Here is a 57,671-nt window from a genome sequence, read left to right on the forward strand (position 1 = left end):
TTGTGATCGGCTTTTTTGATCCTTTAGCTCAAGCGATTCGTAACGGTCTCTATAGCTAAGTTAGAGGAAAAGTTATGTCTAGTGTTCAAAAAGGAATGAATGTCGAATATTTAGGGCGTTTGGGGAAAATATTGGTTATTGATGAACAAGAACAATTTGCCCTAGTGGAGACTTACAGCGGACAATTCCAGTACGCAGTGCCAATGGCTGAGCTTGAAGAAATTGAAACTGAGCAGCCGTTATCTCTAGAGTCGAGCAGATATTGATTGGCTTTAACTCGCACAAGACGCTAAAACCAAAAAAGAGCCCTGAGGCTCTTTTGTTTATTTATAGCGTGTCGTTATTCTACTGCTAATGACGTCGGAATCACTTACTACGTTTAACAGCAAGATGTGCGAGCGTAATTAATGCTTGCTTATATTCTGAGTCAGGAAGCACAGCAAGCTCAGTTATGGCTTTATCTGCTTCTTCATAAGCTTTATTTGTAGTGTACTCCAAAGAACCTGTTTCTTTCATAACAGCCATAATATCGTCAAGACGTTCCATGCCATTGGCTTTTTCAATAGCCTCACGAATCATACTTGCTTGTTCTGGAGAGCCATTATGCATTGCGTAAAGTAGAGGCAGTGTTGGTTTGCCTTCGGCAAGATCGTCACCAACGTTCTTACCCATCTCTTTACCATCAGCTGTGTAATCCATCACATCATCAATCAGTTGGAATGCGGTACCTAGATATTTACCGTAGTTCTGCATTGCTGTTTCGATTTCAGGTGACGACTCTGTGAGAATTGCGCCGATTTGTGTTGCAGCTTCAAACAGGCGAGCTGTCTTAGAGTAGATGACTTGCATGTAGCTTTCTTCTGTGGTGTCGGGGTTGTTACAGTTCATCAATTGTTGAACTTCACCCTCGGCAATCACGTTTACCGCTTCACTCATTAGCTCGAGGATCTTTAAAGATCCTAGCGTTGTCATCATCTGAAATGAGCGAGTGTAAATAAAATCTCCAACTAAAACGCTAGCGGCATTACCGAAAGCAGCATTGGCTGTCGCTTTACCACGTCGCATGTCCGATTCGTCGACGACATCATCATGAAGCAAAGTTGCTGTGTGAATAAATTCAATAAAGGCCGCAGAGGTGATATGAGCTTCACCCTGATAACCAAGAGCACGAGCAGATAAAAGAGCAAGCAAAGGACGTAGGCGTTTGCCACCGCCGCTAACGATATAAAAACCAAGCTGGTTGATTAAACTTACGTCAGAATTAAGTTGGGCTTGAATTGTTTCATTCACTTTTGCCATATCATTGGCAGTAAGCGTTTGGATAGCTTTAAAATCCATTGTTCATCCGGCTGAAGTTAGACCCTGTAAGGCTTATACGTTGTATTTAATTGTTGAATAATACACTAAAAAACGTTGATTAATACATCACTTAAGGGCATCATTGCCGCACTTTTCTTTGGCGAACATGTTTTCGCCAATATTTTAAAAATATGGCTTGTCATAGCGCCATGATTCCCGTAGAATCTGCGCCCTATTGATTAGTTTAGCGCACACCCGAGTTGTACAATTAACAACCATAGGCTGTGCGGAAAAAGCGGAGTAAAATATGTACGCTGTTTTCCAATCTGGTGGCAAACAACACCGAGTAAGCGAAGGTCAAACACTTCGTTTAGAGAAATTAGACGTTGAAACTGGTGCAACTGTTGAATTTGATAAAGTTCTTCTTGTTGCTAACGGCGAAGAAATCGCTGTTGGTGCACCTCTTGTAGAAGGTGGTAAGGTTACTGCGGAAGTAGTACAACACGGTCGTGGCGATAAAGTAAAAATCGTTAAGTTCCGTCGTCGTAAGCACTCTCGCAAGCAAGCTGGTCACCGTCAGTGGTTCACAGAAGTGAAAATCACTGGCATTAACGCTTAAGTATTAGGAGAGTTTAACAATGGCACATAAAAAAGCTGGCGGTTCTACTAATAACGGCCGCGATTCAGAAAGCAAACGTCTTGGTGTTAAGCGTTTTGGTGGTGAATCTGTTCTTGCAGGTAACATCATCGTTCGTCAACGTGGTACTAAATTCCACGCTGGCACAAACGTTGGCATCGGTAAAGACCATACTCTTTTCGCTCTTACTGAAGGTAAAGTGAAATTTGCAGTAAAAGGTCCTAAAAACCGCAAGTTTGTAAGCATCGAAGCTGAGTAATTTAATCTTTAACTAGATTATTTATACTAGCTTTCAAGCTGAATTCAAAAGCCCTGCCGATTCGGCAGGGTTTTTTATTTATAGCGAGAATAAAAAAGTAGACGCTCTGGCTTGGGTTTTGGAAGCTGTATGGCTTTTTGATAAACAGTTCGGTTTTTAAAAAGCAGCTTGGTTTTTAAAACACGTAAAGCAAAGAACCTCTCCTTATTTGTTCCTTGATTGCAGATCGATCTAGATCTTAGGTGATCGATCTAAACTCGGATCTGCTAGAATTTATATCACTCCTTGATGAGTGGTAACGCAACGTAAGTGCGGAGTTAAAAAATGAAATTCGTTGATGAAGCATCAGTAAAAATAGAAGCCGGTGATGGCGGTAATGGTACAGTCAGCTTTTGGCGCGAAAAATTCGTTGCTAAAGGTGGTCCTGATGGCGGTGATGGTGGTGACGGCGGTGATGTTTACATTCAAGCTGATGAAAACTTAAATACACTGATCGATTATCGTTTCCAACGTTTTTACAGCGCTGAACGTGGCGAGAATGGCCGCGGTGGCAACTGTACTGGTAAACGTGGTAAAGATATTACACTGAAAGTACCTGTAGGTACTCGTGCTGTTGACATTCACACTAATGAAATCGTTGCTGAAGTTGCTGAACACGGCAAGAAAGTAATGGTTGGTAAAGGTGGTTGGCATGGTCTTGGTAACACCCGCTTTAAGTCGTCTGTTAACCGTGCTCCTCGTCAAAAGACAATGGGTACTAAAGGCGAAGTTCGAGAACTACGCTTAGAGCTTCTTCTATTGGCTGATGTTGGTATGCTTGGCTTACCAAATGCAGGTAAATCTACCTTTATTCGCTCAGTATCTGCTGCGAAACCAAAAGTGGCTGATTACCCATTTACTACGTTGATCCCAAGTTTGGGTGTGGTGAGTGTCGTTCCTGAGAAGAGTTTCGTTGTTGCCGACATTCCTGGTCTAATCGAAGGCGCAGCTGATGGCGCAGGCCTTGGTATTCGCTTCTTGAAACACCTTGAGCGTTGTCGTGTTCTTCTGCATATGATCGATATTCTGCCGATTGACGGCTCTGATCCTATTCAGAATGCATTGACGATCATTGATGAGCTTGAGCAATACAGTGAAAAAGTTGCACAGAAACCACGTTGGTTAGTGTTTAACAAAGTTGACTTAATGCCTGAAGAAGAAGCTGATGAAAAAATTCAAGAAATCGTTGAAGCTTTGGGTTGGGAAGGCGAGTACTTCAAGATCTCTGCAGTGAACAAAATCGGCACTAAAGATCTTTGCTTTAAACTGGGTGAGTTCATGGAGAACCTACCTCGTGAAGTTGAAGCAATTGAAGAAGAAGAAAAAGTTAACTTTATGTGGGATGACTACCATAAAGATGCAATGAGCGGTAAGAACGTCGTAACTGAAGATGACGACGACTGGGATGATTGGGATGACGAAGAAGATGACGGTCATGTTATCTACGTTCGTGACTAATCCTCGCTGTTTCTTATGCGCACTTTAGTCACTTTTTCTAAGATACGCTGATAGTTTTATTAAACCGCAATGAAAATTGCGGTTTTTTTGTATCTAAATCATGACGTCTCTCTATTTTTTATGCAAAATTTATCTTTAGATAATTAACGCCTATGGGAAGGAAATCATGGCATCGAAGCAAAGAGCGATCTCAAGACTCGTCGCTCAATCAGGACAAATGTTATTAGCACATGGTGCAGAGAGCACATTAGTCGGCGATATTATGCGCCGTATCGGTATCGCTTGTGGGGTGAATGAGGTTGAAGTTGCACTGTCAGCCAATGCGTTGGTCGTGACAACAGTAATGGATGACCATTGTATAACGACAACTAGAAGCTGTGCTGATCGTGGCATTAATATGCAGGTGATAACAGAGATTCAACGTGTTTGTATCATGATGGAGAAAGGGATTCTTGATTATGATTTAGCTTACAAGAAGATCCAAGGGATCAGCCCTGAACGTTATAACCGTTGGCTGGTTGTAGTGATGATTGGATTATCATGTGCTTCTTTTAGTCATCTTGCTGGCGGCGATTGGCACGTGTTCATCATGACCTTTATTGCATCCGCTTGCGGCATGATCGTAAGACAAGAGATTGGTCACCGTCACTTTAACCCACTACTAAATTTTGCCATTACGGCATTCGTTACTACGACCATCTCTGCTCAGGCGGTGCTCTACAATATTGGTGGTCAACCCACCATCGTGATGGCTTCGTCAGTATTGATGCTAGTGCCCGGTTTTCCCTTGATTAACTCTGTTGCGGATATGCTTAAAGGCCATATCAATATGGGTTTGGCTCGTTTTACCATGGCCAGTCTATTAACCCTAGCGACAAGCTTAGGTATTGTTGCAGCGATGAGCCTTTCAGACGTGTGGGGGTGGGCAAGCTAATGACTATCTTTGAATTATTGGTAGGCCTTCTGAACGATATGTTTTTTGCGGCGATACCTGCCGTCGGCTTTGCATTGGTCTTTAACGTACCACAACGTGCGTTGATCTACTGTGCTCTCGGAGGGTCTATTGGCCACGGTAGCCGTTATTTAATGATGCATTTCGGCATACCTATTGAATGGGCGACGTTCTTCGCGGCTACACTGGTAGGGATGATTGGAGTCCATTGGTCACATAAGCTCTTGGCACACCCTAAAGTGTTTACCGTCGCAGCGCTGATTCCCATGGTACCTGGTGTGTTTGCCTTTAAGGCGATGATTGCCATGGTTGAAATTAACCGGGCAGGATACAACCCGGAGTTATTGGCTTTGTTGATGGAGAACTTTTTGAAATCGATGTTTATTATCGCAGGGCTTGCGGTTGGCTTAGCGGTGCCAGGGCTGCTCTTTTATAGAAGAAGACCGATAGTATAATCGCATAATGATTTACCCTATGAGGGAAATCGGTATAATCTGTGTCTCAGAAATTACAGAGGTATAGAGTTGTGAAAATTAGCTTAATTGCAGCTATGGCTCATGGTGGGAAAATTGACAAGGAAAATGGTTTTTATTTACCTGAAGCTGGTGACAGAATTATTGGTAAAGAGAATGCCATGCCATGGCACTTACCTGCTGATTTTGCTTGGTTTAAAAAACACACTCTAGGAAAACCAGTAATTATGGGGCGCAGAACTTATGATTCTATAGGTCGCCCTCTTCCTGGAAGACAGAATATAGTTATCAGTCGTGATCCTGGGTTATCCATCGACGGGGTAACAACAGTTACATCTACAGAGGAAGCTCTGAAAGCTGTTGGAGACGTTGAAGAGGTAATGGTTATAGGTGGTGGTTCTATATATGAATCTTACCTTCCTATAGCAAATAAACTATATTTAACATTTATTGAAGCTGAAATTGAAGGTGACACTCGCTTTCCTAGCTGGGGAAGTGAAGGTTGGACTTGCGTATACAGTAAAGATTATATGAATGATGATAGAAATAGCTTTGATATGCACTTCGTTATTCTAGAGCGTTAATTATAATGAATGCTTGCTATCAATTGGTAGCAAGCATTTTAGTAGCTAACAAGTTATAACGCTTTCTGTGTGAAAAACTGTCTGTCTTCCCAGCGCAGTGCCGTCAATTGTCCTCCCCAAACACACCCTGTGTCTAAACCAATCACATCTTTCCCTGAGTAGCCTTCTAATGCAGCCCAGTGTCCAAATAAAACCGTCTTATCCAGTTCTATACGTTGTGTAAGGTCAAACCAAGGTACCAAAGGCTCAATGGTAATTTCGTTTGGTGGAAGTTTACAGGCCATATCAAGTCGACCATCAGTAAAGCAAAATCGCATTCTAGTCAGACTGTTGATCGCATAGCGATAGCGCTCAATGCCTTCTAAATCTTGATGCCATAAATCAGGCGTATTGCTGTACATATTCTCGATAAGCCATTGCCATTGTTCTGATTTTAATAAGTCAGCTATTTCTCGGCTTTCGATACGTGCTCGTTCTAAATCCCATTGCGGTGAGATACCTGCATGAGACATTACGAACTCTGAATGTTCCTGAATTAAAGGTTGTTGCCTTAGCCACTCAAGTAACGTCTCCCTATCTTCTGCATCAAGGATCGTTTGAGTTTTATCTTTTGGCTTAGCCGAAAATAGCCCTAAGGAAACCGCAAGTAGATGCAAGTCATGATTGCCTAATACAACCTTAGCTGCGTCACCAAGGTTGCGAATAAAGCGTAGTGTCTCCAATGATTTAGGACCTCGAGCGACTAAATCACCAGCGACCCATAAAGTATCTTTGTGTTTATCAAAACTGATAGTTTCAAGCAGCAACTGAAGTTCGTCGAAGCACCCTTGAATGTCTCCGACAATGTAATTCGACAAAATAATTTCCTGTAAGTAGTAGAGGTGTGTACTAATTAAGAATGTTAGGGATGGCGAGCCTGAACGGGTCGACTTCAGTTATGAAATCGATGCCTTTGTGATCAGTCATAACATAATGACCTTGCATAACACCCACAGGAGTTTCGATGACGGTACCACTGGTGTAAGTATATTCATCGTTGGCTTCAATCACAGGTTGTTGCCCAACCACACCATCACCTTCAATAGTGAGTTGTTTACCGTTGGAGTCAGTAATTAGCCAGCGACGTGACATAAGTTGTACCGTTGTTTTACTGAGGTTTTTGATGGTAATGATGTAAGCGAAGACGTAGCGGTTCTTCGTAGGTTCAGATTGTTCCTCTATGTATTTAGAGTGAACCTGACATTTGATACAAGGCGTAGATATATCCATATTCGCACCTTTTGTTGTTGGTATGCTAAGGGCAAAAGACCCTATAAAAGTTTTACATAAAAAACAGGCCCCTCACCGTAGTGTAGGAGCCTTTTGACTTATTTTTCAGTGCTGTGACTGTCATGCAACCAGTTAGCCATATCGACAAACTGTTCGAGCGTCAGGTTTTCAGGGCGCATGCCAGGGTTTACCCCTAACTCTTCAAGCACCTCTTTACTGATTAAGCTTTTGTAGCAGTTACGTACTGTCTTGCGACGTTGGTTAAAACCTTCGCGACATACGCGGTCCAACCATTTAAGATCTTTTGCCGGATAAGGCAGCACTTCATATGGCTGAAGGCGTACGACAGCAGAATCTACTTTTGGTGGCGGAACGAATGCTGTTGGTGGTACTTCTAGCACTGGTGTCACTTTACAGTAGTATTGAGCCATGACTGTTAGACGACCATAAGCTTTAGTGCCAGGGCCTGCTGCTAGGCGGTTCACCACTTCTTTTTGAAGCATAAAGTGCATGTCTTGCACATCTTTATGGAACTCAAAAAGATGGAACATCAATGGTGTAGAGATGTTGTATGGCAAGTTACCGAAGATACGTAGCTTGTTGTTTGGCTTAACAAGTTGTTCGAAATCGAACTTCATTGCATCACCTTCATAGATCGTTAACTTCTCAGCAAGATCAGGGTGATTACGCAGACGTTCAGCAAGATCTCTATCCAGTTCAATTACTGTGAATTTATCGACAAGTTTGCCAACAGGCTCTGTAATAGCACCAAGACCAGGGCCAATTTCTACCAAGTTTTGGCCTGGTAGTGGGTTAATACTCGATACGATGCCATCTATAATGTATGGATCGTTAAGGAAGTTTTGACCAAAACGTTTACGCGCTTTGTGCCCTAAGTGGACATCATTTCTCATTGCTTTTTCTCTACTAATTCAATGGCGTGCGTGAGCGCTGTTCTAAAGCTCCCTGTATCGGCTTGGCCTTTCCCTGCCAAGTCTAAGGCGGTACCGTGATCGACTGATGTACGAATAAACGGTAAGCCTAGTGTGATGTTCACTGAGCGACCAAACCCTTTGTATTTCAATACAGGGAGTACTTGGTCGTGATACATACCTAAAACAGCATCTGCATCTTGCAAATATTTTTCATTAAAGATGGTGTCTGCTGGCAATGGGCCAACTAAATTGATGCCATCTTTCTGGCGAATTTTTTCTAGCGTAGGGGTGATGGTTTCTATTTCTTCACGGCCTAAACAACCATCTTCACCTGCATGTGGGTTTAAGCCACACACGTAGATAGTTGGTTTCTCTATTGCAAACTTTTCGACCAAATCTTTATTCAGAATCGCAATAATTTGCTCTAATCTGTCTTCGGTCACAGCTTGAGATACATAAGCTAGTGGGATGTGCGTTGTGACTAATGCAACACGCAGCCCTTCAGTTGCCAACATCATCACCACGAGTGGTGTATTGGACTTCTCTGCAAAGAACTCGGTATGACCGCTAAAAGCAACGCCAGCTCGGTTAATTACACCCTTGTGAACAGGGCCGGTGACAATAGCATCAAATTCGTCATTCATACAGCCAATTGCGGCGGTTTCTAAAGTATTTAATACGTAATGACCGTTAGCTTCGTTGAGTTGGCCTGCGATGGCTCTTTCAGTTAATGGAACGTGTTTCACTACTAAAGTACCAGAGCGTTGGGGTTGCTTAGGCGCCATTGGGTCGTAATCCAACAGCTCAACTTCAATCCCTAACATTTCCGCTCGCTGTGCGAGTAAATTTTTATCGGCACACACAACGAGTTGATGAGGCCAACTTTCTTGAGACAAAGCCAGAGTTAAATCTGGACCTATCCCTGCGGGTTCACCTGCGGTAATGACAAGGCGTTTAGTTGTCATTTTGGTCGTCCTCAACCATTTCAACAAAGGCACTTGCTCTTACTTCTTGTAGCCAAGCGCCAGCTTCTTCATTGAACTTACGGTTAAATAGTATTTGGTAAGCTTTGTTCTTCAAAGCAGAATCCGTACGATCAACTTCTCTGCGGTCTAATACTTCAACAATGTGCCAACCATGAACCGTTTTAAATGGTGCGCTGATTTTCCCTTCAGGAAGAGTTTCTACTTGGTGTTTGAACTCTGGAACATATAAATCAGGCGTTTGATAACCTAGTTCGCCATCTTGAACTGCAGAACCTGGGTCTTGGCTGTACTGCTGAGCAAGCTCTCCAAAGGTCGCTTCACCAGCGTTCACGCGACGAGTGATTTCTTCAAGTTGTTCTTTGGCACCGTCATCACTCAGGATTACGGTAGGTTTAATCAGGATATGACGTGCATTAACTTCGGTAACAGCAACGGTTTCTAAGCCTTTTACGTCTTCAATTTTTAAAATATGGAAGCCAACACCGCTGCGGAAAGGACCGATAATGCTGCCTTTGTTTTGCATTTTGATTTGGTCTGCAAAAATGGTTGGCATCTCTTCTTTTCGCATCCAACCCCAATCACCACCTTGTAGTGCTTTCGGGCCTTTAGAGTAAGTATAAGCCATGGTGCTGAAGTCTTTACCTGAGTTTAGCTCTTCAACTAAATCGTTAGCTTGAGCTTCTAGCTCTTCCTTTGTTTGGTCATCGTTAAAGCGAAGTTGAATGTGTCCAATTTTGTATTGAACGGTCGCGTTAGTTTCTTGCGCTAAGATGTCTGCTAGGTTATCGACTTCAGCTGGAAGAATGTTGATGCGGCGACGAACTAAGGCGTTACGAGCTTCACTGGCTGCAATTTCTTTTCTTACTTGCTCACGGAATGCATTGTAGCTAAGGCCCTCTTCTGCAACCGATGCGGTAAGTTGCTCTACCGTTTGATTGTTGTCTTTCGCGATACCTTCAATTGCCTGGTCAAGTCGAGCGTCATCGATACGAACGCCAATACGTTCCGCTTCTTGAGTTTGAATCGTATCAATGATTAATTTTTCTAGAACTTGCTCATTCAACACGTCTTGTGATGGTAATGTTTGACCGCTTTTCTTCGCGTTTGCACGTAACGTCTTCATTGAAGCGTCGATATCGCTTTGTAAAATTACGCCTTCGTTAACGATCACTTTTACGCTATCGAGTTCAACTGGCGCAGCATGGCTTACAGATAAAGTACAAGCCGATGCGATAGCGATTAATGTGCGTTTCCACAATGTCATGTGTAGTCCTTTAAATTTACTGATGTTTTATCAATAAAGAGAATTAATTATTTAAGAAGAATGGGCGACCGTAACTTAGAGAGTTGTCTGAACTACTATCCCCAACTGCGCCTGAATCAGAGCCTAGATTAGTACCAAAGCCAACAATACCGAAATTCACACCAAAGTTATTTTCATATTCAGGTGTAGTATTTGGATCACTAATATTATTTGTCAACTGGTTGCTATACGTAAATCCGATATACCAACAATCTGATTTATAGTTCAAGCGAGCCAACCACTCTAGATTCTCTTGTGTCGTTAAATCATAGAAGTATTGAGCACTGGCATTCCACTTCCGCGAAATTTGATAAGCACCAAGCAAACCGGCTTGAGAGATACCATCACGAGTTATTGACCCAACATCGATACTTTCGCCTACATTATCCTCAATATATTCTTCCGTAACATAGCGATAGTTGGTTTGTATATAACCACCAGCAAAGCGGTATTCAAGTGTACTGTTGGCAAGTTGCATTGAAGCTGAGTCAATGTCGTATTGCACGCCACCATGGTAGAACAGATAATCATCGTAGTTGAAGTCCATTTCAATAGCCCAAGATGAATAATTGGTTTTTTCACCCGAGTCTTCGCTGCTGCTCAGAGTTTGCTTTGTGTCTTTGTCGAAATAAAAAATTTGACCAAAAGAGATATTAAGACGTTCTTTATATTCGTCATCAAAGAATCGAGATGACGCGCCATAACTTATCTGGTTTGCCGCTGCAATACGATCTACACCACTGTATTTACGGCTTCTGAATAAGCCGTAGTAATCGGTCTGTAGTAGCGTTGTATCGTAAAGGCCAATATCGCTTTGATCTTGTTCGGGAACATACAGGTACTGTACTTGTGGCTCGAGTGTTTGAGTGTAGTTGTTGACTATCTTGGTATCTCTTTCTAGAACGATACCAGCGTGACTTCTAAACTCAGGAATCACTCGACTTACCGATTCCTCTAGGCCTTCGTAATCGGAACCAGAACCAGTGTCAACACCATCAAGATCCTGTTGATAATAAGTTCCAAGTAATCGAGCTTCTGTTGTCCACGTACCCCAGGTGTTGCCGACAGGAATCGTAATACCAGGTTCAACGTGGACACGAGTTGCGGATGGCTTGCCCGAGGCGTCTGTATCGAATAATGAAACATGACTGATTAAATCGAAGTCTAGGTAATCCATCACCTCAGGAGCATAATAGTTATACTCAAGTTGTGGCATTAAGCGATAAGGCAAGTTATTACTTGTTGTGAGGACTTGGAAGTCTCGGACCAATACTGATGCATCCCAGTTTTGAGAACGATACGTCGCTTTACCCTCCTGAAGTAGTTGGCCATCTTCGCGATTACCAATTCCTGAGCTCATATCCGTAAAGTAATCAATATCACTGACTTTAGAGTAATCGACTTCGAACAACCAAGATTGTTGAAATATTCCTGAATGTTCTAGTTGGAAACCCCAACGATCGCCTTTGTCTGTGTACTTTTGATCGTCTGGTAAATATTCAGACTCGAGGCTGCCTGAACCGAAGTCACTCAAGTATCTGAATTTACTATTAAGTTGAGTGCCACGCTCTTGCATATACTTGAAGGTGGTTTCCAAATCGTAGTCTGGAGCTAAGTTCCAATAAACAGGAATCTCCGCTTCAAAACCATCGCTAGAACCGTATGACACGGTTGGATACAAGAAACCGGTTTTACGTGTATCACCGACTGGTACGGTTAAATACGGTAAGTAAAAAACAGGGACACTTTGGATCTCAAAGCGTGGATTATAGAAAGTAGCTTGTTCTTCGTCCTGGTCGACGCTGATACTTGATGCTCTTAGGCGCCAGGCGTTGTCGCCAATAGGGCAAGAGGTAATGGAGCCGTCTTCGATTTCATAAACTGCTTTGCCCGTCTTCGATACGTAGACTGCATCACCACGTCCTGGCTCGCAAAGAAATTCGTAATCGGTATTTTCTAGCGTCATTTCATCTGTAGTCAGATTATTCGTTGCTCTGTCTGACACTGACTTGATTTGACCATCACTAAAGTTTACGTTGCCTTCAGCTACAACGATGTTTTCTTGTTGGTGTAGAGTTACATTGTCAGCAAGAATGGTTTTATTTCCTTGCGTAACTCTTACATCTCCTGAATATATTGCTTTGTCACCATTGATAGCTTCTAAGCGATCTGACTCAACATGAGCGGGTAGCTGTGTCTCGTTTTCTGCAGCGGGCTCGATCAAGCATTGATCTATAGAGGGCATTTCCTGCACACTACTATCGGTAATTGTTTCAGCTTGAGTTGTCGACACGTATAACGCTGTCGTTATCGACGCGGCTAACAAGGTGCGGGAAAAACATTGCATGAAGTTGAACTATCCTGTGTCACTAGATGAAGGGTTGATCTAGTATCAATCCAATTAATAAACCATTTTCCTTATGATAAAGGAAATATTAGCATTCAGCATCATCAGACAGCATTACTCAGACAAAATTCATAGATAGAGAACACATAATGCAAATATTTGGCAAAATTTTGGGCGCTTTTTTTGGCTTTCTATTTGGAGGGCCGCTTGGTTTAGTTTTTGGCCTATTTTTAGGGCACCAATTCGATAAAGCTCGCCGATTGAACCAATCTGGTTTCAATAGTTCTGGTTTTGGTCGAGGTCCAAGCCAAGCAGAAAGACAGAACGAGTTTTTTAAATCCGCCTTTGCGGTTATGGGGCACGTTGCTAAAGCGAAAGGGCAGGTAACGCCGGAAGAGATTCAACTCGCTTCTACCATGATGGAACGCATGAACCTGCATGGCGAACAGCGCAAAGCGGCGCAAGATGCATTCCGAGATGGAAAAGAGAGCGACTTCCCTCTGAGCGACGTACTTGAGCGTGTAAAAATCTCATCGGGTGGTCGTTTTGATCTTTTGCAGTTCTTTTTAGAGCTACAAGTCTCTGCTGCGTTTGCTGATGGAAGCTTGCACCCGAGTGAGCGTCAGGTTCTGCATAAGATAGCTCAAGGCCTAGGGTTTTCGGCAGAGCAACTAGAGCGCCGCTTGCAGATGCAGGAAGCAGCGTTCCGTTTCCAACAGCAAGGTGGAAGCTTTGGGGGGAATCAAGGCCATGGGCAATCATCAGGTTGGCAACAGGCTTCGCAACAGAACCAGCTTGGCGATGCATATAAGGTTCTTGGTGTGAGTGAAAGTGCTGATGGTAAAGAGGTGAAGAAAGCCTACCGTAAATTGATGAATGAGCATCACCCAGATAAACTGATGGCGAAGGGCTTACCGCCTGAGATGATGAATGTTGCGAAAGAAAAATCGCAAGAAATTCAAAATGCTTATGACCTGATAAAGAAGGTCAAAGGTTTTAAGTAATCGAACACCAAACCGAGTAATAACAAAGTTACTCGGTTTTTTATTAAAGGGAATTATATGACGTTAACGTATCAGAATGTTCTAGAGTTTTGGTTCGATGAATTGACGCCTAAAGATTGGTTTACTGGCGGCGCCGAGATTGACGCTTTGATAGCGTCTCGTTTTTCTGAACTGCACAAAGCCGCCATTCAAGGTGAGTTATTTGAATGGCGTCAGACAGCAGAGGGTCGCTTGGCTGAGATTATCGTGCTTGATCAGTTTTCTCGGAATCTTGGTAGAAATAGTCCAGATGCGTTTACTGCAGATCCTATGGCGTTGGTTCTAGCTCAAGAAGCGGTAGCGAGTGGCTTTGATCACCAACTCAATCAACAACAGAAAAGCTTCCTCTACATGCCTTATATGCACAGCGAATCTTTGCTGATGCATGAACAAGCGGTGCTGCTTTTTTCCCAGACAGGGCTAGAGAATAACCTTGATTTTGAGTTTAAGCACAAGGTGATCATTGAGCGTTTTGGTCGTTACCCCCACCGCAATGAAGTACTAGGTCGAACTTCGACTCCTGAGGAAGTTGAGTTCTTACAGCAACCAGACTCAAGCTTTTAATTGTGGATATACGGTCAAAGAATTGATAAGAGGCTAGTGGTTAATAAAACCTCTAGCCTCTTTTTTTGTTTAGCTTTAGTGATTAACTTTCGCGTTAGAACTAGTTTGCTTGGTTAAGTGACCAATCATAGTCATAACTTATTTTTCCCGTGTACGTTACCGGCTTTGTTCTGTATTTATCTAAGTGTTTAATCAGTTGTTGTTGGTTGCCAAAATCAACAGCAAACCATTCGTAAATCGATGACAATTGAAGCTGGTTGTTGTTAACCAATACACCCTTATCACTATTGATATATTCAGCTGCAGCGAGTTCTAGCAACATTTCTGTATTATCAGAAGTAAATGCTTGAGATTGTAGATTAGGACAACCTAGACTTGCACAGTTCACCGCGTAATGAGTGCGAGGGTCTTGCCAAATCGGTCTTAAAATTCGATGTTCGATATCATTGAGTGTCAGTGTCTTTCCATTAACTGCAACTACATCATCTCCCCAAGGTCCAAAACTGAATAGTCCGCCGAGCTTAGTGATAGATTTAATTGGGTATGCATTAAGAATCAAATCAACAGTCACTGCATTGTATAGGTTAACCCAATAGGCATACTGTTCAGCTTTTGGATAGTCGAGAGGGTCAATCTGTTCAAGTCGGCTTATGTACTGCTTCAGTTTGGTTTTGTCTGAAGAACTCACCGTTTGATATCTAACTAAGGCGTGTTGACCTTGTTTTACTAAATAGTTATCGAGGAATTGTTGCCAATCTTGATGAGAAACTTGCTCAGAGTTGGCTTCATTACTTTGATTCCAGTAAGGCCAAAGTTCGGACTTAGGCGCAGACCACGCGAAGGTTGAGAAAAGTAGGCTGATAATAACAAGTAGTTGTTTCATGGCATTCTCCTGATGACTGACTACTAAGACCTTGTGGCTTACTATTTTCTTTCATAGCTCTTCAGTTAAACCACAGAGTTGAGTTAAATGAAGAAGTTGAATCGAATAAAAAAGGTTGGCACTGGGCCAACCTTTATGTGTTATTGAAAACGCTTACTCTATTTCTAGACTGTGCTATTTCATGGTTCTTTATTTCAGGAAGCTAGGAATCTTTGCTTCAAATTCTGAGATTTTATCGGCGTGCTGAAGTGTAAGGCCTATGTTGTCTAAACCATTCAGTAAGCAGTGACGACGGAACTCATCAATTTCAAACGAGTATTCTTTACCATTAGCACTGACTTTCATCGCTTCTAAATCAACAGTGATTTCAGCGCCTTCATTCGCTTCTACGAATTGGAATAGCTCATCTACCTCTTGCTCAGTCAATCGAACTGGCACCATTTGGTTGTTGATCGAGTTACCATAGAAGATGTCTGCGAAGCTTGGCGCGATCATCACTTGAATACCATAATCAGCAAGCGCCCAAGGTGCATGTTCACGAGATGAACCACAACCGAAGTTTTCACGAGCTAGGAGAATTGAAGCACCTTTGTAGCGAGGAGCGTTCATTACAAACTCTGGGTTTGGTTGTTGGCCTGCATCATCTAGGAAGCGCCAATCGTGGAATAAGTGCTTACCAAAACCGATGCGGTTTACTTTCTGTAGAAACTGCTTTGGAATGATCGCATCCGTATCGATGTTGGCCGTATCTAGAGGAACGACTAATCCGGTGTGTTGTTGAAAACCTGACATGTTAAATCCTCTAATTAAAGTTCACGAATATCGACAAAGTGACCAGCGATTGCTGCTGCGGCTGCCATTGCTGGGCTAACTAGGTGCGTACGACCATCACGGCCTTGGCGACCTTCAAAGTTACGGTTTGATGTAGAAGCACAGCGTTCTTGTGGACCAAGGCGGTCGTTGTTCATTGCAAGACACATAGAACAACCTGGCAAGCGCCATTCGAAGCCGGCTTCTTTAAAGATTACATCTAAACCTTCAGCTTCTGCTTGTGCTTTAACTTGCTCTGAGCCCGGAACGATCAATGCTTGAACATGTTTCGCTACTTGGCGGCCTTTCGCTACCGCAGCGGCTGCGCGCATATCTTCGATACGAGAGTTAGTACAAGAACCCACGAAGACCTTATCGACGTTGTATTCAGATAGAGATTTACCTGCTTCTAGCCCCATGTAAGCCAACGCTTTTTCAGCCGATGCTTTTTCAACAGGATCTGCGAAGCTTTCTGGTGCTGGGATTGGTGTGTCTACTGAAATAACCTGACCTGGGTTAGTACCCCAAGTGACTTGTGGTTTGATTTCAGCTGCTTCTAGCGTGACAACTGCATCGAATTCTGCGTCAGCATCGGTTTTCAATGTGTTCCAGTATTCGATTGCCGCTTCTAAGTCTTCGCCCTCTGGAGAGAACTTACGACCTTTTATGTACTTGTATGTGGTTGCATCTGGAGCGATTAGACCCGCTTTCGCGCCTAGCTCGATTGCCATGTTACATACTGTCATACGACCTTCCATTGTAAGGTCTGTAATTGCCTCACCACAGAATTCAACTACATAGCCTGTTCCGCCTGCAGCTGTTGTCTTGCCGATGATCGCGAGCACGATATCTTTGGCTGTAATACCTTCTGCGACTTTGCCTTTTACTTCGATCTTCATGGTTTTAGCGCGCGCTTGTTTTAGCGTTTGAGTCGCTAGAACATGCTCTACTTCTGAAGTACCGATACCGAATGCTAATGAACCAAATGCACCGTGTGTCGCCGTGTGTGAGTCACCACATACGATGGTCATACCCGGCAGAGTAATACCTAGCTCAGGCCCCATTACGTGCACAATACCTTGGTATTTGTGGTTTAGGTCGTAAAGCGTGACACCAAACTCTTCACAGTTCTTCGATAGCGTTTCCATTTGGATACGAGCCATCTCACCAGAAGCGTTGATGTCTTTGGTTTGTGTCGATACGTTGTGATCCATGGTCGCGAAGGTTTTGCCTACTTGGCGAACTTTACGACCTTTTTCACGCAGGCCATCAAAGGCTTGTGGCGACGTTACTTCGTGGACTAAGTGGCGATCGATATAAAGAATTGGCGTTTCGCCCTTCGCTGCAACTGCAACGTGAGCGTCATAAACTTTTTCGTATAAGGTTTTTGCTTGCTGGTTTGTCGACATAGCTTTTCTTCCTTGGGAGTATCAGTCCCAGTGTTTGTTTCGAGCCAAGTCATGCGGTTTAAGCAGACTTGGCTTGATATTATTCTTATGTACTTGCTTCTAATCTAAGCATCTCGCTTATGAAGCTAAGATGTACTCAGCGATCTTGTCACCCATTTCTGAGGTAGTCAGTGCTTGGTTCTTACCTGCAAGGTCTGCCGTTAGCTCGCCTGCAGAAAGTGCTTTCGATACCGCCGCTTCGATGTCTTGTGCTGCTGCTTCTTCGCCTAGGCTGTAACGAAGCATTAGTGCTGCAGAAAGAATTTGCGCGACTGGGTTTGCAATGTTCTTACCTGCGATATCTGGTGCGCTGCCACCTGCTGGTTCATATAGGCCGAAGTTGCTTTCGTTTAAGCTTGCAGAAGGAAGCATACCCATCGAACCCGTGATCATTGCACACTCATCAGAGATGATGTCACCAAAGATGTTTGAACATAGCATTACGTCAAACTGAGATGGATCTTTGATTAGCTGCATGGTCGCGTTGTCGATGTACATATGGTTTAGCGTGACATCTGGGTAATCTTTTGCGATCTCTTCAACCACTTCACGCCATAAGATAGAGCTCTGCAGAACGTTCGCTTTGTCGATTGAGTAAACATTTTTGTTACGTAGACGTGCAGATTCAAACGCAATCTTTGCAATACGTTCGATTTCGTAACGGTGGTAAACCTCTGTATCAAAAGCTTTCTCAGTTGCGCCTTCGCCTTCACGACCTTTAGGTTGGCCGAAGTAGATACCGCCGGTTAGTTCACGAACAACAACGATGTCGAAACCATTACCTGAAATGTCAGCGCGTAAAGGAGAGAAAGACTCTAAACCCTTGTGGATTTGCGCAGGACGTAGGTTACAGAACAGTTGGAAGTGCTTACGTAGAGGAAGTAGGGCACCACGCTCTGGTTGATCGTTTGGTGGAAGGTGTTCCCACTTAGGACCGCCAACCGAGCCAAATAGTACTGCGTCAGATTCTTCACAGCCTGTTACTGTCGTTTCTGGAAGTGGACAGCCGTGGTTATCAATGGCGATACCACCAACATCATACTCTTCACGAGAAAAGCTAATCGCGTGCTTCTTTTCAATCGCGTCTAGCACTTTGTGTGCTTGCTGCATTACTTCTGGGCCAATGCCATCACCAGGTAGTACGGCAATTTTGTATGATTTATCTGTCATGTTAATCCTTTAATTCTTGTTACTGAGCGGTTTGGCTCGTTTTAAATTTTGTCCCTAAAGCCAACAACATCGGCTCTAGGGCTCTGTTATTGGGTATTAAACTGTTGCGAATTTTTGTTGTTTCATTTCAGCGATAGTGTCTGCACGTTGAATACTATTGATAACATGCAGTAACGCTTGACCAGAAGCTTCAACGATATCTGTTGAAACACCTGTGCCGTGGTACTTACGGCCTTTATAATTCGCAATGATATCCGCTTGGCCTAAGCCATCTTCGCCTTCACCTTTTGCAGTAAGGTCGAATTTATCCAATGCAATTTCGTAACCCGTTAAGCGGTAGATACATTGGTATAAAGCATCAACAGGGCCGTTACCTACAGCCGCTTCGCATTTTTCTTCATCACCACATTGCAATTTGATGCTGGTGGTAGACATAACACTACCAGATTGTACGCTTAGGTAGTTAAGTTTATAGAAGTCATCTTCGTCACGTAGATTGGCGAAGTGCATTAATGCTTCTAGGTCGTAATCGAATACTTGACCTTTACGGTCAGCTAGCTTCAAGAAGTCTTCGTACAATGAATCTAGGTTGTACTCATTATCTTTATAACCCATTGCGTCCATATGGCTCTTAACAGCCGCTCGGCCACTACGACTTGTTAGGTTCAATGCCTTGTTTTTCAAGCCAATAGACTCAGGTGTCATTATCTCGTAAGTGTTCTTATTCTTAAGCATGCCATCTTGGTGAATACCTGAAGAGTGACTGAATGCGTTGGCACCGACGATAGCTTTATTGTCTTGAATTGGCATGTGGCAAAGCTGGCTCACCAACTTACTTGTACGGTGAATCTCTTTATGATCTAAGCCGGTATGAACCCCCAAAAACTCTTGGCGAGTTTTGATGATCATTGCGATTTCTTCTAAAGAACAGTTACCCGCACGCTCACCAATACCATTGATTGTGCCTTCAATTTGTCGAGCACCCGCTTGAACGGCAGCGATTGAGTTAGCAACCGACATACCCAAGTCATCGTGACAGTGAACAGAGATGATTGCTTTATCGATGTTGGGTACGCGATCAAATAGTGTTTGGATAATGCCACCGAATTCATTCGGTACTGTGTAGCCAACGGTGTCTGGAATGTTGATGGTTTTTGCGCCTGCGTTAATCGCGGCCTCAACCATACGACATAGGTTGTCGATAGGGGTGCGACCAGCATCTTCACAAGAGAACTCAACATCGTCGGTGTAGTTACGTGCATGTTTTACTGCTTTCACTGCCATCTCTACGACATCATCGTAGCTACGGCGTAATTTGTCTTGTACGTGAACCGTTGATGTTGAGATGAAGGTATGAATACGGAACTGGTCAGCTACTTTTAGTGCTTCTGCAGCGGCGTCTATATCTTTTGCAACGGCACGAGAAAGCGCACAAATACGGCTACCTTTAATGTGTTTAGCGATGGTTTGTACGGACTCAAAATCACCTGGAGAAGAGATAGGGAAGCCAGCTTCGATAACATCCACACCCAGTCTCTCAAGAGCGTAAGCGATCTGTAACTTCTCTTTTACTGTCAGGCTTGCAGCCAATGCTTGCTCGCCGTCACGTAAGGTCGTATCAAAAATTATTACTTGATCGTTCATGGGTGCTTCCTTATATCGATAATGAATCGATTGCTATCCAAATTATTATTAAGAATGATGTTCTTTTAAAAGTGCCAGTTACAAAAAAACCCGCTCAGCGCGGGTTTTAATATTTGTGTAGTTCTTGACCCACAACTTACCCGCGCGATTGGTTCACGATAAGGAGAAGTTTCAGCAGTCGAGAAGAAGAAAAAATCATTACACAAATATCCGTAAATAAACTGTTAACACCATATTTACCGCAATTTATTCTAAGCGTCAAACAAGAAAATCCAATATCAGTGTGCATTGCTGGTGTTTTTGTTTGGTTTATGCTGTTTTTGTTTTTTATTTTGGTTTATTCGTTTGTTTGTTGGTTTTGTGTTGGCGGGTTAGTTTATCGATTGGCTTATGTATAGGTTAAAACTTTGTAGTAAATCTTTTTGTTGGAACGATTCACCAGCAAAATCGAATGTGCGGCGAAATTAATTAATCAATTGATTAAATAATGAGTAATTAATCTTCTACAGTTGTGCTTGTTTATCTCTATAATTAATCAAACGATTAATTATAGAGCAGGTCAAAGCAATGACAGTACGTAAAGCCGGGCGACCTCAGCAGAACCTTGATGTGCGGCAACTACTCATTGAACACGCTCGGGATCTGTTCGTTGTTCAATCCTACGATAAAGTATCGACACGCCTAATTGCAGAGCGTGCTGGAGTAAACATTGCCATGATCCGTTATTACTTCGGTAATAAAGCTGGGTTGTTCGAGGCGATGCTGCGGGAAACGCTTCGTCCGATGCAGCTACAAATGCAGAAGTTAGTTGAAGAAAGCAGTCATGAGAACTTTCTCGATTTAATGCGGACTTACTACAAAGAGATGGTTAAAGTGCCCAAGTTTCCTCGGTTGATTGCCCAGGTAATGAATATGCCGCCATCGGAAGTGCAAAGAGAGTTGCTCGAAAAGGTCTTCCTCGATGTTGCCAAACCGGCGCAAGACGTCATTTTTGAAAAGCTTGTTGAACAGGGAATATTGAAACAAAACATGGATCCAAAACTGTGTCGTGTTTCGTATATAAGCTTGATGGTTTTCCCCTTTATTGCACCACCTCCTTTACTAGCGATTCATGGTATTGAGCTTAATGAAGAGTTTCTAAATCGTTTAATCGAACACAACATCCAATTGATGACCGAAGGCTTTATTAATGTAGAGAGCACTTCGACCTTGCAGGAACCAAGATAATGAAAATAAGTAAAAAACTCCTCTTTTTTCCAGCGTTGGCAGTTGGTGTTATTGGTTTGGTGGTTGCGATTAATTTGAAGCCGGATCTTCCAACTAAACCTGCGGGTGACCGAGCTCGTTTAGTGGAAACTCTAAGCTTAGAACAGCAACTGATAGCGCCATTAGCGGTTGGCTTTGGCAAAGTGGTGCCAAAAGTCGAATGGAAAGCGATTGCTGAGGTGACAGGACAGATTGTGTATCGACATCCGGATCTTGATAAAGGCCAAGTGATCCCTGCAGGGACGGTTGTACTCAAGGTTGATCCTTTGGATTACGAGCTGAAGCTGATACAAGCGGAAGCGGATCTTAAATCAAGCCAAACTTCGCTAGCAAAATTGAATCAAGAAGAAGACAACCTGAATCAGACTCTAAAGATCGAAAAGAATCGCTTGGTGATCAGCAATAAAGAGCTACAACGTAAACAAGACCTGCGTAAGAAAGGGCTGACATCTCAATCGGATGTCGACCTCCAACAACAAAGCGCGTTGTCTCAACAGAAGTTAGTGTTAGATATTGCTAACCAAATTACCTTGATGCCTGATGAAAAACGCGTCGCGGAGGCCGTGATTAAGGTGAACGTGTCTAAGGTGAAAGAGGCACAACGCTCTTTGGATAAGACGACCATCACTTTGCCAAGAGCGATGCGAATTGCTCAAGTCGATATCGAACAAAACCAAGTAGTTAATCTTCAGCAAGAAATGTTTGTTGCTCATGGGATTAATATTATGGAAGTTGAAGCACAACTTTCTATTCACGACATGCAAACTTTAGCTTCAAGTTTTACTCAATTCCCTCGCGATGCTGCTGGAATTCCAACCCCTGACCAAGCACCGATCAAAGCGAGTGTTCAACTGAATAGTGGCAGTTTGAATCTGAGCTGGCCTGCAAAGGTAGCGAGAATTAGTGAAACCGTTGATGAAAACCAAGCGACGGCGGGGATTATTCTCGAGATCGCTCAAGACTATTCACAACTGCAGCCAAGCAATGCGACCCCTTTGGTCAACGGTATGTTTGTAAAAGCTGAGATTGAAGGTGTAGCAAATCTAAGTTGGGTGTTGCCTGAACGAGCGCTACATGGTGACAAAATTTATCTAATGGACGATAACTCTCGTCTGAAAATGGTGAATGTTGAAGTGCTTTATCGTAGAGACAACCAAGTGGTTGTGAACGGGGAGCTTCAAACGGGCGACAAACTGGTTCTCAATGACTTATTACCAGCCATTGAAGGCATGTTACTCAAAGAATCGGGCTCAAAAGAAGTGGCACTTGAACCTGATACTCAGGAGAGTGCGTCATGATCAAGTTTTTCTCTAGGCACCCAACAGCAGCGAACCTGTTGATGCTTGGGTTGTTGATTATGGGCTTAACCTCATTATCAACCATTAAGCGTGAGACTTTCCCTGCCTACGACCCACCTTACATCATGGCGGCCATTGTTTATCCCGGAGCTTCCCCACAAGAAGTGGAAGAGAGCTTATGTGTACGAATGGAAGATGCTGTTGATGGCCTAGCCAACATTGAAGAAACTCAGTGTGAGGCGATTGAAGGCAGCGCGCGTTTAATTCTGAAGCTCAATGAGAAAGCAGACATCGGTCGAATGCTGGTGGACGTGCAAACTCAGATCAATTCGATCAATGATTTTCCGAGCGAGATTGAATCTCCGGTTGTTCAAGAGCTGGATTGGAATGAACCGGTTGTTGATATCGCGATTACAGCAGAAACGTCATGGCCGGAACTTAAGGCTTATGCGGAAGACTTAAAACGTACCATGAAGCTCGATTACGACGTTTCATTGGTCGAAGTCAGTGGATTCTCGGATCACCAATATCGTGTGGAACTGGATACCCAAGCCATTCGTCAGTTAGGTTTGAGTGTCGGTGATATTGCGGACCAAATCGGTCGTCAGAATGTAAAGCTACCGAGCGGCAATGTTGAAACGCCAGACAAAAACTTCCTGATTCGTTTTGATGAGAGACGCATCACTCCGGTTGAATTAGAGAGTATCGTGGTGGGTTCTGCGCCGAATGGTTCAGTGATCCGTTTGAGGGATATTGCCAAGATCACCGATCGCTTTGAACTGGATGAACAGAAGGTTCTGTTTGATGGTAAGCCTTCTGCGCTATTGAAGATCAGTAAAAACAAAGAAGATGATGCGCTACGAATCAAAGAGAACGTTACTCGATTCGTGGAAGATCAAAGCGCGATTGCCCCCGATGGCGTGACGCTACAAATGACCAATGATCTATCATCGGTACTTTGGGATCGTCTAACCATGATGGTACGCAACGGCTGGCAAGGTATTGTGCTGGTGTTTGCTACTATGTGGTTGTTCTTCAGTTTGCGATATTCATTCTGGGTTGCGGCAGGTTTGCCCGTAGCCTTCCTTGGTGGCTTGTTCTTAATGGCGAACCTTGGCCTATCGATCAACATCATGTCACTGGTCGGCTTATTAATGGCGATTGGTATTATGATGGATGACGCCATCGTGATTGCCGAATCGATAGCCTCCCATTTAGATAGGGGGCAAAACGTTGATGATGCGGTGTACAACGGTGTTAAGAAAGTGCTCCCCGGGGTGTTATCTTCTTTTTTAACCACGGTGTGTATTTTCGGTAGCTTACTATTCCTTGATGGGGAAATGGGCGCGGTGCTTAAAGCGGTGCCTCAGGTACTTATCTTGGTGTTGTCTCTGAGTTTAATCGAAGCGTTTCTTATTTTACCCAATCACTTATCTCATTCATTACACAAAGAAAAAAATGATAAGCCAGCGCTGCGCTTCAAAGTAGTGTTGCTTGAAAAATTTGAGAACTTCCGTAATACAACTTTGATGAACATGGTCGAGAAGGTCGTGACGTTCCGCTATGCATTTATGGGCGGAGTGCTGACACTGTTGTTGCTTTCTATTGCCTTGATTGCGGGTGGTGCTGTTAAGTTCCAACCTTTCCCCGAATTGGATGGAGACATTGCTGAAGCGCGTATCATTCTTCCGCCGGGTGCGTCATTGTCTCAAACCGAGAGAGTCGTCGATAAAATAGTCGCGTCTGCTGAGCGTTTGAACGTGCGGTGGAGTGAAGAGGTCGAAGAGGGCAATGAGTTGGTGGAACACATCACGAGCCAATTTAATGCTAATGCTGATGCCAGTGAATCTGGACCGCATCTCGCGACTGTCCGTTTAGATCTGCGTGGTGCAGAAAGTCGAAACACGGTGATCGATGATTTCATTGATGCATGGCGAGAAGATATCGGTGACTTGGCAGATCCTATCTCGTTAGTTTTTAAACAACCCACCATGGGGCCTGGCGGTCGTGCTATTGAGATCCGCGCTAAACATGATGATCTTGCAGCGTTGAAATCGGCTTCTTTGGATATTCAGGAATACCTCAATCAGTTTGATGGCGTGCATGGTGTTCTAGATGACATGCGCATGGGTAAAGAGGAGATCTTAGTGAAGCTGCGCCCAGGAGCCGAAACCTACAATGTGAATGGGCAGATGATTGCTTCTCAGTTGCGTGCTGCATTCTTCGGGCAAACGGCGGATGAGATTCAAATCGGTGTTGAGAATATCTCGATAGAGGTGCGTCTTGATAAGGAACAAGCGGGCGACATACAGCAGCTGGCTAACTTCCCGATCATTACCGCCGACGGCAGTCAGATCCCGTTAGCAACGTTGGCGACATTAGATTTCCAACGTAACTACGTGCGAATTCAGCGTATTGATGGGCTGAGAACTATCAGCATCTTTGGTGATATTGATAATAAGAAGGCGAGCTCGTCGGCGATTTTGGCTCAGTTCCAAAAAGATGAAGCAGCCAAGCTCATTCAAAAATACCCAGGCTTGCGCTTTGATTTTGAAGGTGAAGCCAAAGATGCCGCTAAGACAGGAGCATCAATGGGTAAAGGGTTCTTACTCGGCTTATTCGGTGTGTTTGCGATTCTTAGCTATCAGTTCCGAAGCTACTTAGAGCCTGTGGTCGTGATGTTAGCCATTCCACTCGCCTTTATTGGCGTGGTTGTTGGTCACTGGATACTTGGGCACGCTTTGAGTATGCCAAGCATGATGGGCTTTGTGTCGCTGGCCGGAATCGTGGTCAATGATTCTATTTTGTTAGTGCAATACATTCGCCATCACGTCGATGAAGGCGATAGCGTACATGACTCAGTGGTGAAAGCGAGTCGCGAGCGTTTCCGAGCAGTATTTTTGACTTCAATGACCACAGCCGCAGGTTTGCTACCACTGCTAACAGAAACCAGCTTGCAGGCTCAGGTTATCCAACCGCTGGTGATATCAATTGTGTTTGGTATTTTTGCTTCGACCTTGCTAGTGCTGTTTATGATTCCGGCGGCTTACGCAATACTGGCGGACTTTGGTTTAGTGAAAAAGCACGAGCCACTCGAATTATAGACGTTGGATTGACTCCTTTATAAAGGAGCAAAATCGATTTAAAACAAAGCGACCTAGTGTCGCTTTTTTATTGGTTGAGTCTTTGTCTATCTGGGTTAACTTGCTGGGTGCGATTCTTCGTGTACATCCTTGGCCTTTCGGATGGGACAGTGGCAACACAGTCTCTAGAACAAATTTCATTTTACTTCATTCAAAACGTCACTTAACTGTCATTTGTGAGGCATAACTTGAGCCTTAACTGAATAAGGATTGTTAAGGAGATCGTATGCGTACTATCGAACCTATTGTCCGCTGGGATGTGGCATTTTCTGTTTTCTGTTTGAAGAGTCGTTATAGCGGGCAACATGCAACGCTGAGTAAAGCGATATCTCATACTGGAGATGGACACCTTTACATTTTGATTGCTCTGGTCGCGCTGTTGGTGGATAGCAATGCTGGCCGAGATTTTCTCTTGGTGGGCTTAACTGCCTTTGCAATCGAGTTACCTATTTACTGGTTTGCCAAAAATACCCTCAAGCGTCGCAGACCAGCTGAATTCTCTTCACTGCTTTACTCCCATATCGTTCCATCTGACAAATACAGCCTTCCATCTGGACATTCGGCTGCTGCTTTTGTTATGGCGACCTTAATCGGACATTTCTATCCAAGCTTGTATCTCTTTAGTTTGATTTGGGCTGCAGCGATTGCGGGCTCGCGAATCTTGCTTGGTGTGCACTTTTTAACGGATGTGCTAATTGGCGCTGTCTTGGGGATAGCTTGTACTAGCCTAGCCATCAGCTTCATTTTGTAATCACTTTTGTCAGTCGTTGCCGAGCTTAAGCTCAAACCTAAAGGAACACCCATGAAAATATTATATGGCGTACAAGGTACAGGGAATGGTCATATCGCTCGTGCAAGAGCAATGGCGGTGGCTTTTCGCCAACAAAATATCGATGTCGACTTCCTATTCTCAGGACGAGATGAGAGCAAGTACTTCTCAATGGAAGAGTTTGGGAACTATCAAACCCGCGATGGCTTAACTTTTTTCAGTGAGCAAGGGCAGGTTAAGTACGGTAAAACATTCATCAAGAATAATATCTGGCGATTTATGCGTGAAATTAACCAGATCGATCTGATGCCTTATGACTTAGTGCTTAATGACTTTGAACCTGTGACTGCATGGGCGGCTAAGAGACAGGGTGTACCATGTATTGGCATAAGCCACCAAAATGCGTTCCGCTACGATGTGCCTAAAGAAGGAGGAAACTGGATTGAACATTCAGTGATTCAGTACTTCGCGCCAACAGAGCACTCTATTGGTCTTCATTGGTATCACTTTGAGCAACCCATATTACCTCCTATAGTTCACACGCTGACTCATCATGAACAAACGACAGCGCCACAAAATTTCACTTTGGTTTATTTACCGTTTGAAGATCTTGAGGCGATTTCGGAGTTGTTGATGAAGTTCATTTCTCATCATTTTATCTGTTATCACCCCAATGTTATTGAGCACAGTCGAGTCGAAAATATTGAGTTCAAACCACTCAGTCATGCAGGCTTCCAATTTGACCTGAATCAGTGCTCTGGTGTGGTCGCTAACGGTGGCTTCGAATTGCCATCAGAAGCCTTAACTTTGGGTAAAAAGTTGCTTCTCAAACCGCTTGATGGGCAGTTCGAACAACAAAGCAATGTCGCCACGCTAGAAGCTCTGGGGTTGGCACAAACGATGAGCTTTTTAGATGCGGCTATTTTACGTAGCTGGCTCAATGAAAAACAGGCAGAAATAGTGACCTATCCCGACGTGGCAAGTGCACTCGTTGAGTGGGTTTTAGCGGGGAATTGGTCTGACCAAGATGCCTTAAGTAAACAGCTTTGGGATAAGGTGGATTTTCCTAGTTATGCATCGTTAACCTGATTCATAAGTGGAGTTTTTGAATTAACTAGCTAAACAATTCATGAGTTCAATAAATTGTAACAAATGTAACTGAACGATAGAACAGCTAAATAAGTCGAAATGAAACTCATAAATGTCTTATTTTATGTTTTTTTATAACTCCATAAATACATGATTTTAAAATGTTATTTAATCATTAAGGTAAAATTAAATTATTCTTTATCAATCTTGTTGGTAGCTCGAGATGTATTGGTTAATAGTAATGGCAATCCGAAAAGTATCGGTCTGGTAAATATAAGAATTAGTGGTTATCTATTGCCATACCATTACCAATTTAACGCTGTCGAAGCGACTAGAGGCAACTTGAATGTTAGAGAAAAAAGACGCAATGAGTGCAATTGCAAGCTACAGAATGGAAAGCACACTTCGTGGAGTCGACTTAAATCTTTTGACTGTATTTGATGCAGTTATGCAAGAGCAAAACATTACACGTGCAGCTCACAACCTGGGCATGTCTCAGCCTGCTGTAAGTAACGCTGTTGCTCGTCTAAAAGTGATGTTTAACGACGAACTATTCATGCGTCAAGGTCGTGGTATTCAACCAACTCAACGTGCTCGTCAACTGTTTGGCCCAATCCGCCAAGCACTGCAGTTAGTACGCAACGAACTACCAAGTTCTGTGTTCTCGCCAGAGTCGTCTTCTCGCCTGTTCAAACTTGCGATTTGTAGCCCTTGTGATATGCGTTTTGCTCCTAAGATTATGTCGACAATCAACGACCAAGCACCTAGCGTTAAGCTGCATATGGATGCAGAGTTCGATCGTCAGCTTTCTGAGCGTATGCGTTACCAAGAAATCGACTTCGTGATTGATTACGCTCGTTTTGATGAGCAAGGTTTCTCAAGCACTGAAATCTTCCAAGATGAATTGGTTGTGGTTGCTTCTGCTTCTCACCCTCGAATTAATGGTGAAGTTTCAGCAACTGAGTTGTTGAATGAAAAGCACGCAAAATTGTCTCGCATTCACGGTCAACGTAGCTTCTCTGAGCAAGCTTACCGTGACCTAGATTGCACGCCTTTCTACGAAGGTACGAGCTTGAGCAACGTTCTTTACGTTGTTGGTCAATCTGAATTAGTGACGATTGCACCTCGTTGGATGGTAGAACATGCAGCAAATAAAGAGCAGCTTCAGATTCTAGATTTCCCATTCGATAATGCGGCAATTTCAGGCTTCCTAAGCTGGCACGAATCAAGTGAAAAGGATAAAGGACACATTTGGTTACGAGATCAGTTAATGATGATCTGTGGCGAAGTAGTGGCACTTAACTAGACACTAATCCCTATGATTTATAAGCCCTGAGCTGGGAGTCTGGCTTAGGGCTTTTTTGTACCTGCTATTTTTGTTGATAGAAAACTTAGCGTGAGACGTACTATTACTTATAACTTTGAGCTTCGTCAGTTGCCTTTTCTATGATCGGAGGTACACTTGTGCGCTCAAAAAAGCTTACAGGTGTAAGCCAAAGGTAAAGAGATGGCCAATTTAGATTTTCATATCGTAAAAAGACTTCGTGACCAAATTGCCCAAGGCGGCAACCGTACAGCTTTGAAGCACAAAGTCGACAATGTATGGCAAGGTATTAGCTGGGAGCAGTTTGGACAGCAGATCGATACGCTTTCATTAGCACTATTGGCTCAAGGATTGAGAGTTCAAGATAAGATCGGTATCTTTTCCAACAATATGCCTCAGTGGACTGTGGCAGATTTCGCATCTTTGCAGGCTCGTCTTGTCACTGTGCCGATTTATCCAACCAATACTGCTGCGCAGTCTTCTTACATTATCCAAAATGCGGATGTGAAGATCTTATTCGTTGGTGAGCAAGCTCAATTCGATGCTGCGGTTAGCCTCTTTGAAGAGTGCGAACAGCTGGAAGTTGTTGTGGCGATGTCTAATGATATCAACATTCAAGAACACAGCTTTGCCGTATCGTGGCAAGATTTCATGGCACGTGGTGTTGAAGCTCAACAAGTTGAACTTGACGTTCGTTTGGCTGATGCAAGCATGGATGACTTACTGACCCTTATTTATACCTCTGGCACGACAGGCCAACCAAAAGGTGTGATGCTTGATTACACCAATATTGGCTATCAATTAAAAGGTCACGATGAACGTCTCAGCTTGACTAAAGATGATGTATCACTGTGTTTCTTACCTTTGTCACATGTGTTTGAGCGCGCTTGGACTTTCTATGCCCTCTATAAAGGTGCAACCAACTGTTACCTACAAGACACGATGCAAGTGCGTGATGCTCTAAGCGATGTGAAACCGACAGTAATGTGTGCAGTTCCACGTTTCTACGAGAAGATTTTCTCAGCGATTCACGAGAAGGTATCAAAAGCACCGTTTATCCGTAAGGTGCTGTTTACTTGGGCGGTGAACATGGGAGCAAAGCTTTCTGTTTGTCACCAAGAAGGTCGTACTCCATCGTTTATGCTGAAGAAGAGTCATGCTTTAGCCGATAAACTTGTGCTATCTAAATTGAGAGCTCTGCTAGGCGGTAATATCAACTTCATGCCATGTGGTGGCGCGAAGCTTGATGAAACCATTGGTCGCTTCTTCCATGCTATCGGAATCAACGTAAAACTTGGCTACGGCATGACAGAAACCACGGCAACAGTATCGTGCTGGGATGACCGCTGTTTTAACCCTGATTCGATTGGTATGTCGATGCCGGGTGCTGAAGTAAAAATTGGTGCTAAGGACGAGATTCTTGTTCGTGGTCCAATGGTGATGCGTGGTTATTATAAGATGCCAGAAGAGACCGCTAACACGTTTGACGAGCATGGCTTCCTGAAAACCGGCGATGCGGGTCATTTTGATGAAAATGGTAACCTGTTCATTACTGATCGTATCAAAGAATTGATGAAGACCTCTGGCGGTAAGTACATTGCCCCACAAGTGGTTGAAGGCGCGATTGGTAAAGATCATTTTATCGAACAGATAGCCGTTATCGCTGATACACGCAAATTCGTTTCAGCTCTGATTGTTCCTTGTTATGACTCTCTAGAAGAGTATGCCAAAGAGCTTAATATCAAATATCATGACCGCGTTGAGCTTGTTAAGCATCACCAAATTATCGAGATGCTAGAGAAACGTGTGAATAACCTACAGCAAGAACTGGCTAAGTTTGAGCAAGTAAAGAAATTCAAACTGCTGCCAAAAGCATTTTCTATGGATGATGGTGAACTGACACCGACTCAGAAATTGCGTCGTAAAGTTATCAACGATAAGTATCAAGACGAAATCGAAGAAATGTACAATGAAAAGCCTAAAGATAAGTAGTTTTCTGCTTAGATAAATTTTCAGTTGTTCAAAAATCCCCCTACGAATGTGATTGCATTTTTAGGGGGATTTTTTGTGTCTAGCGATCCAACACAATGTGCGAAAGCGCACACTGATTAAGCTGTTATTTATAGATAAATAGCGATTCATTTAAATATTAAGTGCTTTTTTTGTTAGTCAATCTAGTTGTTATAGCTATTTAATGGGCTTAGTTTAGGTTTTATTTAATGCTTTGAGCTGATAGTTGGTTTTTTACCACGATTGTCAGATAACAGGTGTTAGACCAGATGATAATAAAGCGTTAAAGTTGTTTCGTATTACTGTTTGTTGTTATCACTACAGACAGCCATAGCCGAAAAAGTGGAAGTATTTCGAATTAGGCTACGAATAAGCCCTAGACTATGAAAAATCAGCCCAACATGTTCACCAAATATGATTGGAAACTGATGAGGAGAGCAATATGACAACAAAACCTGAAACAGCAATGTTATCCGGCGCTGAGATGGTGGTGCAGTCTCTAATTGAAGAGGGTGTAGAACAAATCTTTGGTTACCCAGGTGGTTCTGTACTTGATATCTATGATGCACTGCATGCTAAAACTGCTGAAATTAAACACGTATTAGTAAGACACGAACAAGCCGCGACCCATATGGCCGATGGCTATACTCGTTCTACCGGTAAACCTGGTGTAGTACTGGTATGTTCTGGTCCAGGCGCAACCAATACCGTTACTGGTATCGCAACAGCCTACATGGACTCAATCCCAATGATTGTTATTTCTGGTAACGTACCAAATAACCTTATTGGTAACGACGCCTTTCAAGAGTGTGACATCGTGGGCGTATCCCGTCCGATCGTTAAGCACAGCTTCCTCGTGAAGAAAGCGGAAGATATCCCTGAAGTCGTTAAAAAAGCATTCTATATTTCAACGACAGGACGTCCTGGTCCTGTGGTTATTGATCTGCCTAAAGACATTTTAAACCCACAAATCAAGCTTCCTTATGAATACCCAGAAACGCTGAAGATGCGTTCGTATAACCCAACGGTTACGGGTCATAAAGGTCAAATCAAGAAAGCATTAAAAGCACTCCTTGAAGCGAAGAAGCCAGTACTTTATGTCGGTGGTGGTGCGGTTATTTCTGAGGCTGATAAGCCACTGTTAACATTAGCAGAGGCATTGAATTTACCCGTGGTTAGCACCCTAATGGGGCTTGGCGCTTTTCCGGGCACCCATAAAAACTCTTTGGGTATGTTGGGCATGCACGGTTTGTATGAAGCCAACATGGCAATGCACAACGCAGATTTGATCTTTGGTATTGGCGTGCGTTTCGATGATCGAACGACCAATAACCTGGATAAGTACTGCCCTGATGCGAAGATCATGCACATTGATATCGATCCATCTTCTATCTCTAAGAACGTGAAAGTGGACCTACCGATTGTAGGCTCAGCGGAGAAAGTTCTAGAGAGCATGGTCAACCTGCTTGTTGAACAAGGTGGAAGTAACGATGCGCAAGCGATGGAAAGCTGGTGGAGTGAAATTAAACAGTGGCAAGAACGCGACTGTTTAGCTTATGAGAAATCATCTGAGAGAATTAAGCCACAACAAGTTATTGAAACACTGCATAAAGTAACCAATGGCGATGCTTATGTTGCTTCTGATGTAGGCCAACACCAAATGTTTGCTGCTTTGTATTACCCGTTTAACAAGCCACGCCGTTGGATTAACTCCGGTGGTCTAGGCACGATGGGTTTTGGTCTACCTGCAGGTATGGGCGTTAAGTTTGCTAAACCAGATGAAGAGGTGGTTGTAGTAACTGGTGACGGCAGTATTCAAATGAATATCCAAGAGCTGTCGACTGCACTGCAATACAATATTCCAGTTAAGATTATTAACCTTAACAACCGTTTCTTAGGCATGGTAAAACAGTGGCAAGACATTGTTTATCAAGGTCGTTACTCTAATTCATATATGGACTCTGTTCCTGATTTCGCTGCAATTGCCGAGGCTTATGGCCATGTTGGTATGCGTATTTCATCTCCGGATGAACTGGAATCAGGTTTGGAAAAAGCACTAGCGATGAAAGACCGTTTGGTATTTGTCGATATCAGTGTGGATGACACCGAGCACGTATACCCAATGCAGATCAAAGGCGAGGGTATGGACAACATGTGGCTAAGTAAAACGGAGAGAACATAATATGAGACACATTATTTCACTATTAATGGAAAACCAACCTGGTGCACTTTCTCGAGTGGTTGGTCTGTTTTCTCAGCGTGGCTATAACATTGAGTCTTTGAATGTATCTCCGACCGATGATCCAACACTTTCTCGTTTGAACGTCACCACTAATTCAAGCGAAATGCAGCTTGAGCAGATCCAGAAACAGCTACATAAGCTTATCGATGTACTGAAAGTACAAGAAGTCTCTGAACTTGAGCACATTGAACGTGAATTATTGATGGTAAAAGTACGTGCGAGTGGTTTTGCTCGTGCTGAAGTTAAACGTACCGCAGATATTTTCCGTGGACAGATTGTGGATGTAACCGCGTCTCAGTACACGGTTCAAATGGCTGGTACTAGCGAGAAACTTGATGCCTTCATTCAGGCATTGTCTGAAGTAACAGAAGTGCTTGAAGTCGCTAGAAGCGGTGTTGTTGGTATTGCTCGCGGTGAGCGAGCGTTGAAAGCCTAAACAATAAATCTTTTAAAAACAGCTTTTAAGCCGCTTTTTTAGGCGGCTTTTATTTTGTTAATTTTATAGAGTGCTATAATCCTCCGCTCTATTTTTCCTCCTGAGCTAGTAATGAGAAATAAAAAATCAATAATTACATTACTAATTATCTCAATCACACTCTGTTCTGCCGTTGCCCTTTATTACTTACAGCGCTACAAAGAAGTTAAACAGCAGAGCTTCGACTACTCAGCGAAACAAGCTGTCCATCAACTCGTTTATGCCAAGCGAGATTACGATCTGCTTAAGACTCAATTAGTTTCAGTAATGGGGCTGCTCAGCCAAAGCCAAAGTCTTGTCAATTTTGCCGAATCTCCGTCGGAAAGAACCAAAGATCTACTCGAAGAGGTCTGGCAATCTGTTCTCGTCAATCAGAAATGGTATACCCAGATTCACTTATTGGATATCACTGGTAAAGAGCTAGTTCGAGTGAATTACTCGTCAGACACTGGAAAGGTGACAATCCCAGAAGAGTTACAAAACAAGTCTGATTCAAGCTATTTCCAACATGCTCAAAACTTAGAGGCCGAACAAATTGGCGGCTGGGGAATTGAGCTTGAAACGGAGCACGGTGAGCTAACTTTCCCCTATATGCCAGTAATCCGCGTATTTACGCCTGTGGAAACACCAGAGAAGCGAGTTGGCTATCTTGTTATCAACCTCGATGTATGGGGATTATCGTCACGTCTTAGTTTTTCACCAGACAATGACTTAAGAGCCGAAGTCATTAATGAGGCGGGCTACTACATCGCAAGCAGCAATAGTAATAAGCTATTTGGTGATGCTATTTCTGAAAGGAAAGGGCACAACCTGAAAAATATTGCCCCGAAAACGTGGCAAGCAATCAGTAGCGATCAGATAGGGTACGTTTTCGAAGATGGTAATTTGTTTGCGTTTAACACGGTTATGCTCGCCAATAATCAAAAAGTCCATCTACTGATCCATCTTGATCAGAAGCAATTGATGGATAGGGCTGAACAGAGCCTAAGTGACCTCTCTCAAGAAGAGGTGTTTGTGTTACTGACGGTACTGGTTTTTGCGTTCCCGTTTGCTTATTTAGTGACTCATTATCGACGTCGTAGTTTAGAGAGTAAGTTGGCGCGCGCCGCTTTGAATGGTATGTCCGCTGTGATGATCTCAGATAGGCACCACCGTACTATGATGATCAATAACGAATTTGAGAACATGACTGGGTACAGCAAAACTCAAGTTATCGGAAAGAATGCATTGCAGCTATTGCTTGAGAATACCGACCAAGTGCTCTCAAGTTCTGATATCTGGAGTCATTTAGAGCAAGAAGAAGTCTGGGAAGGTGAAGTAGAGTGTAAGAACAAACTGCGTATTCCTTTCACCGCGATCATGAGAGTCCAAGCGGTTAAAAATAGCTCTGGAAAGGTCAGCTATTATATTACTTCCTTAGTCGATATTTCTGTCAGAAAAGAGCTTGAAGTGCGTTTGCGTGTACTCAGTGAGAGAGACTCTTTGAGTAACCTTTGGAACCGACGTAAGTTCGAAGAACAGCTCGCGTATTATTCTCGTTTGGTCGAGCGTTACCCTAATGAAGCGACCACTTGTTTAGCCTTAGTCGATATCGATAACTTTAAGCGAATTAACGACGAGCTTGGCCATGATGAAGGTGACCGTGTGATTGCTTGTGTTGCTAAGATTCTGCAAGACAGTCTTCGTAGTACTGACTTTGTTGCTAGGGTCGGTGGTGAAGAGTTTGCCCTTCTGATGCCACACACTTCATTATCTGAAGCTCAACGTGTATTGGATCGCTTGCGAATAGAGATAGAACTGTCTGTTGGTACTAAAGTGACAGTGAGCGTTGGCTTTACGGATTTAACGAGTAACAGCACTCGTTCATATAAATGCGCTGATGTCGGGCTTTATGACTCAAAATCGTCTGGGCGTAATACTGTTTCAATGTGTCCAAGTCATGCTGATGTGGCGTAGTTATCTTATTGGTTCAGTAGACCAAACAAGTAGATAATCGCCTACTCTCGATCTGTCTAACGCCTTAACGCCGCTCTTAAACCCTACATGAGATCCACGCTTTGATCCCAACTTTAACTCGACTTTTTCTCGTCATAACCAGCACTTTGGTAGGTGCTATTTCTATGAATCTCACTTTTGAGCGATCTGTGTCACGAAATCCTTACAGTTAGACTAAAGTCTAATGCTGGTGATAATTTGAGCTAAACTGAACGATAAGTAAACTACCTTGCTTCGAATTGGACCGTATAGAGCGGAACAGTAAATTAAAGTGTTTACCAGATGTAAAGGACGACACCGTTAACGTAATTCAACTGGTTATCTAGCCTTATCAATTAGTTGATTGGCAGCAGTAGAATTAGGTTAGCAGGAGCAAGAGTTTGGGGATCATACTGTCTGGTTAAAAGAGGCGTGGTATGTTTGTCGATTTTTTAGTGAGATTAACTATAGGTGCATTGGCCATTCTTGGTTTTCAACTCAGTGCGTTGTATTTTTTACCTATGGTTGTGCTGCTCAATACTCATCATAAAGAGTTTTTTGGGTGGTAGTTCAGTTGTAATGCTGGAAACCAAAAACGGAGCTATTAGGCTCCGTTTTTATATGATCAAAGCTTATCTTTGTATTATGCGGCTTCGATAATCTCTTCAATACGTTTCATTGAGCCTAGTAAATGCTGATCGAGTAGTTCTGTCGCTTGTTCAATATTTTTAGCTAATACTAACTTCATGATCATTTCGTGTTCATCAATATTGAACAGATCATCAGCGACAGTTTCTGCTGACATAGCTAGAAAACGGTAGCGCTTTACTTGGTTAATCAGGTCGTCAAAGAACTTAAACATGTTCTCTGAGTCTGCACCTTCGAGCAATGCTGCATGAAATCGTTGGTGGCGTTCTTCCCACTCAACACAATCAAACTCTTCTGATACATGTTGGACGCGTGACAGTTTATGGTAAGACGTCAGTACTTCTAGTTCCCAGCTTTCATCGCCTGCAGAAATCGCTTTCTTAAGTAAAACAGAAGAGACAACACGAAGGCTTTCGTAAAGATCATTGAGTTCTTTCTTTGAAACAGGAGAAACCCAACAGCCTTTTTGTGGCTCTAGTTTGACGTATTTACTCCAAGACAATTGCACTAGGGCTTCACGAATTGGAGATGCACCAACGTTGTATCTATTTTTTAGATCAGCAACAACGAGCTTTTGACCTGGGGTTAATTCACCGTTGAGAATATCTTGGCGAATCATCTTTGATACTTTGTCAGTGAGAGTAGGACTAGACATTACAAACCTCATGTATATTTGATTTCTAGTCTGCTAATCCATCTCTTGGAAAGAGCCATTGGATATTAACAGTACGTAGTTCTATCTTGTTTGATAATATAGCGTACTGAAAAGTTAGGCAAGATTTGTTTCATAAAAAAAGAGGGCCGAAGCCCTCTTTTATATTTTTATGCGAATCGGTTCATTCTTATAGAACGTGAACAGATGCCGTGTTTGTAGTACCAGAAGCTACTAGAGCGCCAGAAACCATTACTACGATATCGCCTTTGTTACCTAGGCCAGATTGTAGAGCGATTTCTTTACCGTTGATGTAGAACGTGTCTGTGTTCTCGATAGAGTCAACAAGAACTGGTTTAACACCTTTAGTAAGAACTAGCTGTGCAGCTGTCTTTTCGTTAGTTGTTAGAGCAAGGATGTTTGCTGTTGGGAAGTACTTACGTACTGAACGTGCAGACTTACCGCCTTCAGTTGCAACAACGATTAGAGGAGCAGCTAGCTTCTCTGCTGTGTCTACAGCGCCTTTACATACTGCTTCAGTGATGCGTAGACGTGGGCTGTCTAGACGAGAACCTAGCTCAGCTTTAAGAGCTGAATCAGTGCGGTTCGCGATTTGAGCCATGATAGTAACAGCTTCAACTGGGTACTTACCTTTAGCAGTTTCACCAGAAAGCATTACAGCATCAGTGCCATCCATGATTGCGTTCGCAACGTCACCCGCTTCTGCACGAGTTGGACGTGGGTTGCTGATCATAGAGTCAAGCATTTGAGTTGCTGTGATAACCATCTTACGTGCACGGTTACACTTCTCAATCATCATTTTCTGAGCGAAGATTACTTCTTCTGCTGGGATTTCAACACCTAGGTCACCACGTGCAACCATGATGCCATCAGAAGCTTCAAGGATTGAATCAAAGTTATCTACACCTTCTTGGTTTTCAATCTTAGAAATGATGTGGATGTTTTCGCCACCGTTAGCGTTTAGAAGCTCACGGATTTCTTTAACGTCGTCTTCTTTACGGATGAAAGAAGCAGCTACGAAATCAACGCCTTGCTCACAACCAAACTTAAGGTCAGCTTTGTCTTTCTCAGAAAGAGCTGGAAGTTGAACAGATACGCCAGGAAGGTTAACACCTTTGTTTTCGCCTAGAGCACCGTTGTTAAGAACTTTACACTTAACTTCAGTTTCTGTTGTTGCGATAACTTCCATTTCGATTAGGCCGTCATCAACAAGGATTGTGTTACCTGCAGTTAGGTCTTTAGCGAAACCTAGGTAAGTTACTGCTACTACGTCTTTGTTACCAACAACTGTTGCGTCAGTTGTGAAAGTGAACTCTTGACCAGCTACTAGATCTACGTCGTTACCATCTTCAAGCTTGATAGTACGGATTTCAGGACCTTTAGTATCTAGAAGGATAGCAAGTTGCTCACCTTTGTTTTCCATTACTGTACGGAAGTTCGCGATACGAGTGCCGTGCTCTGCGAAGTCACCGTGAGAGAAGTTAAGACGCATAACGTTCATGCCAGCATCTACTAGTTCAGTTAGCTTCTCTACAGATTCAGTTTTAGGGCCAATCGTACATACGATTTTGGTCTTTTTCATGGAAGGTACTCTCCGGTAAGTATTGTTACAATTTGAAATTTATTTAAGTTCTGAAGATTGGCCCGCTACATCAACATTTTGTGCCTGTTGTGTAAAAGCGTGGAACTTCCAATATGTCCTTCAGAGTTGTAAGTCTTTCATCAATTTTAGTCATTTTATGACTAAAAGATTTTGATTCAACGTCGTGTTTCTGTGACTTACACCAACATATCAGGTGAAAGTTGCAGAAAAATAACGGTCAGTTCTGTAATTTTTTTTCTTTTCGGGTGCGGATTCTACCACCTAATGACTTCAATATCACTGCTTAACAATTGTCTTAGGACAAGGTTTCATCGCTATTTATTAATTTTTTGGATCAAAATAAATGGACTAAATAGTTTCGTTGTAACTATAATGTATTTCATATCGAAACTTATTGGCCTTTTTTAAATGTCGAAACGAAACACTCAACTTAGAAGACATGCAATTTCTAACCTAGTGAATGAAAAGGGGGAGGTTAGTGTTGATGAATTATCCGCTAAGTTTGAAACCTCAGAAGTCACTATTAGAAAGGACTTAGCGTCTTTAGAGAAAAACGGTCAGCTTTTACGCCGTTATGGTGGTGCGATTTCATTACCGAAAGAGGTTGTGAACGAAGAACTGGGTCAAAAAGTTTCGACTCGAAAGATTTCACTAGCAAAAGCCGCTGCAGATTTGATTCGTGACCATAATCGTATTGTGATTGATAGTGGTAGTACGACAGGTGCCTTAATCCAGCAACTTAATACTAAGCGTGGTTTGGTTGTTATGACCAACTCGTTGCATGTGGCTAATGCGCTTAATGAGCTTGAAAGTGAACCGACATTATTAATGACGGGTGGTACTTGGGATACCCATTCGGATTCTTTCCAAGGCAAGGTCGCAGAGTCGGTACTTCGTGCTTACGATTTTGACCAATTGTTTATCGGTGCTGATGGTATCGACCTTGATAGGGGAACGACTACTTTCAATGAATTGATTGGTCTGAGCAAAGTTATGGCTGAAGTGTCACGAGAAGTCATCGTGATGGTTGAGTCTGAAAAAGTGGGACGAAAGATCCCTAATTTGGAACTAGCGTGGGAACACATCGATATTTTGATAACAGATACAGACTTGGGTAAAGAATCCCAAGCAAGTATTGAATCACATGACGTTCGAGTGATCCTAACGGATCCAACCTAAACCTAATTTAAATTATTGTGCATTTAACTTCCTATAATTGATCTATTGAAGATATGGCCTTTGCTTGCTGCCAGTAGGAATAAACGAAATTGATGGAGTAAAACTATGTGTGGAATTGTTGGTGCAGTAGCACAACGTGATGTAGCTGAAATCTTAGTAGAAGGCCTTCGCCGCTTAGAATACCGAGGTTATGATTCAGCAGGTGTTGCTGTGGTTGATAGTGAATCGAACCTAACTCGTGTACGCCGCCTAGGTAAAGTGCAAGAGCTAGCAGACGCAGTAGACGAGCAACATGTGATTGGCGGTACTGGTATTGCTCATACTCGTTGGGCGACACACGGCGAGCCATCTGAAGTGAACGCACACCCACACATGTCTGGCGATATTGCCGTTGTACACAATGGCATTATCGAAAACCACGAAGCACTGCGCGTTCTATTGCAAGAGCGTGGTTACGTGTTTACTTCACAAACGGATACTGAAGTTATTGCTCACCTAGTTGAGTGGGAATTGCGCACATCAGACTCTTTGGTTGAAGCACTGCAAAAAACAGCAAAACAATTAGACGGTGCATACGGCACGGTAGCTGTTGATCGTAAAGATCCTAGCCGTATTGTTGTGGCTCGTTCTGGTAGCCCGATTGTTATCGGTTTCGGTGTTGGTGAGAACTTCCTAGCATCTGATCAATTGGCACTACTAAGTGTAACTCGTCGCTTCATGTACCTTGAAGAAGGTGATGTTGCTGAGGTAACTCGTCGTGATGTTACGGTATTTGATGTAGCGGGTGAGCGTGTTGAACGTGACATCGTTGAGTCAAATGCAGAACACGATGCGGGTGATAAAGGTCAATACCGTCACTTCATGCAGAAAGAGATCTTTGAACAGCCAACAGCGTTAATCAACACGATGGAAGGTCGCATCTCTGAAACGTCTGTTATCACTAATGCAATTGGTATTAAGGCAGAAGAGATCCTAAGCAAGGTTGAACACGTGCAGATCATCGCATGTGGTACGTCTTACAACTCAGGTATGGCGGCTCGCTACTGGTTTGAATCTCTAGCTGGCGTGAGTTGTGACGTAGAGATCGCTTCTGAGTTCCGTTACCGTGACTTCGTTGTTCGCCCGAACAGCCTATTGGTAACTCTGTCTCAATCTGGTGAAACGGCTGATACGCTTGCTGCACTTCGTCTTGCAAAAGAAAAAGGTTACATGTCAGCAATGACTATCTGTAACGTTGCAGGTTCTTCGTTAGTTCGTGAATCTGATTTTGCCTTCATGACTCGCGCAGGAACAGAGATCGGTGTTGCTTCTACTAAAGCTTTCACAACTCAACTAGCGGCTATGCTGATGATGGTAACGTCAATTGGTCGCCTGCAAGGTCGCATCAATGAAGAGAAAGAAGCAGAGATCGTTCAAGCACTGCATCAACTGCCTGCTGATATCGAGAAAGCATTAGCGTTTGATAAAGAGATCGAAGCGCTAGCACCTGATTTTGCAGATAAGCACCACACACTGTTCTTGGGTCGTGGTGAGTTCTACCCAATCGCGATGGAAGCGTCTCTTAAGCTGAAAGAGATCTCTTACATTCACGCAGAAGCCTACGCGGCTGGTGAGCTTAAGCACGGTCCTTTGGCTCTTATCGATGCAGATATGCCTGTTGTGGTTATTGCACCAAGCAACGACTTGCTAGAGAAGCTGAAATCAAACGTTGAAGAAGTACGTGCTCGTGGCGGTCTACTTTACGTATTCGCAGATGAAGATGCAGGCTTTGAAAGCGATGAGAACATGAAGATCATCAAGATGCCTCACGTAAGTGAAGTAACAGCACCTATCTACTACACAGTACCAATGCAGCTGTTGTCTTACCACGTAGCGCTAATCAAGGGTACCGATGTTGACCAACCTCGTAACCTTGCGAAAGCAGTAACGGTTGAGTAATCGTTAGCCCATCTAAGAAAATTAGATAATAAGAAGCCCATCCTGTGATGGGCTTTTTTTGTGTCTGTTAATTAACGATCAGTGTTAGAGCTAGCGGTAGCGTCATTAAGCGCTAAGTGCTTGCTCTAGGTCAGCCAAGATATCGTCAATATGCTCAATGCCTACTGAGAGGCGAATCATCTCTGGTGATACACCAGCTTGCTTTTGTTCCGCTTCGCTTAATTGACGGTGTGTTGTAGAGGCAGGGTGACAAGCGAGAGATTTTGCATCGCCGATGTTCACCAAGCGCTTGAAGATTTGTAGAGCATCATAGAAACGAACACCTGCTTCATAACCATCTTTCAAGCCAAAAGATAAAATGGCAGACGGCTTACCTTGCATGTATTTCTCAGCCAGCGGATAGAACTCAGACGTTGGTAAACCCGCGTAGCTCACCCAACTCACTTTCTCATGTTGCTGAAGGTACTCAGCTACTTTCAGTGCATTCTCTGTGTGTCGCTCCATGCGTAGCGATAAAGTTTCTAGACCTTGCATTAGCATGAAGGCATTCATTGGCGACAGCGCAGCACCCGTATTACGCAGTGGAACCGTTCGAGCACGACCAATAAACGCGGCTTCGCCAAAAGCCTCGGTATAAACCACACCGTGGTAAGAAGGTTCTGGCTGATTAAACACGGGGAAGCGATCTTTGTGTTCTGCCCATGGGAATTTACCTGAATCGACAATAACACCACCCAACGTTGTTCCGTGACCACCAACGTATTTGGTGAGTGAGTGAACCACGATATCGGCACCAAAGTCGATAGGTTTGCATAGCACTGGTGTCGCCACCGTATTATCAACAATCACAGGTACACCTTGTGCGTGAGCAAGCTCTGCCACACGTTCTAAGTCGATGATGTTGCCTGCTGGGTTACCGATACTCTCACAGTAAACCGCTTTGGTTTTTTCATCGATCAGCGCGGCTAAGCTCTCAGGCTTGTCGTCTTTTGCAAAGCGAACTTCAATCCCTTGGTTTGGTAACATATGAGCAAATAGGGTGTAAGTACCGCCGTAAAGCTGAGGAGTTGAAACGATGTTGTCGCCGATTTGGGCCAACGTTTGAATCGCGTAGTTGATCGCAGCGCTGCCAGCACTCACCACTAATCCGGCAATACCACCTTCTAAGGCTGCCATGCGCTTTTCCAACACATCATTGGTTGGGTTCATAATACGAGTGTAGATATTACCTGGTACTGCAAGGTTAAACAGGTCGGCACCATGTTGTGCATCATCGAATTCATAAGCAACGGTTTGGTAAATAGGAGTAGCAACCGATTTGGTTGTTGGATCGGTTTCGTAGCCGAAGTGAATCGAGAGCGTTTCGTCTTTCATGAGTCTTCCCTGAACTATTGAATGATTTGTGTACTCTCATATTGCCGATTTTTTTATAAAAGAAAAGTAAGCTCAGTCACAGAGAGGCAATTGGAATTGTGTTCGGGACGATTCGCTATTTGTAGGAAATATAGCTATTGAGTTGTACTGCTTCAGAAAAGCAAAAAGCCAGAGCAGTATAAACTGTTCTGGCTTTTCTAATTTGGTGGCCCCTCCCAGATTTGAACTGGGGACCGAACGATTATGAGTCGTGCGCTCTAACCACTGAGCTAAGGGGCCGTAGGGCATAGATTATAGGGGAAGCGCTCAATGGTGTCTAGACACTATAGGGGCCAATTCCGCTTACATCTTAGCCACTTAAATCATGTAGGCACAAAAAAGGTGAGCCAACGCTCACCTTTTCTATTTTAAGCTTAAAAGCTAATCACATTAAAGCGTGTGATTACTCGTCTAGGAAGCTGCGCAGAGTTTCTGAACGGCTTGGGTGACGAAGTTTACGTAGTGCTTTTGCTTCGATTTGACGGATACGCTCACGAGTTACGTCGAACTGCTTACCCACTTCTTCAAGAGTGTGGTCTGTGTTCATGTCGATACCGAAACGCATACGTAGTACTTTAGCTTCACGAGGAGTTAGGCCCGCAAGAACGTCTTTAGTTGCACCGCGTAGGCTGGTTGCCGTTGCTGAGTCTAAAGGAAGCTCAAGAGTTGTATCCTCGATGAAATCACCTAGGTGCGAATCTTCGTCGTCACCGATTGGTGTCTCCATTGAGATAGGCTCTTTAGCGATTTTCAGTACTTTGCGGATCTTGTCTTCAGGCATTTGCATGCGTTCAGCCAATTCTTCCGGAAGTGGTTCACGACCCATCTCTTGTAGCATTTGACGAGAGATACGGTTTAGTTTGTTGATCGTTTCGATCATGTGAACCGGAATACGGATAGTACGAGCTTGGTCGGCAATCGAACGAGTGATTGCTTGACGGATCCACCAGGTAGCGTAAGTAGAGAACTTGTAACCACGACGGTATTCAAACTTATCTACGGCTTTCATCAGACCGATGTTACCTTCTTGGATTAGATCCAGGAATTGTAGACCACGGTTTGTGTACTTCTTAGCAATCGAGATTACTAGACGTAAGTTCGCCTCAACCATCTCTTTCTTCGCACGACGAGCTTTCGCTTCACCGATAGACATACGACGGCTGATGTCTTTAATGCTTTGAACAGTAAGAGAGGTTTCGCGTTCGATCATATCCAGTTTTTGGATAGAACGACGAATGTCGTGCTCGTTACGTTTAATTTTTTCTGCGTATGGCTTATCTGAAGCAAGAACTTCATCCAACCATGCTTCGCTAGATTCGTTGCCAGTAAATAAGGCAATGAATGATTTCTTCGGCATTTTGCCGTACTCAACCGTTTGACGCATGATTAGGCGTTCTTGAGTACGTACACGATCCATTGAAGTGCGAAGTTCATTTACTAGGTAGTCAAACTGTTTTGGTGTCAGACGGAATTCTTTGAATACGTCTTGCATCATTGTTGTTGCAATCGTTGCTTTCGGGCTTTCGTGGCCGTATTCATTGATTGCTAGCTGACGGTTTTGGTAGCTAGTACGAAGCGCTGTAAACTTCTCAAGAGCAAGCTCAGGATCAATACCTGTATCTTCTTCTTCCTCTTCCTCGTCGTCTTCAGCTTCTTCTTTGTCTTCGTCTTCCAGATCAGTTTCAGCAAGTTCTGAACCGATGTGTGTTGCCGTTGGCGCAGCTGTGCCATCGTCGTCTGGGTCAACAAAGCCATTGATTAGGTCTGTTAAGCGAATCTCTTCTGCTTGTACGCGGTCAAACTGTTCCAAGATATATGGAATGGTGCCTGGGTACTCAGCAACGGATAGTTGAACGGTATTAATACCGTCTTCAATACGCTTAGCAATGTCGATCTCGCCTTCACGAGTCAGTAGCTCAACTGTACCCATTTCACGCATGTACATACGAACAGGGTCAGTAGTACGGCCAATCTCGCTCTCTACGCTTGAAAGCGCAGCAGCAGCAGCTTCAGCTGCATCTTCATCTATATTGGCATCGTCATCATTAAGAGCTAGATCATCAGCATCAGGTGCAGTTTCTACTACCTTGATACCCATGTCGTTAATCATTTGAATGATGTCTTCTACCTGTTCAGAATCCACGATTTCTGCAGGTAGGTGGTCGTTTACTTCGGCGTAGGTCAGATAGCCTTGTTCCTTGCCTTTAATAACAAGTAATTTTAGCTGTGACTGCGGATTTTGATCCATAGATGATATCCAACTTCAGGTCTGGTGAAGGACGTTGCATTCTCAAATGCAAACCAATTATGTTAACAAATTTATTAAATGCTGACTAATCAAACAGGGTTACGCTTTTAGATCTAGCATTAAAGCTAGTAGCTCCCTTTTTTCTTCGGCTGATAAACCGACACTTCTTGCTTTGGCCTGCAGGTTTTCAATTTGTTTTTCAACGCACTGGGCAAGGATATTGTCCAATGAATCTAAAAATATGTCTTCTTGATTGTCTTCGTCGAGGGGGATTTCCCAGCTCGCGAGACGAGACAGAAGTGCCTCATGTTTATTATGTCGCCAATGCTCTAATAATTGGCCTGTGTTGATATGGGGATGCGCGTGGCATTTATCAAGTACTTCAACGAATAAACTTAGTCCAGGCAACTGTAAGCCTTTGACGCTTGATAAGTCCGGTACCATATCAGCATAGCTCGGATTTTGGATAAGCAAAGCGATAACTTCACGCATTGGAGTGCGCTTGAGCTCTTTATGCGGTTGAGGTGTCGGGTTCTTTGTATGAACGCGAGCACGTCTCAATTGGTTATCAAATCCAGTACGCTCATCGAGTAATTTTTCGAGCAGTTCTTGGAAGTAACTGTCAGGAATTTTATTAATCAGGGCACTGGCGTGTGCACGCAGGGCCGATTTTCCTTCGGTTGTTCCTAAGTTTAGCTTATGCAGTTCGATGAGGTTATCAAACAAGTAAGTCGAGAGCGGGGTCGCATTTTGTACCAGTTGTTCAAAAGCGTCTTTACCGTGTTCTCTTATATAGCTGTCAGGGTCTTCGCCATCAGGCAAAAATAGGAACTTCAGCGTATTACCTGTTTTTAGAAACTCTAATGCGTTTTCTAATGCGCGCCACGCCGCTTCTTTACCTGCTCTGTCGCCATCATAACAACAAACCACGGTACTGGTTTGTCGGAATAACATTTGAACGTGGTCACCTGTAGTTGAGGTGCCCAGTGAGGCTACTGAATAATCGACACCATATTGCGCGAGAGCGACGACATCCATGTAACCTTCTACAACAAGTATCTGAGGCGGTTCACGGTAGGCTTGCATCACTTCATAAAGGCCGTAAAGCTCTTTACCTTTATGGAAGATAGGCGTTTCTGGTGAGTTTAGATATTTCGGCGTGCCGTCTTCTAAAACACGACCACCAAATCCAATCACTCGGCCACGACGGTCACGAATCGGGAACATTACGCGTCCACGGAATCGATCGTATCGGTTGCCTTTATCGTTTTCTATTAACATGCCGCCAGTAACCAGCATGTCTTGGGCTTCTTTTTGTTGCCCGAAGTTTTTACGAACAAGGTCCCACTCGTCGGCAACGTAACCAATACCAAATTTCTGGACGATTTCACCAGACAGTCCACGATTTTTTAGGTAATCAATCGCAGGCTTGTTAGCTGAGATCTTCAGTTGAGAGCGGTAAAAATTACTGATTCCGCCCATCAAATCGTAGAGGTTACGTTTTTGTTCGCTGTTGGCTCTTGGTGTTGTTGATATTTCACCGCTGCGCTGTTCTCTTGGGACATCTAACCCGAGAAAGGAAGCAAGCTCTTCAATCGCTTCCACGAAATCAAGGCGTTCGAACTCCATCATGAAGTCGATGGCATTGCCATGTACGCCACAGCCAAAGCAGTGATAAAACTGTTTTTCTTGGCTTACGCTGAAAGAGGGGGTTTTCTCATTGTGAAATGGACAACAAGCACCATAGTTTTTGCCTTTTTTCTTAAGTTTCACGCGTGCGTCGACAATATCGACAATGTCGAGACGTGCTAGGAGATCATCGATGAAACTGCGCGGGATGTGTCCTGCCATAAAACCTTAGAAAAATGCACTAACTGAGAGTGTGGATAATAATAGTTTGAATGGGTTACAGATACAAACAAGCCGTGCGTTCCGAAGGATTGCACGGCTTGTTGCAATTTGATTTGGGATTAAGCGAGTTTAGAACGAACTAAACCACTCACTTTACCCATATCTGCACGCCCTTGAATTTGTGGTTTCAAGATAGCCATTACTTTACCCATGTCTTGCATGCCCGCTGGTTGAGCTTCGGCGATTGCGCTATCAAGTAGTGCAATAACTTCTTCTTCGGTTAACGGCTGAGGCATAAAGCCTTCAAGTACAGTAATTTCTGCTTTTTCCACATCAGCAAGATCTTGACGATTTGCCGATTCATATTGAGCAACAGAATCGCGACGTTGCTTAACCATTTTAACTAATACAGCAAGAATGTCGTCGTCGTTCAGAGTGATCCGTTCGTCAACTTCACGTTGCTTAATTGCTGAAAGAGCTAAGCGGATAGTGCCAAGGCGCGGTTTGTCCTTGGCTTTCATCGCTAATTTTTGCTCTTCTTTGAGTTGTTCAATAAGAGCCATAACTCAGTCCTTATGGATTAAGTTATTAGTACAGGCGAACGCGACGTGCGTTTTCGCGAGCTAGCTTCTTAGCGTGACGCTTTTGAGCTGCTGCTTTAGCGCGTTTGCGAACTGTAGTTGGTTTTTCGTAATGCTCACGACGACGCACTTCAGAAAGGATACCTGCTTTTTCACAAGAGCGCTTGAAACGACGTAGTGCAACGTCGAACGGTTCGTTTTCACGTACTTTAACTATTGGCATATGCCTTTCACCTCAGGGGTTATTCATTATCGCTGGTCACTCAGTACCAAATCAGAGAAGTTACCATCGAGCTAACTCTCTATTCGCGTTTGGCCATTAACCAGCTTGATCAAAAATGGTGCGGAATTTTAATCCGATCACAGTGGCTTTGTAAAGCACTTTGTCGATTATAGTCTGTACAATATTTGTTTGAAGAGCTTAGGCAGGGTAATATTGCGCTAATTTCCCATTTTAGACGAAAGCGTGCCGAGAAAATTATGCGCATTATTGGTATTGAAACCTCTTGTGATGAAACAGGAATCGCGATTTATGATGATGAGCAAGGGCTGCTTTCTCATCAATTATACAGCCAAGTAAAACTGCATGCCGATTATGGTGGTGTGGTGCCTGAACTTGCATCACGTGACCACGTGAAAAAGACCATTCCATTGATTAAAGCGGCATTAGCGGAAGCTAACTTGACCTCCAAAGACATTGATGGTGTTGCTTACACGGCTGGCCCAGGTTTAGTTGGTGCACTGCTCGTGGGTGCAACCATTGGTCGTAGTATTGCTTATGCGTGGGGCGTGCCTGCTGTGCCAGTGCACCATATGGAAGGTCACCTTCTTGCGCCAATGTTAGAAGATAACCCGCCACCATTCCCATTTGTGGCTCTGCTGGTTTCTGGCGGACATACCATGATGGTAGAAGTGAAAGGCATCGGCGAGTATCGAATTCTTGGTGAATCGATTGATGATGCGGCCGGTGAAGCTTTTGATAAGACCGCGAAGTTGATGGGTTTAGATTACCCAGGTGGTCCATTGCTGTCTCGTTTAGCAGAAAAAGGCACTCCAGGTCGTTTTAAGTTCCCGCGTCCAATGACCGATCGTCCAGGGCTCGATATGAGCTTTTCTGGTCTAAAAACATTTGCTGCGAACACGATTCGTGCGAATGACAACGACGATCAGACACGTGCTGATATCGCTTACGCGTTCCAAGAAGCCGTTTGTGCGACCTTGGTAATCAAATGTAAGCGTGCCTTGGCGGAAACGGGCATGAAACGTATAGTGATTGCTGGTGGTGTAAGTGCCAACAAACAGCTACGTATTGAGCTTGAAGCGCTGGCGAAGAAAATCGGTGGTGAGGTGTACTACCCACGCACTGAGTTCTGTACTGATAACGGTGCGATGATTGCTTACGCGGGTATGCAACGCCTTAAAAATGGTGAAACGGCTGATTTGTCTGTTCATGCCACGCCGCGTTGGCCAATTGACCAACTAGAGCCAATTGCTTAAGTAGTCGCAATCGTTCAACGAGAAACAGTCGATCAACGAAAAACAGTCGATCAACAAAAACTAAGCGCAGAATAAACCAGTGTGTTTCGATAAACGGTCGCCTCGTGCGGCCGTTTTTATATATCGTCGTTTCATAAGCTGAGCGATATTCGTAGAGAGATATTAGGGAAGAAAATGAACAAGTTTACTGTAGATAATCAGTCAATGACGTACCTCGATGAAGGTCAAGGCCCTGTCGTAGTATTCGGCCACAGCTATCTTTGGGATAGTGCGATGTGGAAGCCGCAGATCGATGCGCTAAAAGCGCAGTATCGTTGTATTGTTCCAGAGCTTTGGTCTCATGGTGAATCTCAAGCTGCACCAAGTTCAATGCGTAACCTAAAAGATTACGCTCAGCACGTTTTGGCTCTGCTTGATCATTTAGAGATCGAAGAATTCTCAGTGGTTGGTTTATCGGTTGGCGGTATGTGGGGAGCAGAGTTAGCGGAACTTGCACCTGCACGCATCAAGTCTTTGGTTCTAATGGATACTTTCGTAGGCCTTGAGCCAGAAGTTGCTCATGCTAAATACTTCCACATGTTAGACACCATTACTCAAACCAAGATGGTGCCTCAACCGATTGTTGAAGCGGTGGTTCCATTGTTCTTTGCGAATGATGCTCAAACCAACACGCCAACTTTAGTGGACGGTTTTACTCAGCAGTTATCATCACTTGAGGGTGATAAGGCTGAAGAAGTAGCGCGAATCGGTCGAATGGTGTTTGGACGTCGCGATATGATTGAAGTGGTAGAGAACTTTGCATTGCCAGTTTTGATTGCCGTTGGACAAGAAGATAAGCCACGTCCAGCATTGGAATCTTACTTAATGCACGATTGCATTACAGGCAGTGAGTTAGTGGTGATTCCTGGGGCGGGTCATATTAGTTCGCTAGAGCAGCCAGAGTTTGTTAACGCTATGCTGAAGACGTTTTTAGATAAACATCTGCTGTAAGCTCTAAAATACTGAGTATGATTGATCGACTCATACTTACGTCGCTTTAAACGTATCTCGGTTTTAAAATGGTTCGGCTTAGACATGACAGTTTAAGCCGATTTTTTTTGCCCGAGTTTTGGTTCATTGCCATCGAGTAAGCGACGAATATTCTGATGGTGACGTAGAACGATTAAGCAACACAACATGGCTACTGGCAGTGTGTATTGAGGTTTGACTAACCAAGCGTAGAAAGGCGCAAGCAACACAGTAACCAATGCTGCTAAAGAAGAATAACGAAACAAAAATGCCACCACTAACCATGTCGCCATGATCATGCCTGTTAAATCGAATCCAATTGGTGCGATGGCTCCAAGTGCGGTGGCAACGCCTTTACCGCCTTTGAAGTGGAAGAATATCGGGTACATATGACCAAGGCATGCAGCAATAGCGACAACGCCTAAAATGATCGAGTCGATATTGAGGTAGTAGCCAAGCCAGACTGGAATGGTGCCTTTAAGCATGTCACAAAGTAGCACGGCTGCCGCGGCGCCTTTACCGCCCAAGCGGAGTACATTGGTGGCCCCTGGATTGTTGGAGCCTACCGTTCTTGGATCAGGAAGTCTTAAGACTCGGCATATCAAGACCGCACTCGAAATTGAACCTAGCAAATAGGCTGCAATGATCATGATAAGTGCCAAAGGGGTCATGTTTTTCCTTAAACGGTTGTAAGCCTAACGATGGGAAAATAATGCTCAATCCAAGAGTAATTGATATCATATCTGGAATTACACGAATAATACGTTTTTTTCCCCAATATGGGTATCCGACCTCTAAAAGGACAAGTCATGGCACTGGATAAAGTTTTCATTGAACAGCTAGAAGTAATTACAACGATCGGTGTTTACGATTGGGAACAAGAGATTAAACAAAAACTTGTACTTGATATTGAAATGGCTCATGACAACCGCCCTGCGGGAAAAAGTGACGATGTAGTCGATGCTTTGGATTATTCGACAGTGAGCACTGCGGTATTAGATCATATTGCTAATGGTCGCTTCTTATTGGTTGAACGTGTAGCAGAAGAAGTCGCTGAATTGATCATGACTCAATTCTCTGTGCCTTGGATTAAGATCCGTTTGGCTAAACCTGGCGCAGTGCCACAAGCGAAAGCTGTGGGTGTGATCATCGAACGAGGTCAGGCATGACAATAGCCTATGTTGGTGTCGGCACGAACATAGACCGCGACAAGCATGCAAGGGTGGCATGGACAGAGCTTCAATCGTTAGGGACTAACCTTAAATGCTCTAAAATCTATCACTGTGAGCCTGTGGGGTTTAAAAGCCACTCGTTTTATAACTTTGTGATAGAACTCGACACATCACTATCATTGACTGAATTTTCACAACAACTGCGTAAGATTGAGTTTAAATGGGGTCGCTCTGAAGACGCTCATAAGCTTCAAGATCGAAAGCTCGATCTTGATATTGTGCTGTTTGGAGAGGTGGTTTCTGAGAGCGATCCAGAATTACCACGCAGTGATATTTATAAATATCCTTTTGTAACACAACCACTTTATGATCTCTGTCCTGCGAGAGTCATCCCGCAAGACGGACGAACCGTCGGTGAAATATGGCAGAAGATGCAGCAACTAGACTCGCTCTCTGTCGTAGACATAAAACTATAATTTTTAAGGTAAGTAATGAGTTATTTTGAAGCGTTTATATTGGCGTTGGTACAAGGCTTTACTGAATTTCTACCTATTTCCAGTTCAGCACACTTAATCCTTCCTTCCGCGGTATTGGGTTGGGAAGATCAAGGTTTGGCTTTTGATGTTGCAGTACATGTTGGTACGTTGGCTGCAGTGGTTATTTATTTCCGCAAAGAAGTGGTCTCTTTGTTGAGTGCGTTTTTTGGCTCGGTATTTAAGGGTGATCGCAGTAAAGAAGCGAAGTTAGCGTGGATGATCATTCTCGCAACGATCCCGGCATGTATCTTTGGCTTGTTGATGAAAGACATTGTTGAGCTTTACTTGCGTAGCGCGTGGGTGATTGCAACGACGACGATCATTTTTGGCCTATTGCTATGGTGGGTGGATAAGAATTCAAGCCTACGTGATGACGAATACCAAGCGGGTTGGAAAAAGGCTTTGTTTATTGGCCTGGCTCAAGCAATGGCGATTATCCCGGGAACGTCTCGTTCTGGCGCAACCATTACTGCAGCGCTTTACCTTGGCTTTACTCGTGAAGCGGCAGCTCGATTCTCTTTCTTGATGTCTATTCCAATCATCACTTTGGCTGGTGGCTACTTGGGTCTTAAGTTGGTGACAAGCGGTGACCCAATCCATGTTGGCACTCTGCTAACGGGTGTTGCGGTGTCTTTCATCAGTGCTTACATCTGTATTCACTTCTTCTTGAAGCTTATTTCACGCATGGGTATGACACCATTTGTTATCTACCGCCTAATTCTAGGTTGTGGTCTGTTTGCTTTCTTAATGATGCAATAACAGACGCTGATAACAGTCTCGTCGTATAAAGATTGAAATAAAAAGCCCGCTGACTCGCGGGCTTTTTAATGCGTGCTTACTAATGGAGTGAAGACTAAGTATCAGTGAGCTCTGATAATGCGTTTTCAATGGCTGCAGCTCTGCGTTTCTCTTGCTCTTCTCGAATCTCTTTACCTTGAAAACCATCGGCAATAATCGATTTAACCTCGACTTGAAGCGCCGCTTGGTAAGCCACTTCAAAACGCGCTTTCTGAGGATAAGGCTGATCTTCTAATCCTTTACGACCTGCGTGATCAGCTTGGCAGCAAAGTAATATGTTATCTAGCCTATCTGGTTTACGCCAAACATCGAACTTATTGAGAATTTTGAGGAAAGTGGTTGGTTTGAGCTCACTTGCTCGATGGATATTAGAGTGTTGCTCGCATACCAGCAGTGCTAAATCTCTAAACTCATTGGGCACTCGTACTCTTTGGCAAAGCCTTTTAATGATCTTTAAACCAGTGTGACAATGCATTTTGTGGCTTGGCCATTCTTTCTCTGGTGTGACGCCTTTGCCTAAGTCGTGCACTTGAGCAGCAAAGCGCACAGGCAATGACAGGCTTAAGAGTGCTGCTTGTTGAGTAACCATCAGAGTGTGAATCCCCGTGTCGATCTCAGGGTGCCATTTTTCAGGCTGAGGTACGCCAAATAGAGCATCAATTTCAGGTAATACAACAGCCAATGCGCCACATTCTCTTAAAACGGAAAGGAACACCTCTGGATGTGATGTACTAAGAGACTTATGCCACTCTTGCCAAACTCGTTCTGCGGTGAGGTGTGCGAGTTCACCGGATTGGACGATCTTACTCATCATATCCATGGTTTCAGGTGCAACCGTGAAGTTAAGATGGTGAAGTTTTGCTGCAAAGCGAGCGACGCGCAGCACTCGTAGAGGATCCTCTATAAACGCATCAGAAACGTGTCTTAGAATTCGATCAGAGAGATCTCTCTCGCCATGGTAAGGATCGTAAAGTTGGCCCTTGTCATCTTGAGCAATAGCGTTGATCGTCAAATCTCGACGCATCAGATCTTCTTCCAAACTTACGTCTGGCGCAAAGTAACATTCGAAGCCGGTGTAACCTGAGCCAGACTTTCTTTCGGTACGAGCCAGTGCGTGCTCTTCTTTGGTTTTTGGATGTAAGAAGACAGGGAAATCCTTCCCGACAGCGGTAAAGCCAAGGCTCTCCATCTCTTGAGGAGTACTTCCGACGACCACCCAATCTTTATCATAACTTTCAATGTTGAGCAGTTGGTCGCGTACCGCACCGCCGACGAGATAGCGTTGTAGCCCATTCTCTTTTGGTAGGCTATCGAATATTTGCAACTTATCACCTCGAAATGTTTTATCACTGCTGGACTTTACTGCAAGCAATGGTACTTTCCATTAATCGTAATTATAGGGCAGCACATGTATAAGGAATATTTTGGCTTCGTTGAGATGCCATTTTCGATTGTACCAAATTCTCGCTATTTGTTTTTGAGTCAGCGTCACCAAGAGGCGATGCAGAACCTACAAGCCGGTTTAGGCGAAGGTGGGGGCTTTGCAATGCTCACCGGTGAGGTTGGTACAGGGAAAACTACGGTCGCCAAGGCAATGCTGTCCTCTCTCGATAGTCAGACTCAAGCTGGCCTTATACTTAACCCTACATTTTCCAATACTGATTTACTTGAAGCTGTCTGCGATGAGTTTGAGGTTGAGTACCCTGAACAGGCATCGTTGAAACAATTGACTCAGGCGATTCATCACTTCTTACTCGATAGCCATGCCGAAGGCATTCAAACTTTATTGGTGATCGATGAAGCCCAACATCTCGCAGCCGATGTGCTGGAGCAGTTGCGTCTTCTGACTAATTTAGAAACTGACAGTCGTAAATTATTAAAAGTTTTGTTGGTTGGTCAGCCTGAATTACAGCAACACTTACAAACCACTCAGCTACGTCAACTAGCGCAGCGTATTACGGGGCGTTATCACTTGCTGCCACTCAATATTGAGGAAACTGGCAAGTACATCGCGTTTCGTTTGGAAACGGCGGGTGGCGAGCAGATGTTGTTTTCAAATCGCTCGGTTAAGTTAATTGCCCAATATACCCATGGCATCCCAAGGTTGATTAACTTGGTGTGTGATAAAGCGCTTCAGCTCTCTTTTCATGATGGTGAACGAGCTCCTTCGAATGACACGGTTAGCCGAGCTTGCCAACAGATCATGGCCTTTCAAGCCGAGGTTTATCACGTTGAAAAACCTCGCATGGCTTATGTGGCTCCAAAGTTAATCCAATACGCAAGTGTTGCTGTGTTAAGCATTGGTTTAGCATTCGCGACCTTTAATTTCGCGCCATCGTATATCGACTCCTGGTTATCTACTGAGCCTTTAAGCGAAGCGAGCATTGAAGCCTCTCCAACCGTTCAGCGCTCTTTAGTGGTAGGCTCACCAGAATTGGTCTTGCAACCTGAATCTTCAAAATTTGCATTACCACAACACATTCAGCAGCATTTGATGCAGGGAACCAACCGTTCTCTGGCGATTAAAGATCTCTATACTTTATGGGGTTATCAGTCTTCACTACGTGATGGCTTGTGTTTAAGTGAGCCGCAAAGTGTTTTCGTATGTGAGCAACACCAGTCCAATCTAGAGTCCTTATTAGAGCTTGGTGTGCCTGTTGTCCTTGAGTTAGATATTGAGCAAGAACCTGTGTTCGCGGTACTTTATGGTGCGTCCGAAGATTCGGTGGAATTATTAGTTAATGAAAAGCTTTTGGTAATGCCTAAGCGATCTCTAGAGCAAATATGGCAAGGTGATTATGTCGCGATTTGGAAACAGCCATTAAGAGAGACGCTTAAAGAAGGTTATCAAGGTGAGGCAGTTGCACTGCTTGATCTGTTACTTTCTGAAGTTTTGGATGATGTTGTATCTGGCAGTGATATTTTCGATAGCGAATTGAAAATGAAGGTCGAAGCCTTTCAAATTTGGCAAGGGATGTCGGTAGATGGTATCGCTGGAAAACGCACGCTAGCAAGACTTCAAAGGTTAGCTCAACTCGATTCTCCTAAGCTGATGTCACTGGATGGAGGTGCAAGCTAATGTCACGCATTATGCACGAGCTTAAACAATCTGAGCTTAGAGGTTATCAAAGTCATCATGTACCGAACTCTGCAATGGCGATCAGTAAAAAGAAAGGTTCCTCGGTTGCTATGGGCTTACTCTTTATGTTGGTTCCTTCCTTGATAGTGGGTGGAACTTTAGCTTATCAATCGTATAACGACCAACAACAGTCACCATCAGCAAAGCAACCCGTTGACGTCGTGCAACTAGAACAGGCACCTCAACCAGACGTTGAAGTTGAAATAGCTGAGGCTGGTACGCAAAGTGTGGATACTGCGTCAGAAGGAGTTAAAAACAAAGCGTTGTTTGCTGTTCGTGCTGCTCCGGTAAGTCAGACATTAGCAGCACTGCCACGCCAAGCGGTTTATGCACAGATTGACTCAGATAGCGGCAATCGTGCTGGTGGCTCAAACGTGAGTGCGGCAAACGCAGACAACCATACACAAGCGACAGCCAGCTCTGATTCATCAACGGTGCAATCATCAGCTCAACCTACAGCGAGCGATGAGAGCCGTGATTTGCAATCGGACAGTGATTTACTGCAAGGGCTAGACTTCAGTGAACTGCCTCCTGATCTGGCGTTGAAGCTTGAATCGATTATGGGAGAGCAGCAAGACGCGCCCGAACCAATGGATTCAAGACCAGCAACACAAACGGAATCTCAGACAATAGAACTCGAGTCTCATAGCAATAGCTTATCTGGAGTGTTACCCAAGTTAGATCTACAAACTCACATGTACTCAAGCAGTGAAACGAAGCGTTGGGTCAAAGTGAATGGCCAAGAAGTGGCGCAAGGAGACTGGATAGGACAGGACATTCAGTTGCTTGAGATTAAACCTCAATCGATAGTGATTGAATTCAATCAGCAGAAGATAGAAATTCCCGCGCTGTATGAATGGAAAGGCTAGCGAGTTCTAAAAGCATCTAGATAAAAGGCAAATAAAAAGGAGCACCTTGGTGCTCCTTTTTGATATTCGATACTGAATTTACTTTGATTCACGTACAACACGAGAAATCGACAAACGAATCGCTTACGCCCAGCCGTTTGGTGACTTTCTACGACGAGGCATAATGTGTGGTAGGACAAGGCCCAGAAGTAGACCAATACCAGCAACACCACCACCGTACATGAAGTACTTCAATAGTAGATCATCTTTTTGAGTGTCTAGTTTAGCGCGTAGTTCACGGTTCTCTGTTTGAGAGCTCGTTAGCTGTTGGCTAATTTCACTGTAGTTCTGTTCTAGTTCAGCAATCTGCTTGTTACGAGACTCTAGAGAGCTCGCTAGGCCTGCTTTTTCGCTGTCAGCACTCTGACGAGCATTCGCTAGCTTGCCTTTTACTTCAGCGAGTTCTTTTTCTAGCTTAGGCATGCGCAGTGCCATGCTTTCTTGTGTGCTTACAAACTTACTTTCAACCCAACCTTTACGGCCACGGCTGTCTTGAACCTGGGTGTAACCCGTGCTCTTGTTCGTTTGTAAGTAGGTAATCTTCTCACCAGCGTCAACACTACCGATGATACGGAACGTATTGTTTGGGCCAGAATGCATATAAGTAAATAGTTTGTCAGCAATATAACGGTCTTGTGCAAAGGCAGCTGGAGCCGCAAGCATTGCGAACAAAACTAAGCTAATCAGTTTTTTCACAGTAAATCCCTTAACGATTCAAATTGGGTAGGCGTATGAGTCAGCCTCAATCCACAAATAATATTTAGTTTCTTTATGCGGTGCAACAAA

At 43.8% G+C, this 57,671-nt stretch carries 50 protein-coding genes and 1 tRNA gene; 28 read left to right on the forward strand and 23 right to left on the reverse strand.

The window, feature by feature from the left end:
- The first annotated feature begins 74 nt into the window (after positions 1-74).
- Complete coding sequence (locus tag ACFI6G_RS10885) at positions 75-266, forward strand: hypothetical protein (RefSeq protein ID WP_016790941.1); 192 nt, start codon at positions 75-77, stop codon at positions 264-266.
- Between the two features lie 100 nt (positions 267-366).
- On the opposite strand, the gene ispB is transcribed toward ACFI6G_RS10885, so the two are convergent.
- Positions 367-1,338, reverse strand: a complete 972-nt coding sequence (ispB, locus tag ACFI6G_RS10890) for an octaprenyl diphosphate synthase (protein ID WP_016789716.1) — start codon at positions 1,336-1,338, stop codon at positions 367-369.
- A 268-nt stretch (positions 1,339-1,606) separates the two neighbouring features.
- Here ispB and rplU point away from each other — a divergent pair, with 268 nt between their 5' ends.
- From rplU to folA, 6 genes are all read left to right on the forward strand, one after another.
- Positions 1,607-1,918: a 50S ribosomal protein L21 gene (gene rplU, locus ACFI6G_RS10895; RefSeq protein ID WP_004740823.1), complete on the forward strand. Its 312-nt coding sequence runs from the start codon at positions 1,607-1,609 to the stop codon at positions 1,916-1,918.
- Positions 1,919-1,937: 19 nt separating this feature from the next.
- On the forward strand, positions 1,938-2,195 hold the full coding sequence (gene rpmA / locus ACFI6G_RS10900) for a 50S ribosomal protein L27 (RefSeq protein ID WP_004735905.1): 258 nt from the start codon (positions 1,938-1,940) through the stop codon (positions 2,193-2,195).
- A gap of 324 nt (positions 2,196-2,519) precedes the next feature.
- A complete protein-coding gene (gene cgtA / locus ACFI6G_RS10905) occupies positions 2,520-3,692 on the forward strand; it encodes an Obg family GTPase CgtA (protein ID WP_010434429.1) in 1,173 nt (390 codons plus the stop codon).
- Between the two features lie 166 nt (positions 3,693-3,858).
- Positions 3,859-4,626, forward strand: coding sequence for a threonine/serine exporter family protein (locus tag ACFI6G_RS10910; RefSeq protein WP_010434431.1), 768 nt, complete (start codon positions 3,859-3,861; stop codon positions 4,624-4,626).
- Entirely contained in the window at positions 4,626-5,099 is a 474-nt protein-coding gene (locus ACFI6G_RS10915) for a threonine/serine exporter family protein (RefSeq protein WP_016767785.1), read from the forward strand. Before ACFI6G_RS10910 ends, ACFI6G_RS10915 begins: the two co-directional genes overlap by 1 nt.
- Positions 5,100-5,170: 71 nt before the next feature.
- On the forward strand, positions 5,171-5,701 hold the full coding sequence (gene folA / locus ACFI6G_RS10920) for a type 3 dihydrofolate reductase (protein WP_016789715.1): 531 nt from the start codon (positions 5,171-5,173) through the stop codon (positions 5,699-5,701).
- A 53-nt stretch (positions 5,702-5,754) separates the two neighbouring features.
- On the opposite strand, the gene ACFI6G_RS10925 is transcribed toward folA, so the two are convergent.
- From ACFI6G_RS10925 to lptD, 6 genes are all read right to left on the reverse strand, one after another.
- Positions 5,755-6,558: a symmetrical bis(5'-nucleosyl)-tetraphosphatase gene (locus ACFI6G_RS10925; protein WP_016789714.1), complete on the reverse strand. Its 804-nt coding sequence runs from the start codon at positions 6,556-6,558 to the stop codon at positions 5,755-5,757.
- 31 nt (positions 6,559-6,589) lie between these two features.
- Positions 6,590-6,970: a Co2+/Mg2+ efflux protein ApaG gene (apaG, locus tag ACFI6G_RS10930; protein ID WP_016767783.1), complete on the reverse strand. Its 381-nt coding sequence runs from the start codon at positions 6,968-6,970 to the stop codon at positions 6,590-6,592.
- A 98-nt stretch (positions 6,971-7,068) separates the two neighbouring features.
- Positions 7,069-7,884 carry a 16S rRNA (adenine(1518)-N(6)/adenine(1519)-N(6))-dimethyltransferase RsmA gene (rsmA, locus tag ACFI6G_RS10935; protein WP_016788302.1) on the reverse strand — a complete coding sequence of 272 codons (816 nt, stop codon included), beginning with the start codon at positions 7,882-7,884 and terminating at the stop codon, positions 7,069-7,071.
- Positions 7,881-8,870, reverse strand: coding sequence for a 4-hydroxythreonine-4-phosphate dehydrogenase PdxA (gene pdxA / locus ACFI6G_RS10940; RefSeq protein WP_065612363.1), 990 nt, complete (start codon positions 8,868-8,870; stop codon positions 7,881-7,883). Before pdxA ends, rsmA begins: the two co-directional genes overlap by 4 nt.
- Positions 8,860-10,155, reverse strand: coding sequence for a peptidylprolyl isomerase SurA (surA, locus tag ACFI6G_RS10945; protein ID WP_016788301.1), 1,296 nt, complete (start codon positions 10,153-10,155; stop codon positions 8,860-8,862). Before surA ends, pdxA begins: the two co-directional genes overlap by 11 nt.
- Positions 10,156-10,198: 43 nt before the next feature.
- Positions 10,199-12,541: an LPS assembly protein LptD gene (gene lptD, locus ACFI6G_RS10950; RefSeq protein ID WP_081304404.1), complete on the reverse strand. Its 2,343-nt coding sequence runs from the start codon at positions 12,539-12,541 to the stop codon at positions 10,199-10,201.
- 149 nt (positions 12,542-12,690) lie between these two features.
- Here lptD and djlA point away from each other — a divergent pair, with 149 nt between their 5' ends.
- Positions 12,691-13,545, forward strand: a complete 855-nt coding sequence (gene djlA / locus ACFI6G_RS10955) for a co-chaperone DjlA (protein WP_016767779.1) — start codon at positions 12,691-12,693, stop codon at positions 13,543-13,545.
- 57 nt (positions 13,546-13,602) lie between these two features.
- Positions 13,603-14,148, forward strand: a complete 546-nt coding sequence (locus ACFI6G_RS10960; RefSeq protein WP_016792094.1) for a DUF924 family protein — start codon at positions 13,603-13,605, stop codon at positions 14,146-14,148.
- 100 nt (positions 14,149-14,248) lie between these two features.
- On the opposite strand, the gene ACFI6G_RS10965 is transcribed toward ACFI6G_RS10960, so the two are convergent.
- The 5 genes from ACFI6G_RS10965 to leuA all read right to left on the reverse strand — a co-directional run bounded on the left by ACFI6G_RS10965 (position 14,249) and on the right by leuA (position 20,103).
- Positions 14,249-15,031 (reverse strand): DUF547 domain-containing protein, encoded by a 783-nt coding sequence (locus tag ACFI6G_RS10965; RefSeq protein WP_010434460.1) that lies wholly within the window; start codon positions 15,029-15,031, stop codon positions 14,249-14,251.
- A 189-nt stretch (positions 15,032-15,220) separates the two neighbouring features.
- Positions 15,221-15,823, reverse strand: coding sequence for a 3-isopropylmalate dehydratase small subunit (leuD, locus tag ACFI6G_RS10970; RefSeq protein WP_010434463.1), 603 nt, complete (start codon positions 15,821-15,823; stop codon positions 15,221-15,223).
- Between the two features lie 14 nt (positions 15,824-15,837).
- Positions 15,838-17,250 (reverse strand): 3-isopropylmalate dehydratase large subunit, encoded by a 1,413-nt coding sequence (gene leuC / locus ACFI6G_RS10975; protein ID WP_065099496.1) that lies wholly within the window; start codon positions 17,248-17,250, stop codon positions 15,838-15,840.
- Between the two features lie 117 nt (positions 17,251-17,367).
- Entirely contained in the window at positions 17,368-18,459 is a 1,092-nt protein-coding gene (leuB, locus tag ACFI6G_RS10980; RefSeq protein WP_010434488.1) for a 3-isopropylmalate dehydrogenase, read from the reverse strand.
- A gap of 96 nt (positions 18,460-18,555) precedes the next feature.
- Positions 18,556-20,103, reverse strand: coding sequence for a 2-isopropylmalate synthase (leuA, locus tag ACFI6G_RS10985; protein WP_010434490.1), 1,548 nt, complete (start codon positions 20,101-20,103; stop codon positions 18,556-18,558).
- 567 nt (positions 20,104-20,670) lie between these two features.
- On the opposite strand from leuA, the gene ACFI6G_RS10990 reads away from it, so the two are divergent.
- The 10 genes from ACFI6G_RS10990 (at position 20,671) to ACFI6G_RS11035 (ending at position 35,675) form a co-directional block, all read left to right on the forward strand.
- On the forward strand, positions 20,671-21,330 hold the full coding sequence (locus ACFI6G_RS10990; protein ID WP_016767775.1) for a TetR/AcrR family transcriptional regulator: 660 nt from the start codon (positions 20,671-20,673) through the stop codon (positions 21,328-21,330).
- On the forward strand, positions 21,330-22,667 hold the full coding sequence (locus ACFI6G_RS10995; protein WP_010434494.1) for an efflux RND transporter periplasmic adaptor subunit: 1,338 nt from the start codon (positions 21,330-21,332) through the stop codon (positions 22,665-22,667). Before ACFI6G_RS10990 ends, ACFI6G_RS10995 begins: the two co-directional genes overlap by 1 nt.
- Complete coding sequence (locus ACFI6G_RS11000) at positions 22,664-25,771, forward strand: efflux RND transporter permease subunit (protein WP_016789710.1); 3,108 nt, start codon at positions 22,664-22,666, stop codon at positions 25,769-25,771. Before ACFI6G_RS10995 ends, ACFI6G_RS11000 begins: the two co-directional genes overlap by 4 nt.
- A gap of 265 nt (positions 25,772-26,036) precedes the next feature.
- Positions 26,037-26,561 carry a phosphatase PAP2 family protein gene (locus ACFI6G_RS11005; RefSeq protein WP_010434498.1) on the forward strand — a complete coding sequence of 175 codons (525 nt, stop codon included), beginning with the start codon at positions 26,037-26,039 and terminating at the stop codon, positions 26,559-26,561.
- 51 nt (positions 26,562-26,612) lie between these two features.
- The gene (locus tag ACFI6G_RS11010; protein ID WP_016767771.1) at positions 26,613-27,668 is read left to right on the forward strand and encodes an MJ1255/VC2487 family glycosyltransferase; all 1,056 of its coding nucleotides are present in this window, start codon (positions 26,613-26,615) and stop codon (positions 27,666-27,668) included.
- Positions 27,669-28,014: 346 nt separating this feature from the next.
- A complete protein-coding gene (gene leuO, locus ACFI6G_RS11015) occupies positions 28,015-28,974 on the forward strand; it encodes a transcriptional regulator LeuO (RefSeq protein ID WP_010434501.1) in 960 nt (319 codons plus the stop codon).
- A 201-nt stretch (positions 28,975-29,175) separates the two neighbouring features.
- The gene (locus ACFI6G_RS11020) at positions 29,176-30,984 is read left to right on the forward strand and encodes an AMP-dependent synthetase/ligase (RefSeq protein ID WP_010434506.1); all 1,809 of its coding nucleotides are present in this window, start codon (positions 29,176-29,178) and stop codon (positions 30,982-30,984) included.
- Between the two features lie 460 nt (positions 30,985-31,444).
- A complete protein-coding gene (locus tag ACFI6G_RS11025; RefSeq protein ID WP_010434509.1) occupies positions 31,445-33,184 on the forward strand; it encodes an acetolactate synthase 3 large subunit in 1,740 nt (579 codons plus the stop codon).
- A 1-nt stretch (position 33,185) separates the two neighbouring features.
- Positions 33,186-33,680 carry an acetolactate synthase small subunit gene (ilvN, locus tag ACFI6G_RS11030; RefSeq protein WP_008219984.1) on the forward strand — a complete coding sequence of 165 codons (495 nt, stop codon included), beginning with the start codon at positions 33,186-33,188 and terminating at the stop codon, positions 33,678-33,680.
- Positions 33,681-33,791: 111 nt separating this feature from the next.
- Positions 33,792-35,675, forward strand: a complete 1,884-nt coding sequence (locus ACFI6G_RS11035) for a sensor domain-containing diguanylate cyclase (protein ID WP_016767768.1) — start codon at positions 33,792-33,794, stop codon at positions 35,673-35,675.
- A 661-nt stretch (positions 35,676-36,336) separates the two neighbouring features.
- On the opposite strand, the gene ACFI6G_RS11040 is transcribed toward ACFI6G_RS11035, so the two are convergent.
- Positions 36,337-37,008, reverse strand: a complete 672-nt coding sequence (locus ACFI6G_RS11040) for a GntR family transcriptional regulator (RefSeq protein WP_080572722.1) — start codon at positions 37,006-37,008, stop codon at positions 36,337-36,339.
- 175 nt (positions 37,009-37,183) lie between these two features.
- Positions 37,184-38,596, reverse strand: a complete 1,413-nt coding sequence (gene pykF / locus ACFI6G_RS11045; protein ID WP_010434521.1) for a pyruvate kinase PykF — start codon at positions 38,594-38,596, stop codon at positions 37,184-37,186.
- Between the two features lie 429 nt (positions 38,597-39,025).
- On the opposite strand from pykF, the gene ACFI6G_RS11050 reads away from it, so the two are divergent.
- Positions 39,026-39,796, forward strand: coding sequence for a DeoR/GlpR family DNA-binding transcription regulator (locus ACFI6G_RS11050; protein ID WP_010434523.1), 771 nt, complete (start codon positions 39,026-39,028; stop codon positions 39,794-39,796).
- 105 nt (positions 39,797-39,901) lie between these two features.
- Positions 39,902-41,734 carry a glutamine--fructose-6-phosphate transaminase (isomerizing) gene (gene glmS, locus ACFI6G_RS11055; protein ID WP_462710274.1) on the forward strand — a complete coding sequence of 611 codons (1,833 nt, stop codon included), beginning with the start codon at positions 39,902-39,904 and terminating at the stop codon, positions 41,732-41,734.
- Positions 41,735-41,839: 105 nt separating this feature from the next.
- Here glmS and ACFI6G_RS11060 read toward each other — a convergent pair whose 3' ends face one another.
- The 6 genes from ACFI6G_RS11060 to rpsU form a co-directional block, all read right to left on the reverse strand.
- Positions 41,840-43,108, reverse strand: a complete 1,269-nt coding sequence (locus ACFI6G_RS11060; protein ID WP_010434545.1) for an O-acetylhomoserine aminocarboxypropyltransferase/cysteine synthase family protein — start codon at positions 43,106-43,108, stop codon at positions 41,840-41,842.
- A 203-nt stretch (positions 43,109-43,311) separates the two neighbouring features.
- Positions 43,312-43,387 (reverse strand) — tRNA-Ile (locus tag ACFI6G_RS11065).
- A 163-nt stretch (positions 43,388-43,550) separates the two neighbouring features.
- A complete protein-coding gene (gene rpoD / locus ACFI6G_RS11070) occupies positions 43,551-45,395 on the reverse strand; it encodes an RNA polymerase sigma factor RpoD (protein WP_010434608.1) in 1,845 nt (614 codons plus the stop codon).
- A 99-nt stretch (positions 45,396-45,494) separates the two neighbouring features.
- Entirely contained in the window at positions 45,495-47,246 is a 1,752-nt protein-coding gene (dnaG, locus tag ACFI6G_RS11075; protein WP_010434609.1) for a DNA primase, read from the reverse strand.
- Between the two features lie 119 nt (positions 47,247-47,365).
- Positions 47,366-47,809: a GatB/YqeY domain-containing protein gene (locus tag ACFI6G_RS11080; protein WP_010434610.1), complete on the reverse strand. Its 444-nt coding sequence runs from the start codon at positions 47,807-47,809 to the stop codon at positions 47,366-47,368.
- Positions 47,810-47,834: 25 nt separating this feature from the next.
- Complete coding sequence (gene rpsU / locus ACFI6G_RS11085; RefSeq protein ID WP_004396009.1) at positions 47,835-48,050, reverse strand: 30S ribosomal protein S21; 216 nt, start codon at positions 48,048-48,050, stop codon at positions 47,835-47,837.
- A gap of 257 nt (positions 48,051-48,307) precedes the next feature.
- Here rpsU and tsaD point away from each other — a divergent pair, with 257 nt between their 5' ends.
- Positions 48,308-49,324 carry a tRNA (adenosine(37)-N6)-threonylcarbamoyltransferase complex transferase subunit TsaD gene (gene tsaD / locus ACFI6G_RS11090; RefSeq protein ID WP_010434613.1) on the forward strand — a complete coding sequence of 339 codons (1,017 nt, stop codon included), beginning with the start codon at positions 48,308-48,310 and terminating at the stop codon, positions 49,322-49,324.
- Positions 49,325-49,498: 174 nt separating this feature from the next.
- Positions 49,499-50,314 (forward strand): alpha/beta fold hydrolase, encoded by an 816-nt coding sequence (locus ACFI6G_RS11095; protein WP_010434616.1) that lies wholly within the window; start codon positions 49,499-49,501, stop codon positions 50,312-50,314.
- Between the two features lie 92 nt (positions 50,315-50,406).
- Here the strand turns inward: ACFI6G_RS11095 and plsY are convergent, their stop codons facing one another.
- Positions 50,407-51,003 carry a glycerol-3-phosphate 1-O-acyltransferase PlsY gene (gene plsY / locus ACFI6G_RS11100; RefSeq protein ID WP_010434620.1) on the reverse strand — a complete coding sequence of 199 codons (597 nt, stop codon included), beginning with the start codon at positions 51,001-51,003 and terminating at the stop codon, positions 50,407-50,409.
- 138 nt (positions 51,004-51,141) lie between these two features.
- Here plsY and folB point away from each other — a divergent pair, with 138 nt between their 5' ends.
- Genes folB through ACFI6G_RS11115 form a run of 3 tightly spaced genes read left to right on the forward strand, consistent with a single transcriptional unit; the run spans position 51,142 to position 52,799 of the window.
- Positions 51,142-51,501, forward strand: a complete 360-nt coding sequence (gene folB / locus ACFI6G_RS11105; protein ID WP_004735969.1) for a dihydroneopterin aldolase — start codon at positions 51,142-51,144, stop codon at positions 51,499-51,501.
- Positions 51,498-51,980 carry a 2-amino-4-hydroxy-6-hydroxymethyldihydropteridine diphosphokinase gene (gene folK, locus ACFI6G_RS11110; protein ID WP_010434622.1) on the forward strand — a complete coding sequence of 161 codons (483 nt, stop codon included), beginning with the start codon at positions 51,498-51,500 and terminating at the stop codon, positions 51,978-51,980. Before folB ends, folK begins: the two co-directional genes overlap by 4 nt.
- Before the next feature lie 15 nt (positions 51,981-51,995).
- Positions 51,996-52,799: an undecaprenyl-diphosphate phosphatase gene (locus ACFI6G_RS11115; RefSeq protein WP_010434624.1), complete on the forward strand. Its 804-nt coding sequence runs from the start codon at positions 51,996-51,998 to the stop codon at positions 52,797-52,799.
- Positions 52,800-52,893: 94 nt separating this feature from the next.
- On the opposite strand, the gene ACFI6G_RS11120 is transcribed toward ACFI6G_RS11115, so the two are convergent.
- The gene (locus tag ACFI6G_RS11120; RefSeq protein WP_065100586.1) at positions 52,894-54,210 is read right to left on the reverse strand and encodes a multifunctional CCA addition/repair protein; all 1,317 of its coding nucleotides are present in this window, start codon (positions 54,208-54,210) and stop codon (positions 52,894-52,896) included.
- A 36-nt stretch (positions 54,211-54,246) separates the two neighbouring features.
- On the opposite strand from ACFI6G_RS11120, the gene ACFI6G_RS11125 reads away from it, so the two are divergent.
- Entirely contained in the window at positions 54,247-55,917 is a 1,671-nt protein-coding gene (locus ACFI6G_RS11125) for an ExeA family protein (RefSeq protein ID WP_186706792.1), read from the forward strand.
- On the forward strand, positions 55,917-56,846 hold the full coding sequence (locus tag ACFI6G_RS11130; protein WP_010434633.1) for a general secretion pathway protein GspB: 930 nt from the start codon (positions 55,917-55,919) through the stop codon (positions 56,844-56,846). Before ACFI6G_RS11125 ends, ACFI6G_RS11130 begins: the two co-directional genes overlap by 1 nt.
- A 123-nt stretch (positions 56,847-56,969) precedes the next feature.
- On the opposite strand, the gene ACFI6G_RS11135 is transcribed toward ACFI6G_RS11130, so the two are convergent.
- A complete protein-coding gene (locus ACFI6G_RS11135; RefSeq protein WP_010434638.1) occupies positions 56,970-57,581 on the reverse strand; it encodes a TIGR04211 family SH3 domain-containing protein in 612 nt (203 codons plus the stop codon).
- Positions 57,582-57,671 lie beyond the last annotated feature (90 nt).

Source organism: Vibrio sp. PSi01, from assembly GCF_054960695.1.

What these genes read in the sequence shown, in the direction of transcription:
- ACFI6G_RS10885 (WP_016790941.1), top strand. Translation starts at nt 75, where the DNA reads ATGTCTAGTGTTCAAAAAGGAATGAATGTCGAATATTTAGGGCGTTTG.
- ispB (WP_016789716.1), bottom strand. Translation starts at nt 1,338, where the DNA reads ATGGATTTTAAAGCTATCCAAACGCTTACTGCCAATGATATGGCAAAA.
- rplU (WP_004740823.1), top strand. Translation starts at nt 1,607, where the DNA reads ATGTACGCTGTTTTCCAATCTGGTGGCAAACAACACCGAGTAAGCGAA.
- rpmA (WP_004735905.1), top strand. Translation starts at nt 1,938, where the DNA reads ATGGCACATAAAAAAGCTGGCGGTTCTACTAATAACGGCCGCGATTCA.
- cgtA (WP_010434429.1), top strand. Translation starts at nt 2,520, where the DNA reads ATGAAATTCGTTGATGAAGCATCAGTAAAAATAGAAGCCGGTGATGGC.
- ACFI6G_RS10910 (WP_010434431.1), top strand. Translation starts at nt 3,859, where the DNA reads ATGGCATCGAAGCAAAGAGCGATCTCAAGACTCGTCGCTCAATCAGGA.
- ACFI6G_RS10915 (WP_016767785.1), top strand. Translation starts at nt 4,626, where the DNA reads ATGACTATCTTTGAATTATTGGTAGGCCTTCTGAACGATATGTTTTTT.
- apaG (WP_016767783.1), bottom strand. Translation starts at nt 6,970, where the DNA reads ATGGATATATCTACGCCTTGTATCAAATGTCAGGTTCACTCTAAATAC.
- rsmA (WP_016788302.1), bottom strand. Translation starts at nt 7,884, where the DNA reads ATGAGAAATGATGTCCACTTAGGGCACAAAGCGCGTAAACGTTTTGGT.
- pdxA (WP_065612363.1), bottom strand. Translation starts at nt 8,870, where the DNA reads ATGACAACTAAACGCCTTGTCATTACCGCAGGTGAACCCGCAGGGATA.
- surA (WP_016788301.1), bottom strand. Translation starts at nt 10,155, where the DNA reads ATGACATTGTGGAAACGCACATTAATCGCTATCGCATCGGCTTGTACT.
- lptD (WP_081304404.1), bottom strand. Translation starts at nt 12,541, where the DNA reads ATGCAATGTTTTTCCCGCACCTTGTTAGCCGCGTCGATAACGACAGCG.
- djlA (WP_016767779.1), top strand. Translation starts at nt 12,691, where the DNA reads ATGCAAATATTTGGCAAAATTTTGGGCGCTTTTTTTGGCTTTCTATTT.
- ACFI6G_RS10960 (WP_016792094.1), top strand. Translation starts at nt 13,603, where the DNA reads ATGACGTTAACGTATCAGAATGTTCTAGAGTTTTGGTTCGATGAATTG.
- ACFI6G_RS10965 (WP_010434460.1), bottom strand. Translation starts at nt 15,031, where the DNA reads ATGAAACAACTACTTGTTATTATCAGCCTACTTTTCTCAACCTTCGCG.
- leuD (WP_010434463.1), bottom strand. Translation starts at nt 15,823, where the DNA reads ATGTCAGGTTTTCAACAACACACCGGATTAGTCGTTCCTCTAGATACG.
- leuC (WP_065099496.1), bottom strand. Translation starts at nt 17,250, where the DNA reads ATGTCGACAAACCAGCAAGCAAAAACCTTATACGAAAAAGTTTATGAC.
- leuB (WP_010434488.1), bottom strand. Translation starts at nt 18,459, where the DNA reads ATGACAGATAAATCATACAAAATTGCCGTACTACCTGGTGATGGCATT.
- leuA (WP_010434490.1), bottom strand. Translation starts at nt 20,103, where the DNA reads ATGAACGATCAAGTAATAATTTTTGATACGACCTTACGTGACGGCGAG.
- ACFI6G_RS10990 (WP_016767775.1), top strand. Translation starts at nt 20,671, where the DNA reads ATGACAGTACGTAAAGCCGGGCGACCTCAGCAGAACCTTGATGTGCGG.
- ACFI6G_RS10995 (WP_010434494.1), top strand. Translation starts at nt 21,330, where the DNA reads ATGAAAATAAGTAAAAAACTCCTCTTTTTTCCAGCGTTGGCAGTTGGT.
- ACFI6G_RS11000 (WP_016789710.1), top strand. Translation starts at nt 22,664, where the DNA reads ATGATCAAGTTTTTCTCTAGGCACCCAACAGCAGCGAACCTGTTGATG.
- ACFI6G_RS11005 (WP_010434498.1), top strand. Translation starts at nt 26,037, where the DNA reads ATGCGTACTATCGAACCTATTGTCCGCTGGGATGTGGCATTTTCTGTT.
- ACFI6G_RS11010 (WP_016767771.1), top strand. Translation starts at nt 26,613, where the DNA reads ATGAAAATATTATATGGCGTACAAGGTACAGGGAATGGTCATATCGCT.
- leuO (WP_010434501.1), top strand. Translation starts at nt 28,015, where the DNA reads ATGTTAGAGAAAAAAGACGCAATGAGTGCAATTGCAAGCTACAGAATG.
- ACFI6G_RS11020 (WP_010434506.1), top strand. Translation starts at nt 29,176, where the DNA reads ATGGCCAATTTAGATTTTCATATCGTAAAAAGACTTCGTGACCAAATT.
- ACFI6G_RS11025 (WP_010434509.1), top strand. Translation starts at nt 31,445, where the DNA reads ATGACAACAAAACCTGAAACAGCAATGTTATCCGGCGCTGAGATGGTG.
- ilvN (WP_008219984.1), top strand. Translation starts at nt 33,186, where the DNA reads ATGAGACACATTATTTCACTATTAATGGAAAACCAACCTGGTGCACTT.
- ACFI6G_RS11035 (WP_016767768.1), top strand. Translation starts at nt 33,792, where the DNA reads ATGAGAAATAAAAAATCAATAATTACATTACTAATTATCTCAATCACA.
- ACFI6G_RS11040 (WP_080572722.1), bottom strand. Translation starts at nt 37,008, where the DNA reads ATGAGGTTTGTAATGTCTAGTCCTACTCTCACTGACAAAGTATCAAAG.
- pykF (WP_010434521.1), bottom strand. Translation starts at nt 38,596, where the DNA reads ATGAAAAAGACCAAAATCGTATGTACGATTGGCCCTAAAACTGAATCT.
- ACFI6G_RS11050 (WP_010434523.1), top strand. Translation starts at nt 39,026, where the DNA reads ATGTCGAAACGAAACACTCAACTTAGAAGACATGCAATTTCTAACCTA.
- glmS (WP_462710274.1), top strand. Translation starts at nt 39,902, where the DNA reads ATGTGTGGAATTGTTGGTGCAGTAGCACAACGTGATGTAGCTGAAATC.
- ACFI6G_RS11060 (WP_010434545.1), bottom strand. Translation starts at nt 43,108, where the DNA reads ATGAAAGACGAAACGCTCTCGATTCACTTCGGCTACGAAACCGATCCA.
- rpoD (WP_010434608.1), bottom strand. Translation starts at nt 45,395, where the DNA reads ATGGATCAAAATCCGCAGTCACAGCTAAAATTACTTGTTATTAAAGGC.
- dnaG (WP_010434609.1), bottom strand. Translation starts at nt 47,246, where the DNA reads ATGGCAGGACACATCCCGCGCAGTTTCATCGATGATCTCCTAGCACGT.
- ACFI6G_RS11080 (WP_010434610.1), bottom strand. Translation starts at nt 47,809, where the DNA reads ATGGCTCTTATTGAACAACTCAAAGAAGAGCAAAAATTAGCGATGAAA.
- rpsU (WP_004396009.1), bottom strand. Translation starts at nt 48,050, where the DNA reads ATGCCAATAGTTAAAGTACGTGAAAACGAACCGTTCGACGTTGCACTA.
- tsaD (WP_010434613.1), top strand. Translation starts at nt 48,308, where the DNA reads ATGCGCATTATTGGTATTGAAACCTCTTGTGATGAAACAGGAATCGCG.
- ACFI6G_RS11095 (WP_010434616.1), top strand. Translation starts at nt 49,499, where the DNA reads ATGAACAAGTTTACTGTAGATAATCAGTCAATGACGTACCTCGATGAA.
- plsY (WP_010434620.1), bottom strand. Translation starts at nt 51,003, where the DNA reads ATGACCCCTTTGGCACTTATCATGATCATTGCAGCCTATTTGCTAGGT.
- folB (WP_004735969.1), top strand. Translation starts at nt 51,142, where the DNA reads ATGGCACTGGATAAAGTTTTCATTGAACAGCTAGAAGTAATTACAACG.
- folK (WP_010434622.1), top strand. Translation starts at nt 51,498, where the DNA reads ATGACAATAGCCTATGTTGGTGTCGGCACGAACATAGACCGCGACAAG.
- ACFI6G_RS11115 (WP_010434624.1), top strand. Translation starts at nt 51,996, where the DNA reads ATGAGTTATTTTGAAGCGTTTATATTGGCGTTGGTACAAGGCTTTACT.
- ACFI6G_RS11125 (WP_186706792.1), top strand. Translation starts at nt 54,247, where the DNA reads ATGTATAAGGAATATTTTGGCTTCGTTGAGATGCCATTTTCGATTGTA.
- ACFI6G_RS11130 (WP_010434633.1), top strand. Translation starts at nt 55,917, where the DNA reads ATGTCACGCATTATGCACGAGCTTAAACAATCTGAGCTTAGAGGTTAT.